At 59.5% G+C, this 57,671-nt stretch carries 46 protein-coding genes (1 of these 46 running past the window's edge); 21 read left to right on the top strand and 25 right to left on the bottom strand.

The window, feature by feature from the left end; translation table 11 throughout:
- Positions 1-197 carry the end of a hypothetical protein gene (locus L6R44_RS03790; protein WP_237423330.1) on the top strand. Its footprint begins 1,294 nt before the window's first position, so 197 of the gene's 1,491 nt are visible here — the last part of the coding sequence; its start codon lies off the left edge, out of view; the stop codon is at positions 195-197.
- 91 nt (positions 198-288) lie between these two features.
- Positions 289-837, top strand: a complete 549-nt coding sequence (locus tag L6R44_RS03785; RefSeq protein WP_237423329.1) for a hypothetical protein — start codon at positions 289-291, stop codon at positions 835-837.
- A 46-nt stretch (positions 838-883) separates the two neighbouring features.
- On the opposite strand, the gene L6R44_RS03780 is transcribed toward L6R44_RS03785, so the two are convergent.
- A complete protein-coding gene (locus L6R44_RS03780; RefSeq protein WP_032640377.1) occupies positions 884-1,453 on the bottom strand; it encodes a hypothetical protein in 570 nt (189 codons plus the stop codon).
- 95 nt (positions 1,454-1,548) lie between these two features.
- Positions 1,549-1,986, bottom strand: a complete 438-nt coding sequence (locus L6R44_RS03775) for a VOC family protein (RefSeq protein ID WP_032640375.1) — start codon at positions 1,984-1,986, stop codon at positions 1,549-1,551.
- A gap of 263 nt (positions 1,987-2,249) precedes the next feature.
- On the opposite strand from L6R44_RS03775, the gene L6R44_RS03770 reads away from it, so the two are divergent.
- Positions 2,250-2,726: a WbuC family cupin fold metalloprotein gene (locus L6R44_RS03770; protein WP_237423328.1), complete on the top strand. Its 477-nt coding sequence runs from the start codon at positions 2,250-2,252 to the stop codon at positions 2,724-2,726.
- On the opposite strand, the gene L6R44_RS03765 is transcribed toward L6R44_RS03770, so the two are convergent.
- From L6R44_RS03765 to L6R44_RS03740, 6 genes are all read right to left on the bottom strand, one after another.
- On the bottom strand, positions 2,716-3,321 hold the full coding sequence (locus L6R44_RS03765; protein WP_237423327.1) for an NAD(P)H-dependent oxidoreductase: 606 nt from the start codon (positions 3,319-3,321) through the stop codon (positions 2,716-2,718). The genes L6R44_RS03770 and L6R44_RS03765 overlap by 11 nt on opposite strands.
- A 73-nt stretch (positions 3,322-3,394) precedes the next feature.
- Positions 3,395-3,988 (bottom strand): TetR/AcrR family transcriptional regulator, encoded by a 594-nt coding sequence (locus L6R44_RS03760; RefSeq protein WP_237423326.1) that lies wholly within the window; start codon positions 3,986-3,988, stop codon positions 3,395-3,397.
- Positions 3,989-4,022: 34 nt separating this feature from the next.
- Positions 4,023-7,112 carry an efflux RND transporter permease subunit gene (locus L6R44_RS03755; RefSeq protein ID WP_237423325.1) on the bottom strand — a complete coding sequence of 1,030 codons (3,090 nt, stop codon included), beginning with the start codon at positions 7,110-7,112 and terminating at the stop codon, positions 4,023-4,025.
- The gene (locus L6R44_RS03750; protein WP_237423324.1) at positions 7,109-8,218 is read right to left on the bottom strand and encodes an efflux RND transporter periplasmic adaptor subunit; all 1,110 of its coding nucleotides are present in this window, start codon (positions 8,216-8,218) and stop codon (positions 7,109-7,111) included. The genes L6R44_RS03755 and L6R44_RS03750 overlap by 4 nt, the downstream gene beginning before the upstream one ends.
- A 74-nt stretch (positions 8,219-8,292) precedes the next feature.
- Positions 8,293-8,907, bottom strand: a complete 615-nt coding sequence (locus tag L6R44_RS03745) for a TetR/AcrR family transcriptional regulator (protein ID WP_237423323.1) — start codon at positions 8,905-8,907, stop codon at positions 8,293-8,295.
- 123 nt (positions 8,908-9,030) lie between these two features.
- A complete protein-coding gene (locus L6R44_RS03740) occupies positions 9,031-9,942 on the bottom strand; it encodes a LysR family transcriptional regulator (RefSeq protein WP_237423322.1) in 912 nt (303 codons plus the stop codon).
- 99 nt (positions 9,943-10,041) lie between these two features.
- Between L6R44_RS03740 and L6R44_RS03735 the strand changes: the two genes are divergently transcribed.
- Positions 10,042-11,139 carry an alkene reductase gene (locus tag L6R44_RS03735; RefSeq protein WP_237423321.1) on the top strand — a complete coding sequence of 366 codons (1,098 nt, stop codon included), beginning with the start codon at positions 10,042-10,044 and terminating at the stop codon, positions 11,137-11,139.
- A gap of 27 nt (positions 11,140-11,166) precedes the next feature.
- The gene (locus tag L6R44_RS03730) at positions 11,167-11,706 is read left to right on the top strand and encodes an ester cyclase (protein WP_237423548.1); all 540 of its coding nucleotides are present in this window, start codon (positions 11,167-11,169) and stop codon (positions 11,704-11,706) included.
- Positions 11,707-11,745: 39 nt separating this feature from the next.
- On the opposite strand, the gene L6R44_RS03725 is transcribed toward L6R44_RS03730, so the two are convergent.
- Positions 11,746-12,213, bottom strand: a complete 468-nt coding sequence (locus L6R44_RS03725; RefSeq protein WP_032640358.1) for a nuclear transport factor 2 family protein — start codon at positions 12,211-12,213, stop codon at positions 11,746-11,748.
- 104 nt (positions 12,214-12,317) lie between these two features.
- Here L6R44_RS03725 and L6R44_RS03720 point away from each other — a divergent pair, with 104 nt between their 5' ends.
- Positions 12,318-12,899, top strand: coding sequence for a TetR/AcrR family transcriptional regulator (locus tag L6R44_RS03720; RefSeq protein ID WP_237423320.1), 582 nt, complete (start codon positions 12,318-12,320; stop codon positions 12,897-12,899).
- A 91-nt stretch (positions 12,900-12,990) separates the two neighbouring features.
- On the opposite strand, the gene L6R44_RS03715 is transcribed toward L6R44_RS03720, so the two are convergent.
- Both L6R44_RS03715 and L6R44_RS03710 read right to left on the bottom strand, forming a co-directional pair.
- Positions 12,991-13,761, bottom strand: coding sequence for a hypothetical protein (locus L6R44_RS03715; RefSeq protein ID WP_032640353.1), 771 nt, complete (start codon positions 13,759-13,761; stop codon positions 12,991-12,993).
- Position 13,762: 1 nt separating this feature from the next.
- Positions 13,763-13,960, bottom strand: coding sequence for a hypothetical protein (locus L6R44_RS03710; RefSeq protein ID WP_032639280.1), 198 nt, complete (start codon positions 13,958-13,960; stop codon positions 13,763-13,765).
- 256 nt (positions 13,961-14,216) lie between these two features.
- Here L6R44_RS03710 and L6R44_RS03705 point away from each other — a divergent pair, with 256 nt between their 5' ends.
- From L6R44_RS03705 to L6R44_RS03670, 8 genes are read left to right on the top strand one after another with little or no spacing between them, the layout of a single operon-like run.
- Complete coding sequence (locus L6R44_RS03705; protein WP_237423319.1) at positions 14,217-14,651, top strand: nuclear transport factor 2 family protein; 435 nt, start codon at positions 14,217-14,219, stop codon at positions 14,649-14,651.
- Entirely contained in the window at positions 14,648-15,367 is a 720-nt protein-coding gene (locus L6R44_RS03700; RefSeq protein WP_237423318.1) for an SDR family NAD(P)-dependent oxidoreductase, read from the top strand. The genes L6R44_RS03705 and L6R44_RS03700 overlap by 4 nt, the downstream gene beginning before the upstream one ends.
- Entirely contained in the window at positions 15,364-16,623 is a 1,260-nt protein-coding gene (locus L6R44_RS03695) for an NAD(P)/FAD-dependent oxidoreductase (RefSeq protein ID WP_237423317.1), read from the top strand. The genes L6R44_RS03700 and L6R44_RS03695 overlap by 4 nt, the downstream gene beginning before the upstream one ends.
- 1 nt (position 16,624) lies before the next feature.
- The gene (locus L6R44_RS03690; RefSeq protein ID WP_237423316.1) at positions 16,625-17,347 is read left to right on the top strand and encodes a DUF1365 domain-containing protein; all 723 of its coding nucleotides are present in this window, start codon (positions 16,625-16,627) and stop codon (positions 17,345-17,347) included.
- A complete protein-coding gene (locus L6R44_RS03685) occupies positions 17,344-18,564 on the top strand; it encodes an SAM-dependent methyltransferase (protein WP_237423315.1) in 1,221 nt (406 codons plus the stop codon). Before L6R44_RS03690 ends, L6R44_RS03685 begins: the two co-directional genes overlap by 4 nt.
- Positions 18,561-19,046 carry a DUF2878 domain-containing protein gene (locus L6R44_RS03680; protein ID WP_237423314.1) on the top strand — a complete coding sequence of 162 codons (486 nt, stop codon included), beginning with the start codon at positions 18,561-18,563 and terminating at the stop codon, positions 19,044-19,046. The genes L6R44_RS03685 and L6R44_RS03680 overlap by 4 nt, the downstream gene beginning before the upstream one ends.
- On the top strand, positions 19,043-19,567 hold the full coding sequence (locus L6R44_RS03675; RefSeq protein WP_237423313.1) for a hypothetical protein: 525 nt from the start codon (positions 19,043-19,045) through the stop codon (positions 19,565-19,567). Before L6R44_RS03680 ends, L6R44_RS03675 begins: the two co-directional genes overlap by 4 nt.
- Positions 19,564-20,088 (top strand): DUF3833 domain-containing protein, encoded by a 525-nt coding sequence (locus L6R44_RS03670; RefSeq protein WP_237423312.1) that lies wholly within the window; start codon positions 19,564-19,566, stop codon positions 20,086-20,088. Before L6R44_RS03675 ends, L6R44_RS03670 begins: the two co-directional genes overlap by 4 nt.
- Before the next feature lie 424 nt (positions 20,089-20,512).
- On the opposite strand, the gene L6R44_RS03665 is transcribed toward L6R44_RS03670, so the two are convergent.
- Positions 20,513-20,971 carry a DMT family transporter gene (locus L6R44_RS03665; RefSeq protein WP_237423311.1) on the bottom strand — a complete coding sequence of 153 codons (459 nt, stop codon included), beginning with the start codon at positions 20,969-20,971 and terminating at the stop codon, positions 20,513-20,515.
- A 3-nt stretch (positions 20,972-20,974) separates the two neighbouring features.
- Complete coding sequence (locus L6R44_RS03660; RefSeq protein ID WP_032640335.1) at positions 20,975-21,409, bottom strand: DMT family transporter; 435 nt, start codon at positions 21,407-21,409, stop codon at positions 20,975-20,977.
- A 99-nt stretch (positions 21,410-21,508) separates the two neighbouring features.
- On the opposite strand from L6R44_RS03660, the gene L6R44_RS03655 reads away from it, so the two are divergent.
- Entirely contained in the window at positions 21,509-22,441 is a 933-nt protein-coding gene (locus L6R44_RS03655; RefSeq protein ID WP_237423310.1) for a LysR family transcriptional regulator, read from the top strand.
- A gap of 4 nt (positions 22,442-22,445) precedes the next feature.
- Here L6R44_RS03655 and L6R44_RS03650 read toward each other — a convergent pair whose 3' ends face one another.
- Both L6R44_RS03650 and L6R44_RS03645 read right to left on the bottom strand, forming a co-directional pair.
- Positions 22,446-23,474, bottom strand: a complete 1,029-nt coding sequence (locus L6R44_RS03650; protein ID WP_041910105.1) for a methionine synthase — start codon at positions 23,472-23,474, stop codon at positions 22,446-22,448.
- 23 nt (positions 23,475-23,497) lie between these two features.
- On the bottom strand, positions 23,498-24,472 hold the full coding sequence (locus tag L6R44_RS03645; RefSeq protein ID WP_237423309.1) for a DUF1852 domain-containing protein: 975 nt from the start codon (positions 24,470-24,472) through the stop codon (positions 23,498-23,500).
- A gap of 353 nt (positions 24,473-24,825) precedes the next feature.
- Between L6R44_RS03645 and L6R44_RS03640 the strand changes: the two genes are divergently transcribed.
- Complete coding sequence (locus L6R44_RS03640) at positions 24,826-25,365, top strand: DUF2058 domain-containing protein (protein ID WP_237423308.1); 540 nt, start codon at positions 24,826-24,828, stop codon at positions 25,363-25,365.
- Positions 25,366-25,372: 7 nt separating this feature from the next.
- Here the strand turns inward: L6R44_RS03640 and L6R44_RS03635 are convergent, their stop codons facing one another.
- The gene (locus L6R44_RS03635) at positions 25,373-26,059 is read right to left on the bottom strand and encodes an RluA family pseudouridine synthase (RefSeq protein WP_237423307.1); all 687 of its coding nucleotides are present in this window, start codon (positions 26,057-26,059) and stop codon (positions 25,373-25,375) included.
- A gap of 89 nt (positions 26,060-26,148) precedes the next feature.
- Complete coding sequence (gene azoR, locus L6R44_RS03630; RefSeq protein ID WP_008502313.1) at positions 26,149-26,754, bottom strand: FMN-dependent NADH-azoreductase; 606 nt, start codon at positions 26,752-26,754, stop codon at positions 26,149-26,151.
- 204 nt (positions 26,755-26,958) lie between these two features.
- Between azoR and hrpA the strand changes: the two genes are divergently transcribed.
- On the top strand, positions 26,959-30,861 hold the full coding sequence (gene hrpA, locus L6R44_RS03625) for an ATP-dependent RNA helicase HrpA (RefSeq protein WP_237423306.1): 3,903 nt from the start codon (positions 26,959-26,961) through the stop codon (positions 30,859-30,861).
- A gap of 75 nt (positions 30,862-30,936) precedes the next feature.
- Here hrpA and L6R44_RS03620 read toward each other — a convergent pair whose 3' ends face one another.
- From L6R44_RS03620 to L6R44_RS03600, 5 genes are all read right to left on the bottom strand, one after another.
- A complete protein-coding gene (locus L6R44_RS03620) occupies positions 30,937-32,094 on the bottom strand; it encodes a DDE-type integrase/transposase/recombinase (protein ID WP_237423305.1) in 1,158 nt (385 codons plus the stop codon).
- 148 nt (positions 32,095-32,242) lie between these two features.
- The gene (locus tag L6R44_RS03615; protein ID WP_237423304.1) at positions 32,243-32,902 is read right to left on the bottom strand and encodes an O-methyltransferase; all 660 of its coding nucleotides are present in this window, start codon (positions 32,900-32,902) and stop codon (positions 32,243-32,245) included.
- A 73-nt stretch (positions 32,903-32,975) separates the two neighbouring features.
- On the bottom strand, positions 32,976-34,355 hold the full coding sequence (locus tag L6R44_RS03610) for an efflux transporter outer membrane subunit (RefSeq protein ID WP_237423303.1): 1,380 nt from the start codon (positions 34,353-34,355) through the stop codon (positions 32,976-32,978).
- Entirely contained in the window at positions 34,352-35,434 is a 1,083-nt protein-coding gene (locus L6R44_RS03605; RefSeq protein ID WP_237423302.1) for an HlyD family secretion protein, read from the bottom strand. Before L6R44_RS03605 ends, L6R44_RS03610 begins: the two co-directional genes overlap by 4 nt.
- Before the next feature lie 22 nt (positions 35,435-35,456).
- Positions 35,457-37,109 (bottom strand): MFS transporter, encoded by a 1,653-nt coding sequence (locus L6R44_RS03600; protein WP_032640315.1) that lies wholly within the window; start codon positions 37,107-37,109, stop codon positions 35,457-35,459.
- A gap of 203 nt (positions 37,110-37,312) precedes the next feature.
- On the opposite strand from L6R44_RS03600, the gene L6R44_RS03595 reads away from it, so the two are divergent.
- Positions 37,313-38,107, top strand: a complete 795-nt coding sequence (locus tag L6R44_RS03595; RefSeq protein WP_032640313.1) for a YdcF family protein — start codon at positions 37,313-37,315, stop codon at positions 38,105-38,107.
- A gap of 55 nt (positions 38,108-38,162) precedes the next feature.
- Here the strand turns inward: L6R44_RS03595 and gap are convergent, their stop codons facing one another.
- On the bottom strand, positions 38,163-39,164 hold the full coding sequence (gene gap / locus L6R44_RS03590) for a type I glyceraldehyde-3-phosphate dehydrogenase (protein WP_032640311.1): 1,002 nt from the start codon (positions 39,162-39,164) through the stop codon (positions 38,163-38,165).
- 189 nt (positions 39,165-39,353) lie between these two features.
- Here gap and cybB point away from each other — a divergent pair, with 189 nt between their 5' ends.
- Complete coding sequence (gene cybB / locus L6R44_RS03585) at positions 39,354-39,884, top strand: cytochrome b561 (RefSeq protein ID WP_045890302.1); 531 nt, start codon at positions 39,354-39,356, stop codon at positions 39,882-39,884.
- A gap of 90 nt (positions 39,885-39,974) precedes the next feature.
- Here cybB and L6R44_RS03580 read toward each other — a convergent pair whose 3' ends face one another.
- Positions 39,975-41,042, bottom strand: a complete 1,068-nt coding sequence (locus L6R44_RS03580; RefSeq protein ID WP_237423301.1) for an oxidoreductase — start codon at positions 41,040-41,042, stop codon at positions 39,975-39,977.
- A 13-nt stretch (positions 41,043-41,055) separates the two neighbouring features.
- On the bottom strand, positions 41,056-41,799 hold the full coding sequence (locus tag L6R44_RS03575; RefSeq protein ID WP_237423300.1) for a DeoR/GlpR family DNA-binding transcription regulator: 744 nt from the start codon (positions 41,797-41,799) through the stop codon (positions 41,056-41,058).
- A gap of 810 nt (positions 41,800-42,609) precedes the next feature.
- On the opposite strand from L6R44_RS03575, the gene L6R44_RS03570 reads away from it, so the two are divergent.
- Positions 42,610-43,875, top strand: a complete 1,266-nt coding sequence (locus L6R44_RS03570; RefSeq protein ID WP_374206871.1) for a TolC family outer membrane protein — start codon at positions 42,610-42,612, stop codon at positions 43,873-43,875.
- Positions 43,876-43,995: 120 nt separating this feature from the next.
- Positions 43,996-57,671, top strand: a 13,676-nt coding sequence (locus L6R44_RS03565; protein ID WP_237423299.1) for an Ig-like domain-containing protein, incomplete at its 3' end; no start/stop codon positions are given.

Here is a 57,671-nt window from a genome sequence, read left to right as displayed (position 1 = left end):
ATGCAGGAGATGCGGCGCTGCGTTCAGGAGGAGAAATGATTCAGTTCCTCCTGAGAACGAACCTCATAGGCTGGGTGAGGTTTGGAACGCTTGCGGTTAAAGAACTCCACGTCTGGTATAAGGCAGGCGGAATTGATGTGAGTGCCGTAGATGAATATCTGGATCAGGATCTGCGACGAATGCTAAAAGCGGGTTAAGGCTATGACCGCATGGTACCCGTAAAGTATGCTAAAATTTGCACTGTAATAAGCTGCCATCATTTCAATACGTTTGCCAAAGTGAGTGAAGATGGATAATACGCTACATAAGCAGGCAGATCGGAAAACATACCCCGCATGGCTTTGGTGCGGAAGTTTATATCTGATCGCGCTCCCGTGCTCTGCAGATGAAATTAATCTTTACTCACTAAACACGGGCTCATACGTTTATCATCTCACTCACAACCACGGCCAATACACGGAGAATTTTGAGAATAAATTTATATCCGTGGAGAGGAAGTTCTCCGATGATTCGCAATATAGTTTTGTATTAGGCACCATGAAAAATAGCTTTAATGACAGATGCCTGGCGGCCGGCGTAAGAAGGGATTGGGCGGGGTGGGATAACGGTTGGGTTTTTAAAGGCATATATGGATATGTGGGTGAGTTTTTCTTCGATACTTTTGACGATTGCGGTGACCATGGCTCATACCATGACTTTAAAAAAGTCACGGGCATTGGGTTCTCCCCTTACATCTATCACGGCTTTCAATATAATTTCACGTCCTATTTTGGGATGGATGTCGGCCTGATAATACCCTCCGTATTTGTTATAACGGCACAATGGAGCTTTAGATAAATTCTCCCGGCTCTTTTTTACGCCACAAAACGGCGCTTACCTGACCTTAAATACAGGGCCCGGTGGCGCATCCGTACATCATGTACAGTGGGAATAACGGTACTAATGGGATCAGGGCGACGGTTCCCAGGGTACTCAGCGTTTGAGTCTTATCATTGATTGATACCACCACGGGCTGTTCTAACCTATAAGGCGCGGCCATTTCTGAGGCATCCGATGAAGACCAAAACCCCGCAGCCTTAAACAACACACCGAGGCGATCGTTATCAATCTGCAACGCCTGATACTCGTTGACCAGTTCGGTATGCTGCCGGGGATCCAGTTTGCGTTTATCAATCACAACCAGGTACTCCGCCGTGACTTCATGTTGTTCCACAACAAAATTAACCCGCACGCCGGAAGCCTGTTGATGAAAACGTTCATAAAATGTCTTATAACGCTGATACTCCTGAGGCACGCCGCTGCGGAAAAAACGGTAGCTGTGTTTAGCTGAGCTGGCAATAATGCCGGATTCAATAGGCTTAACGGCGATAATTGTTTCAGTAGGCGGCAAGTTTGGCGCACTTGTACACCCCGCAAGGATAATCATCCCCAGCAGCGCTAAATATTTCCTCATTTCTGTCATTCCTTGTTAACTCTTTGGGCTCTGACATCAGAACAATTGTTTAAAACGGGGCTTATCGGTGTTGAATCCTCGGTATCAAACCCGCGCTAGCCCCGAAGCCACGGCGTATTCGTTAATCCCGTCAGCAGCCCCTCCGGGCTGAGCAGGCGGGTGACGGTTTGCCCCCACGGTTCCGTACGGTTTGCCACCAGCAACCGATAGCCTTTTTCGCTCAGAATGCGGGTGGCCGAGCCCAGATCCTGAACCTCGTACTCAACCCATCCCTGCGGTATCGGGTGCTCTGCGGGCCAGCGTGCTTCTCCGAAGCAGGACATTGCCGCCTGCTCGAGAGGCCAGGCGGCGAAGTGCTTCACGCCTTTCAGCTGGCCCTCTTCAGCGAGCAGATAGTCGCTATTCCCCTCCATCGGCTTGAGCGGAAGGCCGAGTGTCTGGATATAAAACGCGGTGCTGGACGCTGTATCCCGCGAAACGGGGCCGAAGCCGGCGACAAACAAGACATCAATTCCCGGTAGCGTCTGCGACATATCCCCTCCTGTATAACGTGAAATTACCCTGAATCTATCTTACGACCCGCTGAAATACGACTCTCAATTCTGGTATCTTTCGCCCGGCGGTGTACATTTGCATGGGCGCTAAATTTATGCGGCGAGATAATCTTCACTACGAGAAATAAAACATCGAGTGACGTAGCCGCGCCATACAGGATTAGCTCATTGACCGTCCAGAATGGTATAACGTCCTGCGGCAATCGGGTTGCCGCCAGCTGACCTCATTCATAAAGGTGTATATGAAACAAATTACGTTCAGTGACCTGCAGCAGCAAAGCGAGCAGGCCGCACATTCTCCTCGCTTACGCGCGCATCGCAATTTACATCCTGAGCTGAGCGACCCGGTGCAGCGCCTGGCCATCGCGATGGAGCCCGGCACCTACGTTCGTCCCCATCGCCACCCGCACACGTTTGAACTGCTGACCGCGCTGAGCGGCCGCTTTCTGGTGCTGAATTTTGATGAGAGCGGTACCGTGACCCGGCGCGTGGTGCTGGGCGAAGCGTGCAAGGTGCTGGAGATGGACGCAGGCACCTGGCATGCCGTGCTGTCGCTGGATAAAGGCGGCGTCATTTTTGAAGTGAAGCACGGCGGCTACCAGCCCGTGCCCGAGCAGGACACCGCCCCGTGGTCACCGGCTGAAAACGCGCCCGGCACCGCGGAGCTGATGCAATGGTACGCCCGGGCGCAAGTGGGGGACGGCGGTTTTACCCTGTAATTGTGCTCTCAAGCCCCTGCAGGAAATCCTCAACCAGGGCAGACGTCGCCGTGTCTGCCTGGTAAAGGATATCGAGCTTAACGTTCTTCAACCCGCAGAAGCCAAATACCCCTTCAATAATCTGCGTCTGAATCGCCGTCGAATAGCCGTGTTTGTCGAACCCGGTAAGATCGCTACCGCCAGTGGCAATCAGGCGGACGGGAACGTCGCGCAAATTGCCCACAATCCGGCCGTCGTCGGCCACCCTGTACGCCCAGTTCAGGGTTAATACGCGATCGAACCAGCCTTTCAGCAGCGCGGGTACCGACCACCAGTAAATGGGGAAGACAAACACCAGCATATCCGCCCGCTCGACGCGCTGCTGCTCGCGCAGAATATCGTCGGGAAGGGCGCTCGGATCGCCGTGATACAAATCAAGATCGGCGCGAGACATGGCCGGATTAAACCCTTCGGCATGCAGATCGGCCATCTCCACCTGCGTACCCTGTTCACGCAGCTTCCCGGCAATGTGGGCGGCCATCGAATGGGACAACGAATTGTCGACAGGGTGAGCCGTCACGATCAGTGCGTTATTAATGGCATGTATAGCAGACATAGCGACCTCGAATGGGGATGAATTGACTCCTATGTTACTATTGGTAACTTAGGTGTCAATCCGCCCCCGACGATCATTTTGTGCTATTTACGTAGGTCTCCAGCACGCCGGTCATGGCGCCGCTGAGCGTATCTTCCGCCACGTTACGGGCGAGCACGCCGTTACCCGCGGCGGTGCTGAGCGCGTCCGCCGCGCCAATGATGGCCGTCAGCACCGCTTCTCCCTGTACGCCTTTCAGCACGACGAAGGGAGAAAGCGCGGTGCGGAGGCAGTCGGCACATTCGGCCACGCATGCCTCACGAAACGTCTGCAGCGCGCGGGAGCCGGACAGCGCCGCCGCAATGGGCCCGGTTTCCGGCCCGGCGGTAATGACGCAGTCGATATAGGCGGCGCTGAAAAAGCGAATCGTCTTCTCCAGCGTTTTGCCGTCGACCGCCAGCGTCTCGCGGAATTTCGCCAGCTGCCGATCGCTATAGTCCTGGTACAGCGCCATCAGTAATCCTTCACGATCGCCGAAGTGATCGTAGGGGATAGGCTTGGTCACGTTGGCCCGCTCGGCGAGATAGCCAAGCGTCAGCGCCTCGGTGCCTTGCTGGCGAACGATTCCGCGCGCCACCTCCAGCAGCTGCACGCGGCGGTCCTCTTTTCTTAAGCGCTTAACAACCATGCTTTCCTCGGTTCTGTTATTTACTGATAGTAGTTTACACGTTTTCTGCAGGAAGCTGCACGCGCTGTTCCGCAGGGCGGATCCGGAACCAGATGGCATACATCGCGGGCAGGAAGACGAGCGTGACGATCGTCCCGCCCAGCGTTCCGCCGATCAGCGTGTAGGCCAGCGTGCCCCAGAATACCGAATGCGTTAGCGGAATGAACGCCAGCACCGCGGCCATGGCGGTCAGTAACACCGGGCGGGCGCGCTGGACCGTCGCTTCCACTACCGCATGGAACGGGTCGAGACCGTCCTTCTGGTTATGATCGATTTGGCCGATCAGGATCAGCGTGTTGCGCATGAGAATGCCGGAAAGGGCAATCAAGCCAACCAGCGCGTTGATGCCAAACGGCTGATTGAAAATCAACAGCACGGGCACCACGCCTATCAGCCCCAAAGGCGCGGTTAAGAACACCATGACCATCGCCGAGAGTGAGCGCACCTGCAGAATGATGATCAGCAGCGTCAGGGCAACCATGATCGGGAACAGCGGCAGCATTGCCTGCGTGGCCTTGCCCGATTCCTCAATCGAACCCGCCATGTCGATACGGTACCCGGCCGGGAGCGTATCAACTATCGGCTGAAGCTGCTTCATGATGGCGACCGACACGTCCGGTGGCTGAAGATTGTCGGCGATATCGCCCCGCACGGTAATGGTCGGGGTGCGATCGCGGCGGCGCAGGATCGGATCTTCCATACCGATTTCAATCTTGCCAATTTGCGACAGCGGTACGCGCTGTCCCGCACTGCCGACCAGGGTAAAGCCTTCGATTTTGGCCGGGTCAAGACGGATATCACCCGCCGCGCGCGCCATCACCTCCACCGAGCGAATATCTTCCCGCACGGCGGTGACGGGCACGCCTGACAGCAGGAACTGAAGCTGCTGGGCAACGGCGCTGGAGGTTAAGCCGGTCGCCTGCAGGCGGTTTTGATCGAGGGTGAAATGCAGGACGGGAACGCGTGACCCCCAGTCGGTGTTGACGGTTCGCATCATCGGACTTGCCTGGAGTACGGCTTTCACCTTGTCAGCGATGTCGTGCACCTGTTCGACATCCGGCCCCGTCACGCGCCAGGCAACCGGGAAGGGCGAGTAAGGGCCAAACACCAGCTGCGTCACCCGCACGCGCGCTTCGGGCGCAAGGCCGTTGGCAACGGCGTCTCTCAGCCGGCGCTTGAGCGCCTCGCGCGACGTCTCGCCGTCCGTCAGGATCACGATTTTCGCAAAAGACGGGTCGGGCAGCTCGGGCGCCATCGCCAGATAAAAGCGGGGCGAACCCTGACCAACATAGGCCGTGACGATTTTGGCTTCAGGCTGCTGGCCCAGCCACGCTTCTATTTTTGCCGTGGCGGCGCTGGTTTGCTCAATCGAGGTGCCGTAGGGCATCTGTACCTCAACGAGCACTTCCGGGCGATCGGAGGTTGGGAAGAACTGTTTTTTGACCAGCCCCATGCCGAGCACGGCCAGAATGAAAATGGCGACAACCGCCCCGGCCACCCGCCATTTTTTGGCGATCACGCGGCCAAGCAGCTGGCGAAAGCGGTTATAGCGAGGCGTGTTGTAGATGGCGGCATGACCGCCTTCTACCTTGGGGATCGCGGGCAGGATGTTTACCCCAAGATACGGCGTGAACACCACCGCGACAAACCATGAGGCAATCAGGGCGAGACCGACAATCCAGAACATGTTGCTGGTGTATTCCCCGGCGGTCGACTGGGCAAAACCATTCGGCATAAAGCCAATGGCCGTCACCAGCGTCCCGGCCAGCATCGGCGCGGCGGTATGGCTCCAGGCGAAGGCCGAGGCTTTGATTCTGTCGTAACCTTCCTCCATTTTAACCACCATCATTTCGATGGCGATGATGGCATCGTCAACCAGCAGGCCGAGGGCGAGGATCAGGGAGCCTAGCGTCACGCGGTCGAAGTTGATTCCCGCGGCTTCCATCACCACGAAGACGACCGCCAGCGTCAGCGGTACCGCCGCCGCGACGACCACCCCCACGCGCCAGCCCATGCTGAGAAAACAAACCACCATGACCACCAGCAGGGCGACGAAGAATTTGACCATAAATTCATCGACCGACGAACGGATGTTCACGGACTGGTCGGTGACTTTGGTCAGGGTCATGCCAAGCGGCAGGCTATCATTAATTTTTGCCGCTTCCGCATCCAGCGCTTTCCCCAGCGCCAGGCCGTTCCAGCCTTCGCGCATCACGATGCCCAGCAGAAGGGCGGGTTCATGCTGGTTGCGTATCAGCATTGTCGGAGGATCTTCGTAGCCGCGCTCCACCGTTGCCACATCGGACAGCCTGACCGTTTTGCCCTGCGCGACAAAAGGCGTATCGCGGATTTTCTGCAGTTCATCGAACGCGCCGTCCATGCGGATAAAAATCTGCGCGCCACGCGTCTCAATGGAGCCCGCCGCGGTTAACGCGTTCTGGCTGTTGAGGGCGTTGAAAATATCCTGCGGCGAGAGTCCTATCGTCGCCAGGCGGTCATGGGAGAATGAGATATAAATCCGCTCGGCCTGTTCGCCGATAATGTTCACTTTCTTCACGCCGGAGACGTGCAGAAGCTGCTGGCGCAGGCCTTCGGCGTCACGTACCAGCTGCCGCTGCGGTTCGCCTTTCGCTTTCAGGGCAAAGAGGGCAAAGGTGACATCCGAGAATTCGTCATTGATCATCGGGCCGATGACGCCCGCCGGAAGGCGTTGAGATTCATCGCCAAGCTTCTTACGCGCCTGATAGAACTCCTCCTGCACCTCTTCAGGCGGGGTCTTGTCCTGCAGTGACAGCGTGATAAACGCCATGCCGGGACGGGTATAGGTTTCGGTACGGTCATACCATTTAAGTTCCTGCAGGCGCTTTTCCAGCGGTTCGGCGACCTGATCCTGGATCTCCTGCGCGGTCGCACCCGGCCAGACGGCTATCACCGTCATCTGCTTCACCGTGAAGGGCGGGTCTTCCGCGCGGCCAAGCCCGAAGAAGGCGTAGATTCCGGCGAGGGTAACCAGAACGATCAGAAACAGCGTGATGGAACGTTCGCGAACGGCCAGCGCCGACAGGTTGAAGCGGCTTCCGCTCATGGCGTGTTCTCCGCCAGGGCGGCATTGCGTTGTTCTGCAAGCCTGACGACTTCACCTTCGTGCAGCAGATGTGCGCCTAACGCCACAATCTTCTCCCCGGGCTTCACGCCGCCCGTGACCTGCACCGCGTCTTCCCCCACGCTCAGCACCGTGACGGGCGTCCATGCGACCTTCGCCGGGCGGGCGGAAATGCGCCAGACGCCGGGACCTTTTCCGGCATCATAAAGAGACGCCAGCGGGACCTGCATGATCTCGCCTTCCGCCTTATTGTCCTGAATATTCAGCGTGACGGTCGCCCCCAGCGGCGCGTTCGCCAGCAGGCCATCCAGCACGTAGCGGGCCTCATAGGTGCGTGTCGTGGCATCGGCCGAGTCAGAGAGCAGGCGCAGCGTTGCGGTAACCGGGTGTTTTTCATTGCCATAAAGCGTGGCCTGCGCTTCGCTGCCGACGGCAGGGCGCAGCGTTTCCGGAAGCTGCACGAGCGCTTCGCGCTGTCCCGCTCGGGCGAGCCTGATGACCACCTGCCCGGCGCTGACGACCTGACCCGGCTCGACGAGCGTCTCCATCACCACGCCGTCTGAATCCGCCAGCAGTACGGCATAGCCCGTGGCGTTTTGCGCCACGCTGGCCTGCGCCCTTGCGGCGCTGAGATCGGCCCTGGCCGTATCGGCCGCGGCTTTGATCTGGTCATACTCCGAGGCGGACACGGCGCCGGACGCCACAAGGCCGCGATAGCGCGCCTCATCGCTGGACGCTTTTCTCGCCCGGGCCTGGGCCGCATCCACCGCGCGCTGCTGCGCCTGCGCCTGCAGTTTCAGGTCAACGGGATCCAGGCGCAGCAAGGGCTGACCCTGTTTGACGGTCTGCCCCGTCTCGACCAGTCGTTCAAGGATTTTACCCTGAACTCTGAAACCTAAATCGCTTTGCGTTCTGGCAACCACCACGCCCGTGAAGGCGCGGGCGGACGTGGTCGCCAGCTCGACGGAGGCGGAGCGGACGAGCGGTGGCTTTGTGCGCGGATCGACACTCGCGGAAATGTCGCCGCACGCCGCCAGGGCGAACGGCAGGAGACAAACGGCAACGCGGGCTGAAGTGAGCCTGAGCATGGGAAACCTTTTTGACGTAACAGGACGGTATCCGCATTCTCTGACTGGTGACCAAAAATGTCAATGGTCACAAATCAGGGGGCCAGGCTTCTTAAAATCAGTGAAGAGAGCAGCACCGCCGCAGCAGGGGCCATCTCGAGGTTGTACTGCAGCTGGTTGGGATTGATAAAAGGACACATCACCATGTGGATAGCCTGAGTGATCTCGTCCAGCGGGGTTTTTCGTTCAAACTCTCCGGCCTGCCTGCCTTCAATAATGATGCTCTCAATCAGCTTCAGCAGGCTTTCCGCATAGCGCTCCGTCGACGGCCATTGCTCGCGTGCGGCGACGGCGGCAATGTCGTACAGCTTACGGTCGTGGAAAAACAGCTCGCTTCCCGCCTCGGTAAGCGCTTTGAAAAGACGGCGTAATTTTTCGCTTGCTGTCGGCGCACCCTCGATGGCGGACAGCACTGCAGACATAATTAACTCCAGGCGGTTAGCGCAGATCACCTCGCCGATGGCCTGTTTGGAATCGAAGAACTTATAGATGTAGGACTTTGAAAAACCGATGGATTTAGCCAGCTCGGCAACGGTGGTTTTTTCATAGCCGTAGTGACCGAAGTGCTCAAAAGCCGCTTCGACGATCTGCTCTCTGACAGAATGGTCAAGTGGACCACGTATTGATGGTGCGTTCATAGTTTTAGTCATTATGTAAGCTTAGCGTGACGGGTGGCGACGAGTGACCATTTCGTACTTTGGTTATTTGTTTTATCCAGTGTCGTGAAGATGGAACAATCGGCCAGGTGGAGTAAGTGTATCACTGTTTTTCCGTTAATGTTTTTTAAGCCAGTCGAGAAAAAACTGGCTAAATGCCGTGACCTGGAGCGGCTGCAGCTTGCGCTGCGGATATACAAACTGCAGACCGACATCTTTGCGATCGTAGCGGCTAAAGCCGGTAAAGCTGTCGGCAAACAGCACCGTCAGCCTTCCGGCCTCAACGTCGTCTTTGACGTCCCACCACGATTTGCCCGCGATGCCAGCCCCGCCGAGCGCCCACTGACGAAGCAATGCCCCGTCGTCGCACGCCATGGCGGGTTCGACGCGAATAACGCTTTCCTCTCCCTCATGTTCAAAACGCCATTCATTCATCACTACCCCCTGCGATTCCAGCGCCAGGCAGCGGTGCCGGGCTAAATCGGCAAACGTGGCGGGGACGCCGTGCTCGTTAAGATACGCCCCGGAGGCGACCAGCACCCGATGGTTCGGGCGGATGTTCCGAACGACAAGGCTGCTGTCCGGCAGGTTGCCAAAGCGCACGCTCATATCCAGCCGGTTAGCGACCAGATCCTCCACGTGTTCTCTTAGCGAGATGAAAAATTTAACCTCAGGATGGCGGCGGGAAAATTCGACGACGGCGGGGCTGAGATACTGTCTGCCAAAGTCCGAGGGCGCAGAGAGGCGAATATTGCCGCTGAGCACGCCCTCTTTTTGCGTCAGCAGCGACTCGGCGTGATGCACCTCTTCCAGCACGCGCAGCGCGGCGTGGTAAAACTCTTCCCCGGCGCGGGTCAGGGTGAGGGACCGCGTTGAGCGGTGAAACAGGCGCGTCTGGTAACGCTCTTCAATCGCCTTTAGCCTGGCCGTCATGGTGGCAGGGGAAAGCGACAGGCGTCGTCCGGCGGCGGAAAGACCTCCGGCCTCGGCCACTTCGACCAGTAATGCCATGTCTTCGAGTTTACCCATTATTCATTTTTTCCGAAAAGTGCATCTGCTTTTAGCGTAATTATCAAAAACGGACGCCGACTGTAAAGTGATTTCATCCAAACCATAAGGGATGTAAACATGAAACCTGCTTCACTCTTTGAACGCTACAGGCTGGGTTCGCTGGACCTGAAAAATCGTATCGTCATGGCGCCGATGACCCGCGCGCGCTCCCTTCAGCCGGGCAACATTCCCTCCGCGCTGATGGCGGAGTATTACCGGCAGCGGGCCAGCGCGGGGTTAATCATCACCGAAGCCATGCAGATCTCGCCTCAGGGGCAGGGGTACTCCTGGACGCCCGGCATCCATTCGCCGGAGCAGGTTTCAGGATGGCAGCTCACCACAGGCGTCGTGCATCAGGCGGGCGGCGTCATTTTTTCTCAACTCTGGCACGTGGGGCGAATGTCGCACGCCAGCTTTCATCAGGACGGTCTGCCCGTCGCTCCGTCAGCGCTGGCTCCGGACGCGCAGGTGTGGGTGGTGAATGAACAGGGGGAAGGCCAGATGGTTGACTGCCCGCAGCCGAGAACGCTCTCGCGCAAGGATATCCACAGCATCATCGCAGACTATCGCCAGGCGGCACTCAATGCCGTTCAGGCCGGGTTTGACGGCGTGGAGGTTCACGGCGGAAACGGCTATCTGATCGACCAGTTTCTGCGTCAAACCTCCAACAAACGCACGGACGAGTACGGCGGCACGCTGGCTAACCGGATCCGCTTTGCGCAGGAAGTGTTAAGCGCGATTGCCGAGGCGATTGGCCACGAACGTACCGGCATCCGTCTTTCGCCGTTTATTACCCAGCGCGGGATGAACGACCCGCAGGTCTCTGAGGCCATACTCGCGCTTGCGGCCTGGTGCGAACAAAAGGGGATGGCGTTTATCCACCTTGCGGAAGCCGACTGGGACGACGCGCCGCAGATTCCTGAGCATTTCCGTCAATCGCTACGCGAGACGTTTAGCGGAACCCTTATCGTCGCGGGGAACTATAACCTTGAAAAAGCGGAAGAGATCCTTGCTGCCGGCTATGCCGATTTAATTGCCTTCGGACGGCCGTTTATTGCCAACCCGGATTTACCCCACCGGCTGGCGCACCAGCTGCCGCTGGCCCAGGTGCGCGACCCCGCCACGCTGTTTGGCGGCAATGCCACGGGGTATACCGATTATCCCACCCTGCCGTGATCCTGATAAATGATTGAGAGAAAAATGATGAACTCTTCGACCTATTTTCGTTTTGCCTTAACGCCGCTTATTTTTATTGGTCTGTCGGCAACCGCTTATTCGGCGCAGGCGGCGTGGGTGAAACCGCAGCAGCTTATTGTCGATAAGACTCTGCCGCAGGCGCAATTAAAGGCGAATGAAGCCGTTGCCAGAGAGTATGCCTCGTTCTGGAATACGGGCAATGAAGCCCTGGCGCGTGATGCCCTGGCGGTAAATTTCGTGGATAAAACGCCTCCGGAAGGTCGTAAGCAAGGACCCGAAGGCGCTATTTTAGCCTCTCGGGCGTTTCGTGCCGCCGTGCCGGATTTACGCTGCGACGTTGAGCAGATGATTATTTCAGGCAATCGCGTGGTCTCCCATTTACATTTTCACGGCACCTTCACAGGAACATTTGGCAAGCTGAAAGGAAAGGGGCAGAAAATAGACTTTATCGCCACGGATATCTATGAAGTTAATGACGGTAAAATTGTGGCGAACTGGCATATTGAGGATAACCTGACGCTGATGAAACAACTCGGCGCGCTGTAAACTCATCACTCCGGGGCGCCCCGGAGCGATGCGAAAATCCTATAACCCCAGGTCGCTCAGCGAAGGGTGATCGTCCGGGCGTCTGCCCAGCGGCCAGTGGAACAGGCGCTCGGATTCTTTTATCGGCATATCGTTTACGCAGGCAAAACGACGCTTCATCAACCCGTCCGGTTCGAACTCCCAGTTTTCATTGCCGTAAGAGCGGAACCAGTTGCCGGAATCATCATGCCATTCATAGGCATAGCGCACCGCGATCCGGTTATCCGTAAATGCCCAGAGCTCCTTAATCAGGCGATAGTCCAGCTCTTTTTTCCATTTTCGCTCCAGGAAGCCCTGCGCCTGCTCACGGTTGGTGGCGAATTCTGCGCGGTTACGCCACTGGGTATCCAGCGTATAGGCCAGCGCAACTTTCGCCGGGTCGCGACTGTTCCAGCCATCTTCTGCCAGCCTGACTTTTTCGATGGCGCTTTCACGGGTGAAGGGCGGTAAAGGAGGACGTGTATTCATGGCGATAACCTCAGTGTGATTTAATGTAGACAGATCTGTCTACTTGCTGTAATCTATGCCTGAAAAATAACGCTGTCAACACTCTTTTTGAGGCCGTCGAAAAAATGAAAACAGAACCCGCAAGCAACGAAACAAAAATCAGCGTCAGGGATAAGATATTACGTACCGCTCACGATCTGTTTTATTCCACGGGATTCAGGGCGACGGGGGTGGATACGCTGATTAAAGAGGCGAAAGTAACGAAGGTGACGTTTTATCGCCATTTTCCGAGCAAGAGTTTACTTATTCTCGCCTATTTACACTATCGGCATGAAATATGGATGAGCTGGTTTGAATCCACGCTGCGTCGACATCTTGATGAAGGCGAAATACCTGCTGATGCGATTTCTGCAACGCTTTACGAATGGTTTGTTTCACCCGAGTTTCACGGCTGTGCGTTTATTAACGCCAGCGCAGAGGCCAAATCCGAAGATATTGAAAGCGAAATAAAAGAGATATGCCGCGATCATAAATCCGACACCAGGAAAATCATTGCGCTGCTGATGGGCATAGCTGATGAGCAGATCGTTAATCAAATCATGTTGTTGGTTGACGGCGCCATTATCCATGCACAAATGGGCATGGATACAGATGCAGTAATAAGCCCATTAAAAACGGGTATCAGATTGCTGACAACGTACAAATAATGAGTTTTCCCCATCGACGCTGCGCCTGCACGGGCCTACAAACGGCTCAGAATCTTAGGCCGGGTAAGCGCAGCGCCACCCGGCTTTAGTATCAACGATCCTTCACGTCCCGCTGTGCCAGAGACAGCGCGCTGGCGCTGGCGGGATCGAACAGTGAAATGCTCTCAATCTGATTGAGCAAAATCACCTTGCGGAACGACATGGCGCTGCGGGGTTCGGAGTCGAGCGTGATGTCATGCTCCGCATACCACCTGCTGTAATTATTCTCGATGCGCATATTCATCGTCTTCGCGTCTCTGTACCCGCTCAACATCGGGATCAGCACGATATTGGCCGTTTTTTCATATTCCAGCGTCGCGGTGTGGATCATGCCGACGTAAATTCGCCTCGACCGGAGCGTCACCTGCGCCAGCTCGCCTTGCTCCATGCACTGGTACAGCAGTTGTTCAATTCCGCTCGACTGGGCAAGACGCTTGTAGAGCTTTTTCCGGCTTTCGCCGTCCAGCCTCGCGCTGCCCGCCCAGTTAGAGCGGTACAGGCAAAACAGAATGGCAAACGCCAGCATCACGACCACCGGCGCCTGAATGCCTAAAAAACTCCAGTTCATAAAGTCGATTTGCCAGTCGGTGTATTTCGGTGAGGCAAAGTGAAAGGCGTTATTGGCGGCGGAAAGGACAAGCAGAAGCAGCCAGAGCAGCCCCGTAGCAATCACGCCCTGCAGAACGAAGATACAGCCGTACAGCGCCACAAGGAAATAAACGTCCCAGCCAAAGGAGCGTTTGATTTTAAAGCGGGTCGACAGATCGCGACTGGTGTACCAGTACCCGCACACCATCAGCACCATAAATATCGCCGTTCCCATATCAGGCCCTCTTCAGCGTGTTTACGTGACGCAGAAAATCCTGCCGCACCTCGTTGCTTTTGTAGTTCACCGAGGCGTTCCCGTCCTGGTCGATAATGATGCGATCGCCATCTTCAACGGCTTCAATAATTTCCTGCTGGCTCATTACCTGGAGCAGGGACTCGGGGCTGGAGAAAAGGGAGAAAAAGAAACGTTTCACGAGGGCATCCTTATGAATAAAAAGGATAAGCCTGGAAGAAGACCGGCGAGTTTGCCTTAAGGATATCCTGAAAGTTAAAGCCGGGTGGCGGCTGCGCCTTACCCGGCCTACAAAACCCACTCTTTTGCACGACTTTAAATTATTGATATATATTAAAAATAAAAAATAGGCCATCACAAACTTGGACAAATAACGTTAATTGTGTAAGTTTTAATTATGCGATTACGCCACGTTGTATACAGCCAGGATGTGACCCATGAGCACGTTGCCCTCTGTCGTGAATCGGTTTGTTGATTACTACGCCGCGCTGGATAGCCAGCCGCCGTCCGCGCTGGTTGGACTTTATGATGCGAACGCCACGCTTATCGATCCGTTCGGCGAGCATGACGGGATTTTCGCGCTTCAGCGCTATTTCACCCATTTACTGGCCAACGTCGAGCATTGCCGTTTTACCATCGATGACCCACTGTGCGGCGAAAACCGGTTTGCCGTCACCTGGGTGATGCACTGGTCGCACCCGCGCATTGCCGGGGGAGAGCCGCTCGAACTGCCGGGCTGTTCGGTCGTTGAGACCAAAAACGACCTCATCACGCGCCAGCGCGACTACTACGATGCGGGTGAGATGATCTACGAACATCTTCCCCTGCTTGGCTGGGCGGTTCGCGGCGTGAAGCGGAGGGTCAAATCATGAAGACGGTACTGATTACCGGCGCAAGCTCGGGTATCGGTGCCGGGCTGGCGAAATCCTTCTCCGCTGACGGCTACCATGTGATTGCCTGCGGGCGCGATCCGGCGCGTCTGGAAGCACTGCATAAAACCTGTCCCAACCTCACCGTTCGCCTGTTCGATATGACAGACAGGGACGCCTGTCGCCAGGCGCTGACCGGCAGCTACGCCGATCTGATTATTCTCTGCGCCGGTACCTGCGAATATCTCGACGGGGGCGTGGTGGATGCGGCGCTGGTGGAGCGGGTAATGGCGACAAATTTCCTCGGCCCGGTGAACTGTCTTGAGGCGCTACAGCCGCAGCTGGTCGCGGGAAACCGCGTGGTGCTGGTGAGCTCCATGGCCCACTGGCTGCCTTTTCCTCGGGCAGAGGCCTACGGCGCGTCCAAAGCGGCGCTGAGCTGGTTTGCCGAGAGCCTGCGCCTGGACTGGGAGCCAAAAGGGATTGCCGTCACGGTCGTCTCTCCGGGCTTTGTTGATACGCCGCTGACGCAAAAAAACGATTTTGCCATGCCTGGCAGGGTGAGCGTTGACGCGGCGGTCAGGGCGATCCGTACCGGGCTGGCGGCAGGGGAAATGCACATCGCGTTTCCCACCGGGTTTGGCTTCATTTTGCGGCTGCTCTCCGGGCTGCCCGCGTCTCTTCAGCGCGCGCTGCTGCGCAGGATGGTGCGTTCATGAACATTGCGATTATCGGCAGCGGCATTGCCGGGCTCACCTGCGCCTGGCGGCTGGCCGGGCACCATCAGGTTACCCTGTTCGAGGCGGGATCCACGCCGGGCGGCCATACCGCAACGGTGGACGTATCGACGCCGCAGGGTAACTATGCGATCGACACCGGGTTTATCGTCTACAATGACCGCACCTATCCGCGCTTTATGGGCCTGCTCAGCGAGCTGGGCATCAGCGGGCAAAAAACGCAGATGAGCTTTTCGGTGCACAATCCGGCGACGGGGCTTGAGTACAACGGCCACACGCTGACGTCGCTGTTTGCCCAGCGCCGAAACCTGGTGAATCCGGCATTCTGGCGGCTGCTCGGCGAGATCGTCCGCTTCAATCGCCTGGCAAAACGGGCGCTGGAGGGTGAGGTCGACCCTAACGCCACGCTGGAGACGTTTTTGCAACAGCACGGCTTCACGCCGTTTTTTGCGCGCCACTACATTCTGCCGATGGGGGCCGCCATCTGGTCGTCGTCGCTGCAGGAGATGAAGCGTTTCCCGCTGCCGCTCTTTTTACGTTTCTTCCAGAACCACGGCCTGCTGGATATTACCCAGCGCCCGCAGTGGTACGTGGTGCCGGGGGGCTCGCGGGAGTATATCCGCGCCATGCTCGACAAGCTGGGGGACCGGCTTACGCTGCGCCTCAACGCGCCGGTGCAGCGTGTGGCCCGCCACGAGCACGGCGTGACGCTTCAGCTTGAAAATTGCAGCCATACCTTCGATCGGGTGATTTTTGCCTGCCACTCCGCCCAGGCCCTGGCGATGCTTGATGACCCGACGCCCGCAGAGCGCGAGGTGCTTGGCGATATCGGCTGGCAGCGCAACGAGGTGGTGTTACACAGCGATCCGCGCTGGCTGCCGGTGCGCCAGCGCGCGTGGGCCAGCTGGAACTACCGTCTGGGCGCTCGGGAGCAGGCCAGCGCCTGCGTGACTTACAACATGAACATTCTGCAGGGGCTGCCTGAGGGGAGCCCGCTGTTCTGCGTCACCCTGAATCCGGACGCACCGGTGGATGAACGCTTCGTTCTGCAGCGCTTTGTCTATGAACACCCGCTGTTTAATCCGCAAAGCTGGCGGGCGCAGGCCCGGCGCGGCGAGATCAACGGACATCGGCGGAGCTGGTACTGCGGAGCGTACTGGTACAACGGTTTCCATGAAGACGGCGTGCGCAGCGCGCTGGACGTGGTGAATGCCATCGCCGCCGGAGAGGGGAACTGAGATGAACAGCTGCCTCTATCACGGCGTACTGCGCCACCGCCGCCTCCAGCCGAAAAACCACGAATTCAGCTACAGCGTCTTTATGGCCTGGCTGGATCTCGACGAGCTGCCGCTGCTGCCGTCCGTCGGGGTGCGGCGCAATCGCTTTGCCGCCGCCTCGTTCCATAACGCGGACTATCCGCTCGGCGCGCCGCTCAAGGAGAACGTGCTGAGCAGGCTGGAGAGCCTGACCGGCGAGCGTACGGACGGGCGGGTCATGCTTCTGACGCAGCTGCGCTATTTCGGCTTTCACTTCAATCCGGTCAACTTTTACTACTGCTACGACGGGAAGGGAACGCTGCGCTGGGTGCTGGCGGAGGTGCGTAACACGCCGTGGAACGAACGCCATTACTATGCCGTCAACGGACAGGATGCGCAGCCCACGGAAAAAGCGTTTCACGTTTCCCCCTTTAACCCGATGGACATGATGTATCACTGGCGCTTTAACGCCCCCGATAACACGCTGCATATGCATATTGAAAACCATCAGGACGAGAAGGTCTTTGACGCCACGCTGGCGCTGCGTCGGGAGCCGTTGACGCGCCCGGCGCTACGCTCGCTGCTGCTGCGTATTCCTCTTATGACCCTGAAAACCGTTTTTGCCATCTACTGGCAGGCGCTGCGGCTCTGGCTCAAGCGCGTGCCGCTGTATAACCATCCCGTCAGCAGGAGTGAACGCTCATGACCGATCCCGTCTTTGCGCTAGAACCCGATATCCCGCGCAACGTCCGCATCGCGCGATGGCTGCTGTTTCGTCTGTTAAGCGGCATTCGCGGCGGCTCGCTCACCCTGCGTGAAGGCGCGCAGACCTTTCATTTTGGTGAGACATCCTCCAGGCTGCACGCCGACGTGCAGATCCTTACGCCCGGCGTCTACTGGCGCGTCTTAACGGGCGGGAGCCTTGCTGCGGCAGAAGCCTGGATGGACGGGGAATGGGAAACCGCGCAGCTCACGCCGCTTCTGGAGCTGCTGGCCCTGAACAGCGAGGTGCTTGGCCGTCTGGAAAAAGGCTTTCGCCTGCTCGGCCGACCGCTGGAACGTTTACGCCACTGGACGCGGCGTAACTCCCGCGCCCAGGCGCGCGAAAATATTGCCGCCCATTACGATCTGGGCAACACCTTTTATTCCCACTTTCTGGATGAAGAGCTGCTTTACTCCAGCGCGCTGTTTACCGCCGATGAGCAGGATCTCACGGCGGCTCAGCAGGCCAAAATGGCGCGTCTGTGCGACCAGCTGGCGCTAGGCCCGGCTGACCATCTGCTGGAAATCGGCACCGGCTGGGGGGCGATGGCGGAATTTGCCGCCCGTCACTACGGCTGTCGGGTGACCACCACCACGCTGTCGCAGGAACAATATAACTGGGCGACCGAGCGGATCGCCCGCGCCGGGCTGCAGGACCGGGTTGAGGTGCTGCTCTGCGACTATCGTGACCTCACCGGCCAGTACGACAAGCTGGTCTCTATAGAGATGATTGAAGCAGTGGGGCAACGCTATTTGCCCACGTTCTTCCGCACCTGCCAGGCGCGGCTGCGCCCCGGGGGGCGGATGGCGATTCAGGCCATTACCATTCAGGACCAGCGCTATCGCGACTACAGCAAAAGCGTCGATTTCATCCAGCGCTACATTTTTCCCGGCGGCTTCCTGCCGAGCATTACGGCGATGAACGAGCTGATGACGCGCCACACCGATTTCGTGGTGCGCAACCTCTTCGACATGGGGCCAGACTATGCCCGCACGCTGGCACACTGGCGGCAGCGCTTCGTCCACGCCTGGCAGGAGATTGAAAAGCTCGGCTTCGATGACCGGTTCCGCCGGATGTGGCTGTACTACTTTGGCTACTGCGAAGCCGGGTTCAACGCTCGCACCATCAGCGTGGTGCAGCTGACCGCCGAGCGCGTATGAGACATTATCTTCAGGTCTTCCTGCTGGCCGTCGCGTTCGATCTTTACTGGGCGCTGGTGGTTATCTTTCGCGAAAAGGGCCTGATTATCTGGTTCGCGCTGGCGATCCTGGCGTGCCTGCTTTTGCCGTCAACGTACCGTTTTTACGCTCTCGGGCTTGCGGCGGCGGGCAGCCTGCTTGACGCGCTCTGGGCCTTGACCGGGCTGATTGCCTTCACGGGCGAGTCCGTAATGCCGCTATGGATGGTGGCGCTGTGGCTGATGTTCGCCACGGTCTGGACGCAGCTGACGCGGACCACCACGTTACCCGGCTGGCTGCTGACCCTGCTGGCCGCCGTGGGCGGGCCGGTGGCCTACCTGTTTGGCGAGAGGCTGGGGGGCATCACGTTTCTGGAGCCCACCTTTATCGTCGTCAGCTGGATGGCACCGGGCTGGCTGGTGCTAATGCTGTTTTTCCACCTGCTAATGGGGAGACAAAAATGAGAGCTGCGGTTCTGCTGTTTTGGCTGGCGCTGGTGGTTCCCGTTGCGCAGTCCGCCGACTGGCTGGCCTGGCGGAAGGTGGGCGACGCCACGCTCACCTGGGGACCGTTCACCGTCTATACCTCTCAGCTGCTCACGCCGGATGGCCGTTACAGCGGGGAGAATCAGGATCAGGCGCTGATTATTACCTACGCGCGCGACATCGATCGGGGCGAGCTGGTTGAGGCGACCCGCGACCAGTGGCAGGCGCAGGGCATCCTGGCGCAGGAACCGCAAAGTGAAGCCTGGCTGCGGATGCTTGAGTCGCTGTGGCCGGATGTGCGACCGGGCTCGCAGCTGGCGTTTGTTCTCAATAATAAGCAGGGGCAGTTCTGGTATCGCGAGCCGGCGACCCAAAAAACCTTTATCCCACTCGGACCGCGCCAGTCAGAGGCGTTCAGCACCCGCTTTCTGGCCATCTGGCTCGATCCCCGCACGCAATATCCTGAACTGCGTCAGCAGTTAATCGGAGGCCAAAAATGAAACGTATTCTGATGATGGCGCTGGCATTGACGATGCTGCTGGCGGGCTGTAGCACCGAGGTGGCCGAGTATAAAGAGCAGCAGCCTCGGCTTGATATCTTCCACTATTTTCAGGGCAAAACCGAAGCGTGGGGCATGGTGCAGGATCGCAGCGGTAAACAGCTCCGCCGCTTTCACGTGGAGATTGCCGGGGATGTTATCGGCGATAAGCTGACGCTGAATGAGCACTTTGTCTACGACGATGGCGAGAAGCAGCAGCGGGTCTGGCACATCCGTCGGCTGGGGAACGATCGCTACGAAGGAACTGCGGGGGATATCGAGGGAGTTGCCACGGGGCAGGCCGCAGGCAACGCCTTTAACTGGCATTACAGCATGAACGTTAAGGCCAACGGCAGCACCTGGCTGCTGAAGTTCGACGACTGGATGTACCTGCAGGATGAGACGCATCTGTTTAATAAGACCGAGCTGAAGAAGCTGGGCGTCACCGTCGCGACGGTGACGTTGTTTTTCACCAAGGGATAAGGGATCCCCACTCAATTTGTAACCAGAAGCGATTCGGATTTTTTAAATGACATGATTATTTTGCAGCGATGACCTGGTCCGGCTGTAAATCGCTGAGGCGTTTCCTGCAGGCCGGGGCGAGGCGCAGGGATGCGCCGAGAGGGCGGGCTTTACAGGGATGTTACCTCCGCCCGTCCCCGATAAGCCGGAAGGAATAAGCCGAAGGGACCGCGAAGCGGCGATTTACCGCCGGGAGCCCGGGTCGCCAGGGTGGTGGCGATTGAGCCACCCTGGCACGTTCACAGGTCATGTCGTTACAGAGTAGCAAGGAACATAAAGTGAACGGAATGACCACTACAGCCGTATGTTCCCCCTCACCCTAACCCTCTCCCCAAAGGGGCGAGGGAACTGTTTCGTGTCTACACTGTGTCCGCAAGGTGTGATGTCATGCCCCGGCAGAACGGGTTTTACTACCCGAGTAAATAAAGACAAGCGCAATCCCCAGGCAGACCACCGCCCCCAGACGGCTCGGCGAAAAGGGAATGGCCGCATTACCCAGCCAGCCAAAGTTATCAATCAGCATGCTCATGGTGAGCTGGCCGAAGATCACCGCCACCGTGGCGACGGCGGTCCCGATGCGCTGTATGGCAAGCACCATAATCACGATATAGGGCACGCCAAACATCGCCCCGAGGAGCTGCCATTTCGGCACGTCCAGCAGCGTGGCCGCCTGCTTAGGTTCAAAGAAGAAAATGAGCAGGGCGGTCACCAGCGCGCCGACGGAAAAGGTCAGAAACGCGCTTTTAAACACGCCCACGCTGTTGCCGAGCTGGCCGTTAATGGCGGCCTGAATGCTCAGCGTCGCGCCGCCGCAGACGGCCAGAAGAATCATAATCAATGTCATACGTTACCCCTGCGCGACCAGAACCAGTGCCGCAATGATGAATCCCAGCGCAATAATGCGCTTCCCGTTGATCTTCCTGTGCGGCGTACCCAGCAGGCCGTAGTGGTCAATGATCAGGCTTTTAAAGACCTGGCCTGCCAGAATGCCAATCATGGTCATGGCGATGCCGATGGCGGGAGTCGCCACGGTCAGGATGACCACGTATACCGGACCGAGCACCCCGCCGAGCAGCTGCCAGCCCGGCTGGGCGAAAAACGACGGGCTGTTGCGCGGGCTGAAAAACAGCATCAGCAGAAACGTCAGCGCGGCGCCGACGCCAAAAATGCTGAAGGTCGCCCATAAGTCCCCAACTTTTCCTCCCAGCGGCCCCAGCAGTCCCGCCTCGACGGAGAGGCCCATCCCGCCTGCAACCACCAGTAAAATCAAAATAATTTGCATAACACATGCTCTCTTGTTGTTCAGGCGACGAAGAATACGGCGTATCAACAGTGAGAAAAATGCCATAATGCAGGAAACACCTCTGCAGGAAATGCATTAATGATCGATGCCGGAAATATCAGTATTCGCGCGCTGCTGATCTTCATCGCGGTCTATGAATCGCAGAATTTCTCCGTGGTTGCGCGGCGGGAAGGGATATCCGCGTCGCAGGTATCACGAGTGATCCACCAGCTTGAGGACGCGATTGGCCAGCAGCTTTTTTATCGCAATACGCGAGCCGTGATCCCGACGGAAAGCGGCCATCTTTTTATCCGCTATGCCCGAACGATGGCGGGAAGTCTTGAGGAGGCGCGCCGGGAGCTGGATGAGCGATCTATCGAGCCAACCGGCCTGATTCGCATTAACTGCCCGGTATTTTTTGGGCAGCGTCACGTTGCCCCTGGCCTGGCGGGGCTTTCGGCGCGTTTCCCCCGGCTTAACCTTGATTTGACGCTCACCGATGATTTTATCGATCCCCACCGGGATGCCGCCGACGTACTGTTCCGCATCGGCACGCTGACGGACTCCTCGTTTCACGCGCGGGTGCTTGGGCGGCAGTTTTATCATCTGGCGGCGTCGCCGTCCTATCTGCAACAGCACGGCGCGCCGGACAGGCCGGAGGACCTGACGCATCATCGCTGCCTTGTCTATCGCGGATCGTCCGGGCCTAACCGCTGGCTGATTCGCCGGACAAATGAGGCGTGGGTTCACTACCCCGTTGCGCCGCTGATGACGTCCAACAATGCTGAAACACTGCTGGTTGCCGCGCTGGGCGGAATGGGGATCGTGCTGTTTCCCGACTGGCTGGTAAGTGAAAGGCTAAAAAGCGGCGAACTGGTGTCGCTCCTGCCGGAGCATGAATGCGGGATCAACACGGAGCCGCAGACCATCGCGGCGATCTACCCGAATGCGCGTCATCCGCCCCTGAACGTCAGGGCGGTGATTGATTACTACGTCGAGCGCTTTGGTACGCCGCCGTACTGGCAAACGTAAGAAATTACGCCCCGAGCTCTTTGCGAATAATCTCGGCCCCGGCGCTAAGCGCTTTCAGCTTGCCGTTCGCGACCTGACGTGAAAGCGGAGCCATGCCGCAGTTGGTTGAAGGGTAAAGCTTATCCGCATCCACAAACTGCAGCGCTTTTCGCAGCGTATCGGCCACTTCCTCCGGCGTTTCAACCGTGTTGGTTGCTACGTCAATCGCGCCAACCATCACTTTCTTGCCGCGGATCAGCTCCAGCAGGTCCATCGGCACGCGTGAGTTGTGGCACTCCAGGGAGATGATGTCGATGTTAGAGGTCTGCAGCTTAGGGAAGGCCTCTTCGTACTGGCGCCACTCGGATCCGAGCGTCTTTTTCCAGTCAGTATTGGCCTTGATGCCGTAGCCGTAGCAGATGTGGACCGCGGTCTCGCACTTCAGCCCTTCAATGGCGCGCTCCAGCGCGGCGATGCCCCAGTCGTTGACCTCGTCAAAAAAGACGTTAAAGGCCGGTTCATCAAACTGGATAATATCGACGCCTGCGGCCTCTAGCTCACGCGCTTCCTGGTTGAGAATTTTGGCAAACTCCCAGGCCAGCTTTTCGCGGCTTTTGTAGTGCGCGTCGTAAAGGGTGTCGATCATGGTCATCGGCCCCGGAAGAGCCCACTTGATGGGCTTGTCCGTCAGCTGGCGCAGGTATTTTGCATCGTCGACGAAGACCGGCTTCTGGCGCGCGACGGCGGAGACCACGGTCGGCACGCTGGCGTCATAGCGGTTACGAATGCGCACGGTCTGGCGGTTCTCAAAATCCACGCCGCTCAGGTGTTCAATAAAGGTGGTCACGAAGTGCTGGCGGGTCTGCTCGCCGTCGCTGACGATATCGATTCCCGCACGGATCTGCTCGTCCAGAGACAGGCGCAGGGCATCCTGTTTACCCGCCAGCAGTTCCTGATCCTGTAATTTCCACGGGGACCACAGCGTTTCAGGTTGCGCAAGCCAGGTCGGCTTAGGCAGGCTGCCAGCCGTTGAAGTCGGGAGCAATGTTTTCATAATAAAAGACCTTTTTTGATGTATTAAAGCGTGTAGTTATCAGACCACTGCTCAAGAATGTGTTGGTAAGGCTTAATGAAATACGCTTCGGTAAATCGACCCTGCTCAATCGCCAGCCGGCTTCGCTCTTCCCGGTCATACACAATTTTGGTTAAGGAGTGATCCTGCTGGTTTAGATCCGGTCGGTAGTTCAGTCCCGCCGCCGAGTTGGCGTTATAAATTTCCGGGCGATAGATTTTCTGGAACGTCTCCATCGTGCTGATGGTGGCAATCAGTTCCAGATCGGTGTAGTCGCTCAGCAAGTCTCCGGTAAAGAAGAACGCGAACGGCGCCACGCTGTTTTCCGGCATGAAATAGCGCACCTTCAGGCCCATCTTCGCGAAGTACAGTTCCGTTAATGACTCGCCGTCCGGCTGATACTCGATGCCCAGCACAGGGTGCCGATTGCCGGTGCGGCGATAGGTATCCTTGCTGGAGACGCTCAGGCAAATCACCGGGCCTTTTCTGAAGTTCTCTTTGTATTCCGGTGAATTGACAAAATGGCGGAAAATATTGCCGTGCAGTTCGCCAAACTTTTCCGGAATGCTGAAGTGCGGCTGGTTCTTGTTGTGCTCCAGCAGCAGGACGCTGAAATCATAGTCCCGCACGTAAGACGAGAAGTTATTCCCGACGATGCCGGGGATACGCTGGCTGTTTTTTTTGTCGACGATGTACGTCTGCAATACCTCAATGGCCGGGAACGGCTTTTCCGTACCAATGTTTAAATCGACAGAGATGATCTCAAGCTCAACCGCGTAGCGATCGGCGTTGGGGTTATCCCAGCTTGCTAAGGCGTTGAAGCGGTTGTTGATCATCGCCAGCGTGTTGCGCAGGTTTTCCTGCCGTTTCTCGCCGCGCGCCAGGTTGGCAAAGTTGGTGGTGGTACGCGTATTTTCTGACGGGTTGTAATTCTCATCGAAGCAACTGCGCTTTAGGGTATAGGTGAAAGTATTGCTCATTGTGGTTATGCATCCTAAGTTCATGTTGCTAAGAAGTTACCAATGCATAATTTATGCCTGAGCCCGCGGCGCAGGGGAAGTGACTTAATTTCAATGCAACATGAGCGAAGTTCATGAAGCGTGATACTCGCGTGTCGCTGCCTTCTTGCCGGGTGGCGCTGCGCTTACCCGACCTACGGTTCAGCGTTGTTTGTAGGCCCGTGCAAGCGCAGCGCCGCCGGGCGAAGCTCGCACTGTGTCTGCAATATGTGCTTTGCCGTCGCCGTTAACCAGCTGTAGAGGATTGGCATTTTTTTATTTCTGTTCAATTCCCGCTATAATCCCCAAAATTTCCAACCGGTTTAGAAACGATCATGACAAAACTCACCTTACAAGAGCAGATGCTGAAAGCGGGCCTCGTCAGCAGCAAGAAAGCGGCGAAAGTGCAGCGCACGGCAAAGAAATCACGCGTTCAGGCGCGTGAGGCTCGGGAAGCGGTAGAAGAGAACAAGAAGGCGCAGATCGAGCGTGACAGGCTGCTGAGCGAGCAGCAGAAGCAGGCCGTGCTGGCGAAAGAGTTTAAGGCACAGGTGAAGCAGCTGATTAAGATGAACCGCATCACCGTGGCGAAAGGCAACATCACCTTTAACTTCACCGACGGCAATCTGATCAAAAAAATCGACGTCGACAAGCAAACTCAGGCTCAGCTGATCAACGGTCGTCTGGCGATTGCGCGCCTGGTGCTGAATGCCAACGGCGACTGCGAATACGCGATTATTCCGGCGGTGGTGGCGGATAAAATTGCCCAGCGCGATGCCGACAGCATCGTGTTAAACAGCGCGCTCAGCCAGGAAGAGCAGGACGAAGACGATCCGTACGCGGACTTCAAAATCCCTGACGATTTGATGTGGTAAACCGTATTCAGAACGGGGCGGCGTGGCGGGCATTCACCGCCTCGCCGCTTACGGGATGAATAAAATTCAACGTGCTGGCATGCAGCATCAGACGGGGCGCTCCCTCAGCCCCGGGCGCGTCAAGACCGCCATACAGATCGCAGCCCAGAATAGGGTGCCCCAGCTGCTGGCAGTGAATGCGCAGCTGATGGGTTCGCCCGGTCTCCGGCGTCAGTTCCACCCGCGTTAACGGCAGTCCCGTCTCATGATAAAACCGCTCCACCACCCGATAGCGAGAGCGGGCGGGTTTACCGTTGATGGCGCAGATCGACATCAGCGGGAACAGCGCCGGGTCTTTGGCTATGGGCGCGTCTATGACTCCCTCATCGTTTTCCAGATGCCCGCAAAGCAGGGCGCTGTAGCCTTTCTCCACGCTGCGCTGGCTGAACTGCTGGCAGAGCGCGGCGTTGATGGCCTTATTGCGCGCAACCACCATCAAACCGGACGTGCCGAAATCGAGACGATGCACCAGCGTGCAGCCCGGGAAGGTCTGGACCAGACGATAGTGGACGGAGTCGAGGTTTTGCGGATTTTTACCCGAAAGGCTAAGCAGGCCGGAAGGCTTATCGATCAGCAGCAGATGTTCATCCTGCCAGAGGATCTGAATGTCGTCGTGACACGGTGGGGCAATAAAAGAATCAATAATCGCAGACATCAGGCCGCCCGGCTGGAGAATGGGAGCGGATGATAACGAAATGCGGAGAAAAGAAAAACCCTCCCACCGGGCGGTGAGAGGGGGAAATCTTAGGCAGCAACCAGGCTGTCGATCGCGGCTTTCGCGTCGGTCTGCGCTTTGGTCGCCACTTCAGGACCGTAAGCGATGCCTTCCGCGAACACGAAGTTCACGTCAGTGATGCCGATGAAGCCAAGGAACAGGCTCAGGTACGGCGCAACCAGGTCGGTTGGGGTGTCTTTATGGATACCGCCGCGGCTGGTCAGCACGATCGCACGCTTGCCTTTCACCAGGCCTTCAGGGCCGTTCTCGGTGTAGCGGAAGGTTACGCCCGCGCGCGCCACCAGGTCGAAGTAGTTCTTCAGCTGGGTAGGGATGTTGAAGTTGTACATCGGGGCGTTGATCACGATAACGTCGTGCGCCTGCAGCTCAGCAATCAGCTCGTCGGACAGGGCCAGGGCTTCCTGCTGACGCGGGCTCAGCGGCGCATCGCTTGGACGCAGCGCGCCAACCAGTTCACCGTCCAGCACAGGAATTGGGTTCGCCGCCAGGTCACGCACGGTGATTTCGTCAGCGGAATGCTGTTCACGCCACTGCTCAACGAAATAATCAGACAGCTGACCAGACTGAGAGTACCCTGCCAGAATACTGGATTTCAAAACTAATACTTTGCTCATGGGTGATTCCTGTTTTGCATTTGATTGAAGGGGGTTGCCCCGTTGCTTGTTGACACTCTATTCACAATCCTGCCACAGAGATAGCGCAATATATCGAAGCCTATGTTCGAATTTTTTGAATAAGGCGCGGAAAGCGTCAATGTGGTACTCTATAGCAATCATTAAAAAGAGATTTTACCCGGCAGAGCACTGCCCATTAACGCTATGACAGAACAACAAAAATTAACCTTCCCGATGCTCCTGCAACAGCTTGATGCCCTGACGCTGCGCGACAAACAGCGCTTTGCCCGCCGTCTGCACGGCGTGAAGAAGGTTAAAAATCCTGATGCACAACAGGCCATTTACCAGGAGATGGCGAAAGAGATTGAACAGGCGGCAGGGAAGGTTGTGCTGCGCGAAGCCGCGCGTCCGGCGATTACCTACCCGGAAAACCTGCCCGTCAGCCAGAAAAAGCAGGACATCCTTGAGGCCGTCCGCGACCATCAGGTGGTGATCGTCGCGGGGGAAACCGGTTCCGGCAAAACCACCCAGCTGCCGAAAATCTGCATGGAGCTGGGGCGCGGGGTGAAAGGCCTGATTGGCCACACCCAGCCGCGTCGTCTGGCGGCGCGCACCGTGGCGAACCGTATTGCCGAAGAGCTGCAAACGGAGCCGGGCGGCTGCATCGGTTACAAGGTGCGATTCAGCGACCACATTAGCGATAACACCATGGTCAAGCTGATGACGGACGGTATTCTGCTGGCGGAAATCCAGCAGGACAGGCTGCTGATGCAGTACGACACCATCATCATCGATGAAGCGCACGAGCGCAGCCTGAACATCGACTTCCTGCTCGGCTACCTGAAAGAGCTGCTGCCGCGTCGTCCGGATCTGAAAGTCATCATCACCTCCGCAACCATCGACCCGGAACGCTTCTCGAAGCATTTCAACAACGCGCCGATTATCGAGGTGTCAGGACGCACGTACCCGGTAGAAGTGCGCTATCGCCCGATTGTTGAAGAGGCGGACGATACCGAGCGCGACCAGCTGCAGGCCATTTTCGATGCCGTTGACGAGCTGGGCAACGAAAGCGCGGGCGACATCCTGATCTTCATGAGCGGCGAACGCGAAATCCGCGATACCGCCGATGCGCTCAGCAAGCGCGACCTGCGCCACACCGAGATCCTGCCGCTGTACGCCCGTCTGTCGAACAGCGAGCAAAACCGCGTCTTCCAGCCGCACGGCGGGCGGCGCATCGTGCTGGCGACCAACGTGGCGGAAACCTCGCTGACCGTGCCGGGGATCAAATACGTGATCGACCCGGGCACGGCGCGCATCAGCCGCTACAGCTACCGCACCAAGGTGCAGCGCCTGCCGATTGAGCCGGTCTCCCAGGCGTCCGCCAACCAGCGTAAAGGCCGCTGCGGCCGCGTGTCGGAAGGGATCTGTATTCGTCTCTATTCCGAAGACGATTTCCTGTCGCGCCCCGAGTTTACCGACCCGGAGATTCTGCGCACCAACCTGGCGTCCGTTATCCTGCAGATGACCGCGCTGGGGCTGGGCGATATCGCCGCGTTCCCGTTCGTGGAAGCGCCGGACAAACGCAACATTCAGGACGGCGTGCGCCTGCTGGAAGAGCTGGGGGCGATTACCACCGACGAGCAGGCGACGGTCTACAAGCTGACGCCGCTGGGTCGTCAGCTCAGCCAGCTGCCGGTCGACCCGCGCCTGGCGCGCATGGTGCTGGAAGCGCAGAAGCACGGCTGCGTGCGCGAGGCGATGATCATTACCTCGGCGCTCTCCATTCAGGATCCGCGCGAGCGTCCGATGGACAAACAGCAGGCGTCAGATGAAAAGCACCGTCGCTTCCACGACAAAGAGTCCGATTTCCTCGCCTTCGTGAACCTGTGGAACTACCTCGGCGAGCAGCAGAAGGCGCTCTCCTCGAACCAGTTCCGCCGCCAGTGCCGCGTGGATTTCCTCAACTACCTGCGCGTGCGCGAGTGGCAGGATATCTACACCCAGCTGCGCCAGGTGGTGAAAGAGCTGGGCATTCCGGTGAACAGTGAGCCGGCGGAGTACCGCGAGATTCATATCGCGCTGCTGACCGGCCTGCTGTCCCACATTGGGATGAAGGACGCCGAAAAGCAGGAGTATACCGGCGCGCGTAACGCCCGTTTCTCCATCTTCCCGGGTTCCGGCTTGTTCAAAAAGCCGCCGAAATGGACCATGGTCGCGGAGCTTGTGGAAACCAGCCGCCTGTGGGGGCGCATTGCCGCGCGAATCGATCCGGAATGGGTGGAGCCGGTGGCGCAGCACCTGCTAAAACGGTCGTACAGTGAACCGCACTGGGAGCGCGCGCAGGGCGCGGTGATGGCGACCGAGAAGGTGACCGTTTACGGCCTGCCGGTGGTGGCCGCGCGTAAGGTCAACTACAGCCAGATCGATCCGGCGCTCAGCCGCGAGCTGTTTATCCGCCACGCGCTGGTGGAGGGCGACTGGCAGACGCGTCACGCCTTCTTCCGCGAAAACCTCAAGCTGCGCGCCGAGGTGGAGGAGCTGGAGCATAAATCGCGTCGCCGCGACATTCTGGTGGACGACGAGGCGCTGTTTGAGTTTTACGACCAGCGGATCAGCCACGACGTGATTTCCGCCCGCCACTTCGACAGCTGGTGGAAGAAGGCCAGCAAAGAGACGCCGGACCTGCTCAACTTTGAAAAGAGCATGCTGATTAAGGAGGGGGCGGAGTCGGTCAGCAAGCTCGACTACCCGAACTTCTGGCATCAGGGCAACCTCAAGCTGCGTCTGACCTATCAGTTTGAACCGGGCGCAGACGCGGACGGCGTGACCGTACACATTCCGCTGCCGCTGTTAAACCAGGTCGACGAGAGCGGCTTCGAGTGGCAGATCCCCGGGCTGCGCCGCGAGCTGATCATAGCGCTGATTAAATCGCTGCCGAAGCCGGTGCGCCGTAACTTTGTGCCCGCGCCAAACTACGCGGAAGCGTTTTTAGGCCGCGTCACGCCGCTGGAGCTGCCGCTGCTGGACGCGCTGGAGCGCGAGTTCCGCCGCATGACCGGCACCACCATCGACCGCGAGGACTGGAACTGGGATCAGGTGCCCGATCACCTGAAAATCAGCTTCCGCGTAGTGGATGATAAAAACAAAAAGCTGCTGGAAGGGCGTTCCCTGAGCGAGCTGAAAGAGGCGCTGAAGGGCAAGGTGCAGGAAACCCTCTCCGCCGTGGCGGACGACGGCATCGAGCAGAGCGGGCTGCACATCTGGAGCTTTGGTCAGCTTCCGGAAAGCTACGAGCAGAAGCGCGGCAACTATAAGGTGAAAGCCTGGCCCGCGCTGGTGGACGAGCGCGACAGCGTGGCGATTAAGCTGTTCGACAATCCGCAGGAACAGCAGCAGATGATGTGGCGCGGGCTGCGTCGCCTGCTGCTGCTCAACATCCCGTCGCCGATCAAGTATCTGCACGAGAAGCTGCCCAACAAGGCCAAGCTGGGGCTGTACTTTAACCCGTACGGCAAGGTGCTGGATTTGATTGACGACTGCATCTCCTGCGGCGTGGACAAGCTGATCCACGAGGCGGGCGGCCCGGTCTGGACGGAAGAGGGCTTTGCCCAGCTTCATGAGAAGGTGCGCGCGGAGCTCAACGACACCGTGGTGGAGATTGCCAAACAGGTCGAGCAGATCCTGACCGCCGTGTTCAATATCAACAAGCGCCTGAAGGGGCGCGTGGATATGACCATGGCGCTGGGGCTGTCGGACGTGAAGGCGCAGATGGCGGGGCTGGTCTATCGCGGCTTTGTCACCGGCAACGGCTTTAAGCGCCTCGGCGATACGCTGCGCTATCTGCAGGCGATCGAAAAACGCCTGGAGAAAATGGCGGTCGATCCGCACCGCGACCGCGCGCAGATGCTGAAAGTGCAAAGCGTGCAGCAGGCGTGGCAGCAGTGGCTCAACAAGCTGCCGCCTGCCCGCCGCGACGATGAAGACGTACAGGCGATCCGCTGGATGATCGAGGAGCTGCGCGTCAGCTTCTTTGCCCAGCAGCTCGGCACGCCGTATCCGATTTCGGATAAGCGTATTTTGCAGGCGATGGAGCAGATTTCCGGCTAAGAGCCTTGCCCGGTGGCGCTGCTGTATGACCGGATACATAGGTGACAGATCAGACCGGGAACATAGGTAACACTTTTAGTCTATCCGGATCACACTCTGGGTTTTCCGGTCGTAGTACGCAAGCGTTATTCCGTTAAAGATGATGGCCTCAAGGCCATCATCCTGTTCTTCCAGCATGATGCACTCATCAGTAAGTGCTTCACTCAGGAATACCGTCCCCTTTTTCCCCATATAGAGCGTACCCCTCGATTTCACCCTGTAGACTGCGCATCCTTCCGGATAAGCATATTCAGGCACACGGCCATCCCAGCGTCGGTCCGAGGGCTGCCATACCGTTCCGGGTGTTGCACCCGCCAGTGCTTCATGCGGCCTTTCGTGGTTAAATTCTTCCCGGTAATCAGTGAACCACCGCTGCTGTTCTTCCATCGTCATGAAGGTGTTGCCCTGTTTCACCGCACTTTTCAGGGAACGGTGCATCCGCTCATGGCGTCCATTTTCTTCCGGATGACCCTTTCTGATACGCTCCGGCCTGATACCCAGCTTGATTAGCCAGACGGCAAGACGACTTAATCCGGCTATCCCTGTTCCCGCGAAGGGCTGACCATTATCGGTTCTGAGCACTTCCGGCAGACCGTATTCCAGGAACGCCTCTGTCAGGCACTCTCTGACGAAGGGTTCACTCTCCCGGTGTGTTCCCCGGCAGCTCAGCAGATACCGGCTGTGATTGTCGGTTAGCGTGAAGGGATGGCAGTACTCTCTGCTCAGCAGCCTGAACTTGCCTTTAAAATCAGCGCTCCAGACCTGATTGTTTTCGCTGATGACGGTCAGAGGCTGGCGATTACCCGGGGTCCTGCGTTTTCGCTTTTTATCCGGAACCAGGCCTTCACGCTTGAGGATATCGCCGATAGTGCTGGCAGCAGGAACGGTAAAATCGACGTGATGATTAAGCAGCCACATCCGCAGTTTTTTCGGGCCCCAGTCAGGGTGTTTTTGACGCAGGGCAGTGAGGTGACCGACGACATCATCAGGAACCGTCCGGGAACGGGAGCGTGGGGCGCGCGACCGGTCAGAGAGAGATGAGAGGTCAGAAGGGTCAAAACGTTGAAGCCATTTATAGCCGGTTTTACGGCTGATGCCAAAAAGGCGGCAAAGCGCGGAGAAGGAGTCCGTACCTGCATGGCAGGCACGGATAAAATCAAGACGTTGCATAGGTCGGGTCTCAGTCCAGGGCATAGTGAGTCTCCTCTTCTATGCCAGTTATAACTGTTACCCATGTATCCGGTCTAAAGTGTTACCCATGTTGCCGGTTCATACCCTGCGCTTACCGGGCCTACGGGGCGAAATGTAGGCCGGGTAAGGCGAAGCCGCCACCCGGCTTTTTTCACCCGTTCACCATCGCCAGCGTAAATCCATCCCACCCTTTAATCCCCACCGTTTGCAGCGCGGTGGCGGTTAAGCGCGGGTTATCTCCAGTCATTTCGATAAAACGCCGCACGCCCTGCACGCGCGCGTCGTCGCTTTGCCCGTTAACCACTTCACCCTCGCGCACCACGTTATCGCCGATAATCACCGTGCCGGGGCGGGAGTAATGCAGCGCCCATTCCAGATAGCCGGGATTGTTGGGCTTATCGGCATCAATAAAGATCAGGTCGAACGGCGGAACGTCACCGAAATTTTCGAGCGAGCCCAGCGCCGGGCCTTCAATCAGTTCAATGCGATCGTTCAGCCCCGCGAGGTGAATATTCTGACGCGCCACGTCGGCATGCCTCGGGTCAGCCTCGAGCGTGATCAGCTTGCCGTCCGGCGGCAGGGCGCGCGCCATCCAGATTGAACTGTACGCGCCCAGCGTGCCGATCTCGAGAATGCGTCTTGCCTGCGTCATGCGCACGAACAGCGCCAGCAGCTGCCCCTGATTGGCCGCCACGTCGTGCTCGGGCAACCCGGCGCGCTTGTTGTTTTCCAGGACCCGATCCAGCACGTCATCGTCAGGAATAAGCGAAGAGATCATGAAATTATCTACTGCAGACCACTGTTGTTGCATAGAGTGACTCCTTGGATTTTTCTCTCTCCCTGAGGGAGAGGGTCGGGGTGAGGGGATCAGCGCGCAAGGCGGTTCACGCGCTCTCCCAGCCGCCGCCCAGCGCTCTGTACAAATCAATCTGCGCCAGCAGCAGGTTATTTTTCACCTGCACCACGCTGGTCTGGACCGAGAACAGCGTGCGCTGCGCGTCCAGCACGTCCAGATAGGAAGAATAGCCGTTGCGATAGCGATTCTGCGCAATGCGCAGCGTCTCCTGCGCCACATCCTGCTGGGCAAGCAGCTCGGTCAGCTGTTCCCGATAGCGCGTAATGGCGTCAAGGCTGTTGTTCACTTCGGCAAACGCGTTGCGCACGGTTTTTTCATAGGCGTACAGCGCCTGGTTTCGCTGGGACTGGGAAATATCCACCTGCGCATTCAGCGCCTGGCGGTTCAGCAGCGGGGCGAGAATACTGCCCCCGACGCTCCAGAGCTGAAGCGGGTTGTCCAGCAGGCCGGACAGGGTGCGATCCTGTACCGATCCGGTCGCGGTCAGGTTGATCGACGGCAGCAGGCTGGCGCGCGACGCGGCAAGCGTGGCATCCGCCGCCAGCAGCTGGCGTTCGGCCTGAACGATATCCGGCCGACGGTTCAGAAGCGTAGAAGGCAGCTGCGACGGCAGCGCCAGCGGCGTCAGGGCCGCAAAGCTTTCGCTTCGCGCTACCGCACCGGGGTTGCTGCCCAGCAGCAGGCTCAGCGCATTCTCCTGCTGTGCAATCTGGTGCTGCAGCACCGGCACCTGCGCCCGCGTCGAACGCAGTTCGGAATCCGACTGCATCAGCTCCAGGCGCGAGGTGTAGCCCGTCTCAAACTGACGCTTCGCGAGGTTAAACGCCTCTTCGCGCGATTTCAGCGTGGATTCGGTCACGCGCAGCTGTTCGTCAAGCGAGAGCAGGGTGACATAGCCGGAGGCAACGGAAGACGCGACGGTCAAATCCGCGGCGGCGGCGGCGGCTTTTTGCGCCGCCAGCGAGGCTTCGGCGGCATTGGCCGTGCTGCGGTTGACGCCCCAGATATCCACGTCGTAGCTCGCCGTCAGGCTTCCTCTGTACAGCGTGCCGTAGACCGGCAGCCCGGTCGCGGCGGATTGCGAACGGGCGCGCGTTCCCGTGACGCCCGCGTCGAGCGAGGGAAACAGGCTGCCGTCGGCGGCAAACACCCGGGCCTGATACTCGTTAATGCGTTCCCGGGCGATCAGCACGTCGCTGTTATGCCGTAGCGCCTGGTCCACATAGCGGTTGAGATGATTGTCGTGGAAGTTGCGCCACCAGAGCTGCTCCGTCGGGCTGGCAGGCCCGGCGTCAGCTCGCCACTGGGTGGGGATGTGCAGCGTCGGCTGCGCTGGCTTGACGTCAACGGACTGGCATCCGGCCAGCGTCACCGCCAGTACCAGACCGGCAATCGGGCGAAGGGTCATTGTTTGCCCTCCCGCGTATCAATGGTCACCTGCACCGACATGCCCGGACGCAGCAGGGCGGACTCCTCAGGCTTGCCGAGCACCTCAATGCGCACCGGAATACGCTGGGCAATTTTGACAAAGTTGCCGGTGGCGTTGTCCGGCGTGATGGCGCTGAACTCGACGCCGGTTGCGGGAGAGATGCTCTCCACGCGGCCCTGATAGGCCCTGTCGTTCAGGGCATCAACGGTGAACTTCACCGGTTGACCGACGCGCAGCTCCGCGAGCTGGGTCTCTTTAATATTGGCGATAACCCAGTGCTGAGGGGGAACCAGAGTCGTGAGATGGGTTCCGGCGGTCACATAGGCACCAAGACGCACGGCGATCTGGCCGAGCTGGCCGTCACGCGGCGCCACAATGCGGGTGTTTTGCAGATCAATTTGCGCCAGCTCCAGCGCGGCTTTGGCGTTTTCAACGTCCGCCTCCAGCGCGCCGCGATTGACGATTACCGTCTGCAGATCCTGACGCGACATCTCAAGCGTCGCCTTGGCCTGGTCGATATCGGCGCTGCCCTGGGCGGCACTGGCCAGCGCCGCGTCGCGTTCGCGAATGGAAAGCGAGCCGTCAGCCGTCAGGTCTTTCACCCGCTTTAAATCCGCCTGGGTTTTCAGGCTTTGCGCGCGGGCGTTTTTCAGCGCGGCGTCATTTTTGGCAATGGTCGCTTCGGCGCTTTTGCGCTGCTGCAGGTTGTTATTGAGCGCGGCAATTTTCATCGCCAGCTGCGCCTCGGCCTGATGCACCCGCTGACGATAGATACGGTCATCAATCTGCAGCAGCAGGTCGCCTTTTTTGACCTGCACAAAGTCCTGAACATGGACCTCCGTGATATAGCCGTTTACCTGCGGGCTGATAAACGTCGTTTGCCCGCGCACGTAGGCGTTATCGGTAAACTGCGCGTGGCGGGTGAACGGCGGCAGCTGCCACGCATAAAGGATCGCCAGCACGCCGACAATACCGATGGCGGCGGCGGTGAAAACGGAAACAATGCGCACATTTTTGCGGGTGTTGGCCTGCTCTTTGGCGGCATCCTGCTGACTCATAAACTCTCCAGAAATATTTCAACTATTTGTTGCCGGTGGCGTTCTTCAGCGCCATACGGGCAGTAATGCGCAGGCGCAGCAAGCGCCATAAAATCCAGACCAGCGTGGCGGCAGCGATGCTCGCCGTCAGCAGATAAGTATCGTTGTAGGCCAGAATATTCGCCTCCAGCGCGGTCACCGTTTGCAGCTGCGTAATCGCCTGCGTGCCCAGCAGCGAACTGTCGCCAATCAGGCTTTTATACATCTGGGTATAAAGCTGTATGCGCTCGTTGACCAGCGGGTTGAGCGTGGTGAGCTGGTCCGCCAGCAGGCTGGAGTGGTACTTCTCGCGCCAGGTCTGGAAGGTGCCGAGGATCGCGGATCCCAGCAGGCCGCCGAGGTTCTGGCTCATGCCAAACATCACCGAGAAGCTGACCAGGTTGCGCGGGTCGGCGATCACCCCGCCAATCGCGGCCAGCATGGCGGGTGCCAGGAAGAAGGCGCTGCCGAAGCCCAGCAGGAACTGGCTTACCATCAGCTGGTCCGGGCGGGTCAGGTTATTGGACTGGCTGTCCAGCAGCGAGGCAACAATCATCAGCGCCAGGGAGGTAATAATCGGCCACGCCAGCTTCGTGGGCTTGATGGTCAGACAGCTGGTGACGATCCCGCAGACGATCCCGGCAAAAATGGACCACGCCAGGTGCGTCATCTGCTCGTTCTGCAACCCCACGTACTGCAGCCAGCCGATGACGCCGGTGTTTTGCTCTGCCAGCACGATACGGATCAGCAGCATGATCAGCCCAAGACGGACGATGCTGCCGCTCGACAGCCAGCGGGTGTTCAGCAGCGGGTTGGCGCGGTTATGCTCAAAGACGATGGCCGCCACGATCAGCACCAGCGAGAGCGCCAGCGACCAGCCGATCCATGGCGCCTCGAACCACCAGTCAAGGCGGCCTAACGAGAGCACGGCGCAAAGCAGGGCCATTCCGGGCGCCATTAAAAAGAAGGTGATAAAGTCTTTTTTCTCAAAGACCTTGCGCCGGTCGCCCGGCGGCAGTTTTAAGGCTATCACGCAGGCCAGGGAGATCAGCGCCAGCCCCAGTTCGAAGAAATAGAGCCCGCGCCACTCGTCCAGCTGCAGCAGCTCGGTCGAAAACAGTCGCGCCAGCGGAATGGCGAGCGACGACCCGGTAATCCCGATGGTGAGCGCCTTCAGGCGGTGCTTCGCAGGCCACGCCTGGATCTGATAGTAAATCCCCAGCGAGCTGAGCGCGGCGGCCACCATCCCGTGCGCGGCGCGAACCATCAGCGCCGAACTGAGATCGTTCACGAACAGGTGGAAGAAGGTGACCAGCACGTACAGCACCAGAAAACCTTCGGTGAAGGCGCGCAGACCGTACTGCTGGCGGAACTTGACCAGCAGCAGGTTGATGGAGATGTTGGTCATGACATATACCGCGGGCAGCCAGGCGATTTCGGTCGACCAGGCCCCGAAGGTCCCCTGCAGGTTTTGCAGATTGGCGGTGACCACCGCATTTCCCAGCGCCCCCGTCAGGCACACCAGCAGGCCAACCACGCCGTAGGCAATACGTTTTGGCGTACTGTGCTCGGGCGTGGAGGGCGAACCCAGCAGGGCGGGTTTCTCATGTGGCTGCCACTCGCGAGGAGCATAAGGATCGCGTTCGGGCAGGCGCATAACGTCGTTTACCTTAGAAATGATTGAATAATTAGCGGGCTAGCGATTCTACGTCTGCCGCAAATGATAATTCAAGTGAATATGATTTACGCATGTTAATCAAATGTTGAAGGTCAGTTTAAGGAAAAAGAGCGGCCGGACGTCGCCGTTGTGTTGAGAAACTGAAGTCGTTACCCTGAAGAAATACAGAGAAGGAGTTCATCATGGAGCAGACCCATTTCCCCATCCTGCCGGATGCCACCCTGGCGGCCATCAATACTATAGGTGAATGGCTGGCGCAGGACGATCTAAGCGGCAGTAGCCAGCAGTCGGACGTCGATGCGGTCATTCTGGCTGGAAACGCCGTTATCCCGACCATTGACGCGGCGTGCCGTATTGCGGCAGAAAAGCAGGTACCGCTGCTGATTAGCGGCGGCATCGGCCATTCGACCACGTTTTTATATGAAGCGATCCGCAAACACCCGCGTTACCACGCTCTACCGGTCACCGGGCGGGCGGAAGCGAGCATTCTTGCCGATATTGCCCGGGCGTTCTGGCAGATCCCCGAGGCGCGCCTGTGGATTGAAGATCGCTCCACCAACTGCGGAGAAAACGCCCGCTTTAGCTGGAACATGCTGAAACAGTACCGGAGAACAGGTGGACGAATGCTGGTGGTGCAGGATCCGACGATGCAGCGCCGCACGGTGGCGACGTTTGCCCGCGTGTGTCGCGATGAGCCCGTTTCACCGCAGTGGGTCAGCCATCCAGGGTTTACGCCGACGCTGCAAAACGGAAAAGAGGGCGTGGAATTCAGCGAGGGCAACGCCGGACTGTGGCCCGTTGAGCGTTACCTTTCGCTGGTGATGGGGGAACTGCCGCGTCTGTACGATGATGAGAACGGCTATGGCCCGGCCGGGCGGGATTTTATCGCGCACGTTGAATTCCCCGAGGCCGTCACCGCCGCATGGAAACAGCTGCAGCAGGATCCGGTCCTGAAGGTGGCGCGAGAGATAACCTAAGCACGGCGCAATCCCCTCGCCCCTTTGGAGAGAGGGTTAGGGTGAGGGGGGCATTTCACAGCGCCGCAAACTTATCCAGCGTCCGCACCAGCTGCGTCACAAATCCATATTCGTTGTCATACCACGCGACGGCCTTCACCAGCTGAAGCTCTCCCGCTTCTGACACCTCCGTCTGCGTGGCGTCAAATACCGAACCATAGTGCGAGCCAATCACGTCTGACGACACGATTTCATCATCGGTATAGCCGAACGATTTATTCCCCTGCGTCGCCTTTTTCAGCGCGGCGTTGATCTCCTCAACGGTGACCTTCTTGCCCAGAATCGCCACCAGCTCGGTTACCGAACCCGTTTTCACCGGCACGCGCTGCGCGTGGCCTTTCAGCTTGCCGCTGAGCGCAGGGATCACCAGACCGATGGCTTTGGCGGCGCCGGTAGTGTGCGGAATGATATTTTCTGCCGCCGCCCGCGAGGCGCGAAGGTCTTTCCCGCGCGGGCCATCCACCAGCGCCTGGGTACCGGTATAGGCGTGAATGGTGGTCATGGTGCCTACTTTTATTTCAAACGCATCGTTCAGGGCTTTCGCCAGCGGGGCAAGGCAGTTGGTCGTACAGGATGCGACGGAAATAATCGTATCACTGGCGTCAAGGGTATCGTCATTCACGCTGTAGACGATGGTTTTCATGTCGCCCGCGGGTGCCGAGATCAGCACTTTCTTCGCGCCAGCGTCCAGGTGCGCCCGTGATTTCTCTTCAGAGGTATAGAAGCCGGTGCACTCCACGACGATATCCACGCCCGCCGTTTTCCACGGAATATGCTTCGCCTCTTTTTCGGCGTAGACCGCAATGGTTTTGCCGTCAACGATCAGCGCATCCTCGGTGAAATCCACGCTCCACGGGAAGCCGCCGTAGTTGGAATCATGCCTGAGCAGGTAGGCCAGCACTTTCGGTGAGGTGAGGTCGTTGATGGCGACGACGGTATTGCTGTCCTGGGTTTCAAGAAGGCGACGAAGTACGAGGCGTCCAATGCGTCCAAATCCGTTAATGCCAATTTTACTCATGGTGCTCTCCTGTAAACGTGTCGATGCGACAGTTTGAACTCATCCAGGCTTAGACCATCACGGGCGGGGCGGCAATTGAAGATGCTTCATGCGTGGGGAAGTATTTGAAAAACCATACAGAAAAGTTAATGAATTTTTAAGGAAAGGAGATTATGTTGGCTCGGTAACTGTTTTTTATCGAGAAATCACATGCGCACTAAATATACAAGCCTGCAAATCGGCATCCACTGGCTGGTGTTTCTGTTAATCATCGTCGCCTACTGCGCCATGGAGTTCAAAGGTCTCTTCCCGCGCACCGCGCGTCCCTTGATCAACATGATCCACGTCTCCTGCGGCATCAGTATCCTGGTGCTGATGGTGACGCGTCTGCTGGTTCGCCTGAAATTCCGCGCGCCCCCGATTCAGCCGAAGCCAAAAGCGATGGTGACGGGGATGTCCCATCTGGGGCATCTGGTCGTTTACCTGCTGTTTATTGCGCTGCCGCTGATTGGCATTGTGATGATGTATAACCGGGGCAGCGACTGGTTTGCTTTCGGGCTGACGATGCCGCACGCGGCGGAGTCCAATTTTGACCTGGTTGATACGCTGAAGGAGTGGCACGAGACGCTGGCAAACCTGGGCTATTTTGTGATTGGTCTGCACGCGGCGGCGGCGCTGATGCATCACTATTTCTGGAAAGATAATACCCTTCTGCGCATGATGCCGAAAAAGCGTTCGTAGTCATTAACGCTTGCCGGGTGGCGCTGCGCTTACCCGAACTGCATTGACATCGTAGGCCGGGTAAGGCGTAGCCGCCACCCGGCTTGTTTTTTAACCCAGCAAAGCGCGCTCTTCGGCCGTTAGCGCCAGCGCCTGGGTTGACCCCGTCTCCGAGGACTTCACCGCCGCTTCCAGCACGGCCATCACCGCTAACGCCTCGACAGGGTGGACCGGATTGGCGATTTCCCCGCGTAACGCATCACGCACGTTGATGTAATACTGGCGCTGATCGCCTTTCGGGGTCGGGATCGTCTGTGTTGCGCCATCTGCGCCAAAGAACACCATACTGTCGCTGTCTTCGCCCCAGGCTTCACTGCCGGGGATCACCCCTGAAAGCAGCTGCGCTTCCTGCTGGTCGATTCTGGCTTTCACCACGCTGCCTTTATCCCCGTGCACGGTAAAGCGCGCCGTACCGCCCACCACCAGCATGCTGGCGTGCAGAATGACCTTGTGCTCCGGGTAGTTTAAGACCACGTGCGCCCAGTCGTTAATTTCGGCACCGTCGCGCAGCGTCGCGATATTCCCCTGAACCGACTGCGGCAGGCCAAAGAGCTGGAGCGTCTGGTCGATCAGATGAGGGCCCAGGTCAAACCACAGGCCGCTCCCGGGGACGTTCTGTTCGCGCCAGCGCACGCGCACTTCCGGGCGGAAGCGGTCAATATGCGACTCCAGATGTTTAACCTTGCCGAGCGAGCCTTGCTCAACGATCTGCTTAATGCCGAGGAAATCGCTGTCCCAGCGGCGGTTATGGAATACGGAGAGCAGAAGCTGCTTTTCGTCCGCCAGCGCAATCAGGTCGCGGGCTTCCTGCATGTCGAGGGTAAATGGCTTATCCACAACCACGTGTTTACCCGCGTTCAGGGCCAGCGTCGCCAGCGGGGCGTGTGTGGCGTTAGGGGAGGCGATCACCACCAGATCGATATCCGGATGCTGGATGGCCTCCTCCGGCGTCGCCACCACCTGGACGTCCGGCAGATCGCGTTTCACCTTCTCTTCATCACGTGAAGAGACCACGGCCAGCCTAATCCCGTCCACGGACTGGATTAACGGAGCATGGAAGGTTTTACCGACAAATCCATACCCGATCAGCGCAATGTTGATTGTTTGAACGTTACTCATGACCTTCTCCACGTTAATTTGCGCACACCGTAACCTGCAGTGCGCCAGGGTCCCCAAGCTCAGGCCAGGGACGATCTAAAAAGAGTTGTTGAATGCTGGATAACCCGGAAACCAGATACGGTTCGCAGCGGTTAATTTTCAGGTGGTCGGCGACAACCCAGTGCGCATGACTCGCGGCGAGCATCGCGCGCTTAATCTCGGCGTCCGCTTCTTTACCGGCGCTCAGGCCAAGTTCGGCATGAATGGCGCATGCGCCAAGAATGGCGATATCGGCACGATAGCGGGAGAGCAGGGACAGCGTGGCGCTGCCGGCAAACAGCCGCTGCCTGCTGTCCCATTTTCCGCCGAGCAGGATCAGCTCGATGTCGTCCCGGTCGCTAAAATGCTGGGCGATATCCAGTGATGTCGTGATCACCGTGAGTGGCCCCTGAAGAAAGGTGGCGACGGCCATCACCGTGCTTCCGGCATCCAGAAACAGGGTGGAACCCGCAGGAACCTGCTGTGCGACCCGTTTACCCAGGCGCTGTTTGGTCTCCGGCAGCAGCGTATTGCGGCCCCGACGGTTCATGGCGGAGAGGTTGAGCGCGATGGCGCCGCCGTGGTTCTTCTGCGCAAGGCCCTGGTTTTCCAGGTCGGTCAGATCCCGACGGATGGTATCCGCTGAAACCTGCAGCTTTTCGGCCAGTTCGGTGATGCTGGCCTGGCCCTGCTCGCTGAGGAGATCGAGGACGTAGCGTTGACGAGCGGTTTTGTGCATGGCGTGCATTCCTGCAAAATATCGCAATAATTTGCATAATACAGCATTTTGACGCAGAGAGAAGGGGAATGTCCCCGGAATAGTGAACAGTTGAGAGATGGTTCATTTGAGTGATTATTAAAATTTTATTGATAAGGTATGATTAAGCCGCTTTGAATGTTAACCGTAATGTTATTGTTATGTTTTATTAAACGGTTTGGATTAAGTCACCAGAGGGTTGCCGTTGCATGGTTTTAAAAACTATCGAATTAATGCAACGCAGGATTTAATTGCTTAAATTAGTTTTTTAATAGGCTTTAATTTTAATAATCTCTCTTTGGTTACTTAAACTGACACTTCTTTGAAAATCTTTGTGTCTGACCCGCGCTGAAATTAACGCAAAAATGTGCAGGGAGCAAATTAAGAATTTTCCTTAAATAACAGGCATTTTATATGTTTCATCTGAAAGGTCATTTTAAGAGTTTTGTCCAGAAACCCCATATTTTTTCTTAATTGTAACACCCCATTAACATTGTGGGTGTAGTGAGCTATACCGCATTTTGTTATGCTGCCAACAACTTAAAAAAATAAGTAAATTCTTAATTGAAATAAGACGCGGGCGGATCTCATCTCCAATGGAAATGGGTATGGGGAGTATTACCTGAAATTCAGAAAGGATGCTAAATAAGATATTTGTCTAATTATCTATACCTCTTTTTGGGTAATTCCTTCAGTGTCACTCAGAGTCAGGGAGATAACATGACGATATTACGCAAACCTAAGTTACGGCGATTTACGGCAGCACTGGCATTCATTTCATTAGCCATAAATATGGCGTACGCCAATAGTCAGCAGGTGGGTATTGCCCCGGTGGCAACAACAACCTTAAAAGAAAGTATTCTTTTTGCTATCGATCGCGATCCGTCAATTAGCCAGCAGGCCGCGCAGCTGGGTATTGGCCAGGCGCAAATAGACGAAGCGCGCAGCGGCTGGATGCCGCAAATATCATTGAACGGGAGCACGGGGCATAGCCAGACCACCGATTCCAGCGGGTCGCTGAAGAATTCAGCCGCCTGGGGGGTGAGCCTGACGCAGCTGTTGTACGATTTTGGCAAGACCAATAACAGCATCAGCCAGTCCTCCGCCCAGCGTGATAGCTACCGCTACCAGCTGATGGGCACGCTTTCGGATGTGGCGGAAAAAACGGCGCTCAGCTATGTCGAGGTCAAACGCTATTCCGATCTGCTGCAGGCGGCAAAAGAGAACGTTCAGGCGCTCAAAAACGTCGAGCAGCTGGCAAAGCTGCGCGCAGACGCGGGGGTAAGCTCCACCTCTGATGAGCTTCAGACCCGCACGCGCATTGCCGGCATGCAGGCGACGGTCGCGCAGTATCACGCTGCCTTAAACAGCGCCCGCGCGCGGCTTGCGGTATTAACCGGGATGCAGGCCGAGGCCTATTCGCCCGTGCCCGCGAATCTTGCCGTGGAGCCGGGCTCGCTCAACCGTATAGATTACTCTCTGATACCGGCCGTAATGGCCGCGCAGAACATGGAGCGTTCGGCCCAGTATGGCGTGGAAACGGCGAAGTCTCAGCACTGGCCGACGTTAAGCCTGAAGGGGGGACGCACCCGCTATGAATCGGACAACCGTTCATACTGGGACGACCAGATCCAGCTCAATATTGACGCACCGCTTTATCAGGGCGGCGCGGTATCTGCGCGCGTGCGGCAGGCGGAAGGCGCTCGGGCGATGGCCTCCTCGCAGGTCGATCAGGCGCGCTTCGATGTCCTGCAAAAAGCCTCCGTCGCCCAGGCGGACTGGACCGGCGCGCGGGGAAGAATGGAGGCCGGGAAGCAGCAGCTGGAAAATGCGCTGCGCGCCCGCGATGTTTATAAAAATGAATACACCCTGAGCAAGCGGAGCATAAACGATCTGCTTAGCGTTGAGCAGGATGTCTGGCAGGCCACGTCAGCGAAAATAATCGCCGAGTATGATGGCTGGAGTTCGGCAATTAATTATGCTTCCGCAGTTGATAATTTAATGCCGCTTATTGGAATAGAGAAAAACGCTGCCGCAAAACTACCCGATCTGAGTTAACGATAGACGCGCACAGTCGCAAAAAATAAGTCTGAAAATAATGGGTGTTTTTTCCCAGGGATAGCTGCATCCATCTGGTGGTCATATCCACAGGAATCCGTACACCTGCAAGGAGAAGAAATGAGTAACGTAAAGGTTGTTGATGTCATCATTCGCAAAACGGCGGAGAAAACGAAATTAACCGGCGAAGGAAATCTGTCGGTCTCTATTTCATCGCCGAGCGTGATCGAAATCCAGGGCTCTGCTCAGGACGTGGCGCGTTATGTCCGCCAGGGTAAAGACCTCCTTATTTATATGAAAGACGGCAGCGTGATTCGCTGCAATAACTATTTTATCGAAGATACGGAAACGCATAATCAGTCTGAGCTGGTGTTCAATGACCGTCAGGAGCTGACGCATATTTCTTTTGCCGATACCGGGGAAGCGTCAGGCGCTGCAGTGACCGAGTTAACCGCGCAGGCCACGCCAATTAGCAGCGTTCAGCCTTTCCTCGAGCAGGAAAGTCTGTTAAGCGACGCGCCGTGGGGCTGGATTGCGGGGGCCGCGTTAGGCGGCGGCGCCATTGGGGCACTGCTGGCAAACGGCGGGCATGGCGAAACGAAAACTAAAGTTATTGATAATACGAAAGAACTAGAAAGCGCGACGCCGACTTTCCTGCTGTCGGATAAAGCGGGCGACAGGCAGGGCGTGCTGAGCGCAGACGCGATCACGGACGATAACACCCCAACCTTCAGCGGTACCGGCCAGCCGGGCGCGACCATTCAGATCAAAGACAGCAGCGGCAGCACCATAGCCAGCACCATGGTCGGCAAAGACGGCACGTGGACGGTCATCTTACCGACCCAGACGGACGGCGCCCACACCTGGTCGGTCGTGCAGATCGACGGCAGTAAAACCACCTCAGCGGGCAGTATTAGCGTAACGGTTAATACTGCCGAAGCCACGATCGCGCTGGAGACAACGGCGGGTGACAACATCATTAACGCCAGCGAGCAATCCGCGGGCTTTACGCTTTCCGGTACCAGCAAAAACCTGGCGCAGGGCACCGAACTCACCGTGACGCTGAACGGCAAAACCTACGCCGCTGAAGTGGGCGCGGACGGCGCGTGGCGCGTTAACGTCCCCGCGGCAGACGCGCAGGCGCTGGGCGACGGTACCTGGACGGTTAACGTGAGCGGTAAGGATGCGGCGGGTAACACCGTCAGCGGCAGCCAGACGATTGGCGTAGACACCACCGCGCCAGCCCTCTCTGTCGATACCCTCGCACAGGACAACATCATCAATGCCGCCGAGCACGGCCAGCCGCTGACCCTGACCGGTAAAACAAATGCGGAAGCCGGTCAGATCGTCACGGTCACGCTGAACGGCAAAAACTATAACGCTACGGTGGGCAGCGACGGCACCTGGTCCGTCACGCTTGCGGCAGACGACGTGCAGGCGCTCAGCGAGGGCAACCATACCCTGACGGTGAACGTCAGCGACAAAGCGGGCAACGGTTCGTCCGTGACGGCAGATTTCACGGTGGACACCGCCGCGCCGGTCGTCACCATCCATACCGTGGCGGGCGACGATATTCTCAATATCAGCGAGCAGGGGCAGGCGCACGTGATTTCCGGCCAGGCGAGCGGTGCCGCCGCGGGCGATGTGGTGACGGTGACCCTTGGCGGTAAGACCTTCACCGGCGTGGTGCTGGCGGACGGCAGCTGGAGCGTGGGCGTTCCGGCGTCGGTGCTGGGTGCCCTGGGTGAAGGTAACCACACGATTTCCGTTTCCGTGACCGACGCGGCGGGCAATACCGGCAGCGCCACGCACGGCATTACGCTGAGCGGGCATCCGCCAGAATTTACGATTGACGCCATCAGCCAGGATAACGTGCTGAATGCCCAGGAGGCGATGCAGCCGCTGAGCCTGACCGGCACCAGCAACCTGCCGGACGGCAGCAGCGTCACCGTGACGCTGAACAACGTCAACTATCAGGCCACCGTCGCAAACGGTATCTGGGCGGTCCAGGTGCCGGTTTCCGACGTCCTGAATCTGGCAAACACCCTTTACACCGTCACCGTCAGCGGCACCGACAGCGTGGGCAACAGCGGCTCCGCCGGGGCGAATCTGCTGGTGGACACCGTCCTTCCGCAGGTGATCATCAATACCTTTGCGGGCGACAACCTGGTCAATAACGCCGAAGCGGGCGTCGATCAAACCCTCAGCGGTCGCGTTACCGGCGCGGCGGCGGGCGATACCGTGTCCGTTTCCGTCGGCGGCAAAAGCTACACCGCCACGGTGGGCAGCGATCTTACCTGGAGCGTCACGATCCCGTCGGCGGATCTTCAGGCGTTTGGCGACGGTGACTTAACCTTCACCGCATCGGTTACCAACGGGCACGGCAACACCGGCACCGGCGAGCGTGACGTCAACATCAACGCTGAACTGCCGGGCCTGCGCGTGCAAACCATTTCCGGCGATGACGTGATCAACGCCATCGAACAGCAGCAGGATCTGAGCGTCACCGGCTCCAGTACCCATCTGGCCCCGGGAACGCAGGTTGTCGTCACCATCAATAACGTTGAGTACGTTACCGCGGTTAACGCCAGCGGCAGCTGGCAGATCGGCGTTCCGGCGGCGGACCTGCAGGCCTGGGCGGCAGGCGGCATGACGGTTAGCGTCAGCGCTGAAGATGCCTGGGGCAATACCGTTGCGGCTGAACACCCGATTGAACTGGATCTGAACGCCGTGGCGGTCACCATTGATACCGTCTCCGGCGATGACATGCTCAACGCGGCCGAAAAAGGCAGCGATGTCACCCTTTCCGGCCAGACGCAGGGCGTGGAGGCAGGGCAGACCGTGGTGGTGAAATTCGCCGACCAGACCTTCACCGCGCAGGTGCAGCAGGACGGCTCCTGGAGCCTGACCGTACCCGCCAGCGCCATGGAAACCCTGATCGACGGGCGTGCGCAGGTGAGCGTCAGCGTTACCAACGTTAACGGCAACAGCGCCGACGCGTCGCGCGTGGTCACGGTGGACACGCAGCCGCCCGCGATTACGCTCGATAACCTGACCGCCGACAACATCATTAATGCGGCCGAAGCCCAGCAGGATTTATCGTTAAGCGGCAGCAGCACTGCGGAACCCGGCCAGACGGTCACCGTCACGCTGAACGGCAAAACCTATCAGACCACGGTTCAGACGGACGGCACCTGGCAGCGGAGCGTACCGGCGGCGGACGTGGGCGCGCTGGCAGACGGCATCGTAACCGTGACGGCCACCGTGAGCGACGTGGCGGGCAATACCAGCAGCGCCGACCGCATGGGCCTGGTGGATGCCACCGTGCCGCAGGTGACCATCAACGACTTTGTCACCGCCACCAACACCGTTAACCAGCTCGCCCATGCGCAGGCGCAGATCCTTAGCGGCTCCGTCACCGGTGCGGCGTCGGGCGATCTTGTGACCGTTACCCTCAACGGCACGGCTTACACCACCGTGGTGGACGCCGCGGGGAACTGGAGCCTTGGCCTGCCGGCGTCCGTCGTGCAGGGGCTGGCGGACGGAACCTGGACAATCGACGTCTCCGTCACCGACAGATCCGGCAATACCGGAAGCAGTTCGCTGGATGTGGTGGTGAATACCGTGACGCCTGTCATCGGTATCAACACGCTGGCGGCGGACGACGTGATCAATGCGACCGAGAAGGGCGAAGATCTGCTGCTCTCCGGTACCAGCAACCAGCCGGAAGGCACAGCCATTACGGTAACCCTGAACGGCATTCAGTACACGGCCACGGCTGACGCGAGCGGGAACTGGAGCGTGACCGTACCGGCGGCAGCGGTAAGCGCGCTGGGCGAAGCGCATTACACTGTGACGGCGAACGTCACCGACAGCGTGGGCAACAGCGCCTCAGCCTCACACGACGTGCTGGTGGACAGCTCGCTGCCGCGAGTGACGATCGACACGCTGGCGGGCGACAATATCGTTAACGCGGCGGAAGTGGCGGCCGGGCAAACCCTGACCGGTAACGTCGCGAATGCGGCGTCAGGTGACACTGTCACTATTATCCTCGGCGGCCAGACTTACACGGCAACCGTGCAGGACGACCTGACCTGGAGCCTGCCGTTAAGCGAGAGCCAGCTAACCGCCCTCGGCAACGGCGACCTCACCGTATCGGCCAGCGTCACCAACGCGCGCGGCAATACCGGCTCTTCTTCTCTCGACTTCACCATCGACGCCGAGCTTCCGGGTCTGCGTATTGACACCGTGGCGGGCGATGACGTGATTAACATCATCGAACACGGTCAGAACCTGATTGTGTCCGGCACCAGCACCGATCTGGCGGCGGGCAGCACCGTGACGGTGACCATCAACGGCAACACCTATTCCGCTACGGTACTGGCGGACGGCAGCTGGCAGGCGGCCGTCCCGGCAGCGGACGTCTCGCAGTGGGCGGACGGTACGCTCGAAATCAACGCCAGCGCGCAGGATACCTCCGGCAACCCGGTGACGATCGGCACCGTCGTGGACGTCGATCTTGCGCCTGTCGCCGTCAGCATCAACAGCGTGACCGACGACAACGTGCTCAACGCGGCGGAAAAAGGCCAGGATCTGGTGCTTTCCGGCACCACCTCCAACGTTGAAGCGGGTCAGAACGTCACCATCACCTTCGCGGGTAAAACCTATACCACCACGGTGGATGCCAACGGCGGCTGGACCTACAGCGTCCCGGCAGCCGATCTGAGCGGCCTGAAGGACGGCGACGCCCGCGTGCAGGTAACCGTCACCAACGTGAACGGCAACGGCGCGTCCTCGGCGCAGGAGTTCAGCGTCGATACCGCCGCGCCGACGGTGACCATTAACACCATCAGCGGCGACAACATGCTGAACGCGGCCGAAGCGGCGCAGGATCTGACCCTGAGCGGCACGTCTAATGCTGAGGCAGGCCAGACGGTGACCGTGACCTTCAACGGCAATCAGTACACCGCGCAGGTGCAGGCGGACGGAACCTGGACGCTCGACGTTCCGGCGGCCGATATGGCAGGCATCGCCGACGGCAGCGCGGCGGTCACGGCGAGCGTGTCCGACAAGGCAGGCAACCCGGCCAGCGCGGGCTCCTCGGTGCTGGTTGACACCACCGTACCGCAGATTACCTTCAACATCGTTGCGGGCGACGACGTCGTGAACATTGCCGAGCACGGCCAGGCGCTGATCGTCTCCGGCAAGGTGACGGGCGCGCAGGCGGGCGACGTGATTACTGTGACCCTGAACGGCAAAGACTACACCGCCATGCTGGATGCGTCCGGCAGCTGGAGCGTGGGCGTTCCGGCGACGGACGTGGGCGCGCTGGCTAACGGCGACTGGACCCTTTCCGCCTCCGTAACCGATAAGGCCGGTAACAGCGCTACCGCGACGCACGAGTTTGACGTCTCCCTGACCGCGCCGGCGATCGCCATCAATACCCTGGCGGTTGACGACGTGATCAACGCGACCGAGAAAGGCCAGGATCTGCTGGTGTCCGGCACCAGCAACCAGCCGGACGGCACCGCCATTACGGTGACCCTGAACGGCATCAGCTACACGACCGTCGCCGACGCCAGCGGGAACTGGAGCGTGACCGTCCCGGCGGCGAACGTTTCTGCCCTGGGCGAAGCGAGCTACGCCGTGACGGCAAGCGTGACCGACGCCGCGGGCAACAGCGCGAGCACCGGCCACAGCGTGCTGGTGGACAGCGCGCTGCCGCAGGTTACCATCAACCCGGTCGCCACGGATGACGTCATTAACGCAGCGGAAGTGGCTGCCGGGCAGGCCCTGAGCGGCAGCGTGAGCGGCGCGGCGAGCGGTGACACTGTCACTGTTTCCATCGGCGGCCATACCTATACCGCGACGGTGCAGGACGATCTGAGCTGGTCGGTCAACGTGCCGCCCGCGGTCTTAACCGCCATCGGTAACGGCGATCTGACGGTGTCCGCCAGCGTGACCAACGGCCACGGCAACACCGGCACCGGCGAGCGCGAAATCGTTATAGACGCCAGCCTGCCTGGCCTGCGCGTCGATACCGTCGCGGGCGACGATGTGATTAACAGCATCGAACATACGCAAAACCTGATTATCACCGGCTCCAGCGACGGGCTGGCGAGCGGCTCCGCGCTGACGGTGACCGTCAACGGCAAAACCTACGCCGCCACCGTGCTGGCGGACGGCACCTGGACGGCGGCCATTCCGGCGGCAGACGTTAGCGCGCTGAATGCGGGCACGGTCACCGTGACGGTGGAAGGCCAGAGCACGGCGGGCAATCCGGTTTCCATCAGCCATGACGTGAAGGTGGATCTGGCCGCGGTCGCCATCAGCATTGACGCGATTGCTTCTGACGACGTGATTAACGCGGCGGAAAAAGGCGCGGACCTGGTGCTGTCCGGCTCGACCACCAACGTGGAAGAAAACCAGACCGTTACCATCACCTTCGGCGGCAGGTCGTACACCGCGACGGTGGGTGCCGACGGCAGCTGGACGGCCACCGTACCGTCTGCCGATTTGGGCAGCCTGAAGGACGGCGACGCCAGCGTGCAGGTGAGCGTCACCAACGTGAACGGCAACAGCGCGTCGGCGGGCCGCGAGTACAGCGTGGACGCGACGGCGCCGACGGTATCTATCGAGATCGTCAGCGACAACAACATCATCAATGCGGCCGAAGCGCAGCAGGATCTGCTGATTAATGGCGTGACCAACGCCGAAGCGGGCCAGACGGTGACGGTAACGCTGAACGGCAAAGACTACGCCACCACCGTAGAGGCAAACGGCAGCTGGAGCGTGACCGTGCCGTCCGCCGATCTGAGCGGGATTACCGACGGCAACTACACCATCAGCGCCGCCGTGGCGGATAAAGCGGGCAACCCGGCCTCCGCGGATCGCGACGTGCTGGTCGATACCACCGTCCCGCAGCTGACCATTCACACCGTGTCCGACGACGACGTGATCAACAGCGTCGAGCATGCGCAGGCGCTGATTGTCACCGGTTCCGTGACCGGTGCGGCGGCGGGCGATGTGGTCACCGTGACGATCAACAATAAAGCGTACACCGCGACCCTGGACGCCTCCGGCGGCTGGAGCGTGGGCGTGCCTGCGGCGGACGTCACCGCGCTGGCGGCGGGCGATTACACCATCACCGCGGCGCTGACCGACAAGGCGGGCAACAGCAACAGCACCACGCACAGCGTGGAGGTCAACCTGAGCGCGCCGGTGCTGACCATTGACACCGTGTCCGGTGACGATGTGATCAACAGTACAGAGAAAACCCAGGATCTGACGATCTCCGGTACGGCTTCCGGCCTGGCGGCAGGCGCGGTAGTCACCGTGATGCTGAACGGCAAGGCGTACAGCGCGACGGTGGATGACAGCGGGAAGTGGACCACCACGGTTCCGGCGGACCAGGTCGGTCAGCTGGGTGAAGCGCTTTACACCGTTACCGCGTCAGCAACGGACGGCGTTGGCAACAGCACCAGCACCTCTCATACCGTGAACGTCGAGTCCGTTCTGCCGGGCGTCATTATCAACACCGTGGCGGGCGATGACGTCATTAACGCGGCCGAGCTGGCGGCAGGCCAGAGCATCAGCGGCTCGGTAGTCAATGCCGAAGCAGGCAACACGGTTACCGTGACTCTCGGAGGCAAAACGTATACCGCGACGGTAGAGAGCGATCTCACCTGGTCCGTTAACGTGACGCAAGCTGAACTGACCGCGCTGGGCAACGGCGAGTTGACCGTGTCTGCCAGCGTAACTAACGGCGTGGGCAACAGCGGATCCGCGGAGCGCGATATCACTATCGACGCTAGCCTGCCCGGGCTGCGCGTCGATACCGTCGCGGGCGACGACGTGATCAACAGCATCGAACATAATCAAAACCTGATTATTACGGGAACAAGCGACGGGCTGACGACGGGCACGGCGCTGACCGTGACCGTAAACGGCAAAACCTATGCGGCGACCGTCCTGGCGGACGGCACCTGGACGGCGGCGATCCCGGCGGCGGACGTGGGTGCCCTGGCGGCAGGCACGGTGACCGTGACCGTTTCAGGCCAGAGCAGCGCGGGTAACCCGGTCTCCATCGATCATGATGTGACGGTCGATCTGGCCACCGTTGCCGTGAGCATCGACGTGATTGCCGCCGACGACGTGATTAACGCGGCCGAGAAGGGCGCGGATCTGGTGCTTTCCGGTACCACCGCTAACGTGGAGGAGAACCAGACCGTCAGCATTATTTTCGCGGGCAAGAGCTATACCGCGACCGTCGGCGCCGACGGCAAATGGTCCACCACGGTGCCGGCGGCCGATCTGGCAGGTCTGAAAGACGGCGACGCCAGCGTGCAGGTGAGCGTCACCAACGTCAACGGCAACAGCGCCTCGGCGGGCCGCGAGTACAGCGTGGACGCCACCGCGCCGACCGTGACCATCAGCACCATCGCGGGCGATGACGTTCTGAACGCGGCAGAAGCGCAGAGCGATCTGACCGTGTCCGGCACCAGCACCGCCGAGGCGGGCCAGACCGTGACCGTCTCCCTGAACGGCAAGGACTACACCACGACCGTCGGCGCGGACGGCAGCTGGACGCTGACCGTTCCGGCGGCGGATGCGGCGGCACTGACCGACGGCAGCGTAACCGTGACGGCATCGGTCAGCGACAAAGCGGGTAACCCGGCGTCGGTTGACCATAACCTGAAGGTAGATCTCACCGCGCCAGCGGTGACCATCAACACCGTGGCGGGCGACGACGTGATTAACGTCGCCGAGCACGCGCAGGCGCAGATCGTCAGCGGCTCCGCCACCGGCGCGGCGGCGGGCGATAAGGTCACCGTTACCCTCGGCGGCCAGACGTACACCACCGTGCTGGACGCGGCGGGCAACTGGAGCGTGGGCGTACCGGCGAGCGTGATTTCCGCGCTGCAGGACGGCACCGTGACCGTGACTGCGTCCGTCACCGACGCGGCGGGCAATACCGGCACCGGCACGCATAACGTGACCGTCGACACCGGCCTGCCGTCCGTCGGCTTCAACACCCTCAGCGGCGATAACGTGCTGAACGCGGTGGAAAAAGGCCAGGATCTGAGCGTAAGCGGCACCAGCGCCAACCTGGCGGAAGGCACCGTGGTGACCGTAACCCTGAACGGCAAGCAGTACACCGCGACCACGGCGGCGGACGGCACCTGGAGCCTGACCGTTCCGGCAGCGGATCTGGCCGGTCTCGGTCAGGCCAACTACACCCTGAGCGCGACCGCCACCAACGGCGTGGGCAACAGCGTCAGCAACACCGCGAACCTGCTGGTGGATACCGCGCTGCCGACCGTTACCATTAACACCGTGGCGGGCGATAACGTCATCAACGCGGCGGAAGTGGCGGCCGGGCAAATCCTGAGCGGCAGCGTGGCGAACGCGGAAGCGGGCAACACCGTCACCGTGACCCTCGGCGGCAACAGCTACACCGCGACGGTGCAGAGCGATCTGACCTGGTCCGTGAACGTACCGTCCGACGTGCTGACCGCGCTGGGCAACGGCAGCCTGAGCGTGACGGCGACCGTCACCAACGGCCACGGCAATACCGGTTCCGGCGAGCGCGATATTTCCATCGACGCCAGCCTGCCGGGCCTGCGCGTGAATACCGTGGCGGGCGACGACGTGATCAACAGCATTGAACATGCGCAGAACCTGATCGTCACCGGCACCAGCGACGGGCTGGCGGCAGGCACGGCGCTGACCGTCACCGTTAACGGTAAAGACTACGCGGCCACGGTGCGGGCGGACGGCACATGGAGCGCGGCGATCCCGTCTGCCGACGTGAGCGCGTGGCCGGAAGGCAGCGTGAAGATCGGCGTCACCGGCGACAGCGCGGCGGGTAACCCGATTACCATCAGCCACGACGTGACGGTGGATCTGGCAACCGTTGCCATCAGCATCAACGCCATCGCCACCGACGACGTGATCAATGCGGCGGAGAAAGGGGCCGATCTGGTGCTGTCCGGTGCGACCACCAACGTGGAGGCCGGGCAGACCGTGACCCTGAGCCTGAACGGCAAGATCTACACCACCACCGTCGATGACAGCGGCAACTGGACGTATACCGTACCGTCTGCGGATCTGGCACACCTTAAGGACGGCGACGCCAGCGTGCAGGTGAGCGTCACCAACGTGAACGGCAACAGCGCCTCGGCGGGCCGCGAGTACAGCGTGGACGCCACCGCGCCGACCGTGACCATCAGCACGATCGCGGGCGATGACGTTCTGAACGCGGCAGAAGCGCAGAGCGATCTGTCCGTGTCCGGCACCAGCACCGCCGAGGCGGGCCAGACCGTGACCGTCTCCCTGAACGGCAAGGACTACACCACGACCGTCGGCGCGGACGGCAGCTGGACGCTTACCGTTCCGGCGGCGGATGCGGCGGCACTGACCGACGGCAGCGTAACCGTAACGGCCTCCGTGAGCGACAAAGCGGGTAACCCGGCGTCGGTTGACCACAACCTGACGGTAGATCTCACCGCGCCAGCGGTGACCATCAACACCGTTGCGGGCGACGACGTGATTAACATCGCCGAGCACGCGCAGGCGCAGATCGTCAGCGGCTCCGCCACCGGCGCGGCGGCGGGCGATAAGGTCACCGTCACCCTCGGCGGCCAGACGTACACCACCGTGCTGGACGCGGCGGGCAACTGGAGCGTGGGCGTACCGGCGAGCGTGATTTCCGCGCTGCAGGACGGCACCGTGACCGTGACTGCGTCCGTCACCGACGCGGCGGGCAATACCGGCACCGGCACGCATAACGTGACCGTCGATACCGGCCTACCTTCCGTCGGCTTCAACACCCTCAGCGGCGATAACGTGCTGAACGCGGTGGAAAAAGGCCAGGACCTGAGCGTGAGCGGCACCAGCGCCAACCTGGCGGAAGGCACCGTGGTGACCGTAACCCTGAACGGCAAGCAGTACACCGCGACCACGGCGGCGGACGGCACCTGGAGCCTGACCGTTCCGGCAGCGGATCTGGCCGGTCTCGGTCAGGCCAACTACACCCTGAGCGCGACCGCCACCAACGGCGTGGGCAACAGCGTCAGCAACACCGCGAACCTGCTGGTGGATACCGCGCTGCCGACCGTCACCATCAACACCGTGGCGGGCGATAACGTCATCAACGCGGCGGAAGTGGCCGCGGGCCAGATCGTCAGCGGCAGGGTAACGAACGCCGAAGCGGGCAGCACCGTTACCGTCACCCTCGGCGGCAACAGCTACACCGCGACGGTGCAGAGCGATCTGACCTGGTCCGTGAGCGTGCCGGAGTCCGTCCTGACGGCGCTGGGCAACGGCGATTTAACAGTGTCAGCGACCGTGACCAATGGCCATGGCAACACCGGTTCGGGCGAGCGCGATATTTCCATCGACGCCAGCCTGCCGGGCCTGCGCGTGGATACCGTGGCGGGCGACGACGTGATCAACAGCATCGAACACGGTCAGAACCTGATCGTCACCGGCTCCAGCGACGGGCTGGCGGTGGGAACCACGCTCACCGTGACCGTCAATGGCAAAACCTATGCCGCCTCCGTGCTGGCAGACGGCAGCTGGACGGCGGCGATCCCGGCGGCAGACGTTGGGGCGCTGGCAGCAGGTACGGTCACCGTGACCGTCGCCGGCCAGAGCACCGCAGGCAACCCGGTGACCATCAGCCATGACGTGACCGTCGATCTGTCGGCAGTCGCGGTGAGCATTGATGCGGTTGCGACCGACGACGTGATTAACGCCGCGGAGAAAGGCGCGGATCTGGTGCTCTCGGGCAGCACGTCAAACGTGGAGGAAAACCAGACCGTCACCATCACCTTCGCCGGTAAGACCTACACTGCGAAGGTGGATGCCGACGGTCACTGGACGGCAACCGTGCCTTCCGCGGATCTGGCGGGCCTCAAGGACGGCGATGCCAGCGTGCAGGCGAGCGTGACCAACGTGAACGGCAACAGCGCCTCGGCGGGCCGCGAGTACAGCGTGGATGCCACCGCGCCAGTCGTCACCGTTGATACGGTCGCGGGCGATAACGTCATCAACGCCAGCGAAGCGTCCGCAGGGGTAGCCATCTCCGGCACCACCACGGCGGAAGCCGGGCAGACGGTCACCGTGACGCTGGGCGGTAAGAGCTACACCGCGCAGGTGCAGCAGGGCGGAATCTGGAGCGTGAACGTGCCGGGCGCCGACCTCTCCGCACTGGCGGATAACGGCTATACCGTGCAGGTTAGCGTGAGCGACGCCGCGGGCAACCCGGGCAGCGCGGGCAAAGCGATTACGCTTGATACCACGCCGCCGACCGTCAGCTTTAACGTGGTGGCGGGCGATGACGTCATCAACAGCGTGGAGCACGGCCAGGCGCAGATCGTCAGCGGGTCGGCAACCGGCGCGAACGTCGGGGATAAAGTGGTTATCACCGTCGGTTCGAACCAGTACACCACCACCGTTGACGCCAGCGGCAACTGGAGCGTGGGCGTACCGGCCAGCGTGATTTCAGCCCTGACCGACGGCACCGTGACGCTGAGCGCGACCATTACCGACGGCGCGGGCAACAGCAGCACCCAGACGCACGACGTGCGGGTCAACACCGCCTCCGTGGCGCTGACGGTAAACACCCTTAGCGGCGATGACGTCATTAACGCGGCAGAAGCGGGCAACGCGCTGGTAATTAACGGCTCCAGCGCCCAGTTCGCCAGCGGAACCGTGGTCACCGTGACCCTGAACGGCAAGGCCTATACGGCCACGATCCAGAGCGACGGCACCTGGACGACCACCGTTCCGGCCGCCGACGTGGGCGCGCTGGCCGACGGCGCGCGCTATCAGGTGTCTGTTTCCGCGCAGGACAGCGCGGGCAACGGCGCCTCGGCAACGCACGACATCAGCGTGGACACCACCGCGCCGGTGGTGAGCATTGCAACGCTGTCGGGTGACGACATGCTGAACGCGCTTGAAGCGCAGCAGCCGCTGACCGTGCGCGGATCTTCCAGCGCGGAGGCGGGTCAGACCGTCACCGTGACGCTGGGCGGCAAAAGCTACACTGCGCTTGTTGGCAGCGACGGGACCTGGACGCTGGACGTGCCGGCGGCAGATCTGGCTGCCCTGAGCCAGGGCGCGCTGACGGTGACCGCATCGGTCAACGACAAAGCCGGTAACGGCGGCCAGACGACGCACACCTTAACGGTGGATACCGTCGCGCCGACCGTGACCATCAGCACCGTGGCCGATGACGACATCGTTAACAACGCGGAGCAGCTGGCGGGTCAGACCATCAGCGGTACCACCACGGCGGAACAGGGCCAGACGGTGACCGTTTCCTTCAACGGGCATAGCTATCAGGCGACCGTCGGGGCGGACGGATCGTGGTCGGTCTTCGTGCCGGGCCGTGATTTCCTCGGCCTGAGTGACGGGCAGTACGCGATTACCGCCACGGTGAGTGATAAAGCGGGTAACCCGGGCAGCGCAACGCACGACGTAACGCTGAACGGTGATGTCCCAACTATCACCATCAACACCTTTGCGGAAGATGACATTGTCAGCGCTGCTGAACACGGCACGCCGCTGGTTATCAGCGGCACCACCGACGCGCCTGCGGGCCAGACGGTGACCATCACGCTGAACGGTAAAACCTACACGGCGACCGTTCAGAATGACGGCTCCTGGCGCTATACGGTCGGGGGGGGGGGGGGGGGCGCCCGGGGGGGGGGGGGGGGGGGGGGGGTGTGGGCCCCCCGCCGCCCCCCCCCCCCCCCCCCCCCCCCCCCGACCGACACCCAAACACGGGG

Source organism: Enterobacter cloacae complex sp. ECC445 (assembly GCF_021892025.1).
GTDB classification, from domain to species: Bacteria; Pseudomonadota; Gammaproteobacteria; order Enterobacterales; family Enterobacteriaceae; genus Enterobacter; species Enterobacter chengduensis.
This window is presented reverse-complemented; position numbering and strand designations above follow the sequence as displayed.

What these genes read in the sequence shown, in the direction of transcription:
- L6R44_RS03635 (WP_237423307.1), bottom strand. Translation starts at nt 26,059, where the DNA reads ATGTCTGCGATTATTGATTCTTTTATTGCCCCACCGTGTCACGACGAC.
- L6R44_RS03620 (WP_237423305.1), bottom strand. Translation starts at nt 32,094, where the DNA reads ATGCCCTGGACTGAGACCCGACCTATGCAACGTCTTGATTTTATCCGT.
- L6R44_RS03610 (WP_237423303.1), bottom strand. Translation starts at nt 34,355, where the DNA reads ATGACCCTTCGCCCGATTGCCGGTCTGGTACTGGCGGTGACGCTGGCC.
- L6R44_RS03700 (WP_237423318.1), top strand. Translation starts at nt 14,648, where the DNA reads ATGAAGACGGTACTGATTACCGGCGCAAGCTCGGGTATCGGTGCCGGG.
- L6R44_RS03765 (WP_237423327.1), bottom strand. Translation starts at nt 3,321, where the DNA reads ATGTCTGCTATACATGCCATTAATAACGCACTGATCGTGACGGCTCAC.
- L6R44_RS03670 (WP_237423312.1), top strand. Translation starts at nt 19,564, where the DNA reads ATGAAACGTATTCTGATGATGGCGCTGGCATTGACGATGCTGCTGGCG.
- L6R44_RS03715 (WP_032640353.1), bottom strand. Translation starts at nt 13,761, where the DNA reads ATGGGAACGGCGATATTTATGGTGCTGATGGTGTGCGGGTACTGGTAC.
- L6R44_RS03745 (WP_237423323.1), bottom strand. Translation starts at nt 8,907, where the DNA reads ATGACTAAAACTATGAACGCACCATCAATACGTGGTCCACTTGACCAT.
- L6R44_RS03580 (WP_237423301.1), bottom strand. Translation starts at nt 41,042, where the DNA reads ATGAGTAACGTTCAAACAATCAACATTGCGCTGATCGGGTATGGATTT.
- L6R44_RS03780 (WP_032640377.1), bottom strand. Translation starts at nt 1,453, where the DNA reads ATGAGGAAATATTTAGCGCTGCTGGGGATGATTATCCTTGCGGGGTGT.
- L6R44_RS03740 (WP_237423322.1), bottom strand. Translation starts at nt 9,942, where the DNA reads ATGGGTAAACTCGAAGACATGGCATTACTGGTCGAAGTGGCCGAGGCC.
- L6R44_RS03755 (WP_237423325.1), bottom strand. Translation starts at nt 7,112, where the DNA reads ATGAGCGGAAGCCGCTTCAACCTGTCGGCGCTGGCCGTTCGCGAACGT.
- L6R44_RS03760 (WP_237423326.1), bottom strand. Translation starts at nt 3,988, where the DNA reads ATGGTTGTTAAGCGCTTAAGAAAAGAGGACCGCCGCGTGCAGCTGCTG.
- hrpA (WP_237423306.1), top strand. Translation starts at nt 26,959, where the DNA reads ATGACAGAACAACAAAAATTAACCTTCCCGATGCTCCTGCAACAGCTT.
- L6R44_RS03735 (WP_237423321.1), top strand. Translation starts at nt 10,042, where the DNA reads ATGAAACCTGCTTCACTCTTTGAACGCTACAGGCTGGGTTCGCTGGAC.
- L6R44_RS03680 (WP_237423314.1), top strand. Translation starts at nt 18,561, where the DNA reads ATGAGACATTATCTTCAGGTCTTCCTGCTGGCCGTCGCGTTCGATCTT.
- L6R44_RS03695 (WP_237423317.1), top strand. Translation starts at nt 15,364, where the DNA reads ATGAACATTGCGATTATCGGCAGCGGCATTGCCGGGCTCACCTGCGCC.
- L6R44_RS03655 (WP_237423310.1), top strand. Translation starts at nt 21,509, where the DNA reads ATGATCGATGCCGGAAATATCAGTATTCGCGCGCTGCTGATCTTCATC.
- L6R44_RS03595 (WP_032640313.1), top strand. Translation starts at nt 37,313, where the DNA reads ATGGAGCAGACCCATTTCCCCATCCTGCCGGATGCCACCCTGGCGGCC.
- L6R44_RS03665 (WP_237423311.1), bottom strand. Translation starts at nt 20,971, where the DNA reads ATGACATTGATTATGATTCTTCTGGCCGTCTGCGGCGGCGCGACGCTG.
- L6R44_RS03720 (WP_237423320.1), top strand. Translation starts at nt 12,318, where the DNA reads ATGAAAACAGAACCCGCAAGCAACGAAACAAAAATCAGCGTCAGGGAT.
- azoR (WP_008502313.1), bottom strand. Translation starts at nt 26,754, where the DNA reads ATGAGCAAAGTATTAGTTTTGAAATCCAGTATTCTGGCAGGGTACTCT.
- L6R44_RS03600 (WP_032640315.1), bottom strand. Translation starts at nt 37,109, where the DNA reads ATGCGCCTGCCCGAACGCGATCCTTATGCTCCTCGCGAGTGGCAGCCA.
- L6R44_RS03675 (WP_237423313.1), top strand. Translation starts at nt 19,043, where the DNA reads ATGAGAGCTGCGGTTCTGCTGTTTTGGCTGGCGCTGGTGGTTCCCGTT.
- L6R44_RS03640 (WP_237423308.1), top strand. Translation starts at nt 24,826, where the DNA reads ATGACAAAACTCACCTTACAAGAGCAGATGCTGAAAGCGGGCCTCGTC.
- L6R44_RS03605 (WP_237423302.1), bottom strand. Translation starts at nt 35,434, where the DNA reads ATGAGTCAGCAGGATGCCGCCAAAGAGCAGGCCAACACCCGCAAAAAT.
- L6R44_RS03705 (WP_237423319.1), top strand. Translation starts at nt 14,217, where the DNA reads ATGAGCACGTTGCCCTCTGTCGTGAATCGGTTTGTTGATTACTACGCC.
- L6R44_RS03650 (WP_041910105.1), bottom strand. Translation starts at nt 23,474, where the DNA reads ATGAAAACATTGCTCCCGACTTCAACGGCTGGCAGCCTGCCTAAGCCG.
- L6R44_RS03770 (WP_237423328.1), top strand. Translation starts at nt 2,250, where the DNA reads ATGAAACAAATTACGTTCAGTGACCTGCAGCAGCAAAGCGAGCAGGCC.
- L6R44_RS03575 (WP_237423300.1), bottom strand. Translation starts at nt 41,799, where the DNA reads ATGCACAAAACCGCTCGTCAACGCTACGTCCTCGATCTCCTCAGCGAG.
- L6R44_RS03775 (WP_032640375.1), bottom strand. Translation starts at nt 1,986, where the DNA reads ATGTCGCAGACGCTACCGGGAATTGATGTCTTGTTTGTCGCCGGCTTC.
- L6R44_RS03570 (WP_374206871.1), top strand. Translation starts at nt 42,610, where the DNA reads ATGGCGTACGCCAATAGTCAGCAGGTGGGTATTGCCCCGGTGGCAACA.
- cybB (WP_045890302.1), top strand. Translation starts at nt 39,354, where the DNA reads ATGCGCACTAAATATACAAGCCTGCAAATCGGCATCCACTGGCTGGTG.
- L6R44_RS03750 (WP_237423324.1), bottom strand. Translation starts at nt 8,218, where the DNA reads ATGCTCAGGCTCACTTCAGCCCGCGTTGCCGTTTGTCTCCTGCCGTTC.
- L6R44_RS03730 (WP_237423548.1), top strand. Translation starts at nt 11,167, where the DNA reads ATGAACTCTTCGACCTATTTTCGTTTTGCCTTAACGCCGCTTATTTTT.
- L6R44_RS03660 (WP_032640335.1), bottom strand. Translation starts at nt 21,409, where the DNA reads ATGCAAATTATTTTGATTTTACTGGTGGTTGCAGGCGGGATGGGCCTC.
- L6R44_RS03645 (WP_237423309.1), bottom strand. Translation starts at nt 24,472, where the DNA reads ATGAGCAATACTTTCACCTATACCCTAAAGCGCAGTTGCTTCGATGAG.
- L6R44_RS03690 (WP_237423316.1), top strand. Translation starts at nt 16,625, where the DNA reads ATGAACAGCTGCCTCTATCACGGCGTACTGCGCCACCGCCGCCTCCAG.
- L6R44_RS03685 (WP_237423315.1), top strand. Translation starts at nt 17,344, where the DNA reads ATGACCGATCCCGTCTTTGCGCTAGAACCCGATATCCCGCGCAACGTC.
- L6R44_RS03615 (WP_237423304.1), bottom strand. Translation starts at nt 32,902, where the DNA reads ATGCAACAACAGTGGTCTGCAGTAGATAATTTCATGATCTCTTCGCTT.
- L6R44_RS03725 (WP_032640358.1), bottom strand. Translation starts at nt 12,213, where the DNA reads ATGAATACACGTCCTCCTTTACCGCCCTTCACCCGTGAAAGCGCCATC.
- gap (WP_032640311.1), bottom strand. Translation starts at nt 39,164, where the DNA reads ATGAGTAAAATTGGCATTAACGGATTTGGACGCATTGGACGCCTCGTA.
- L6R44_RS03785 (WP_237423329.1), top strand. Translation starts at nt 289, where the DNA reads ATGGATAATACGCTACATAAGCAGGCAGATCGGAAAACATACCCCGCA.